Below are 56,424 nucleotides of genomic sequence, written 5' to 3'. Positions count from 1 at the left end.
GTGAAGTTATCCACAGCCACGGCGGCCAGGTGTACATGGACGGCGCCAACCTCAATGCCCAGGTTGGCCTCGCGCGCCCGGCGGACATCGGCGCCGATGTGTCACACATGAACCTGCACAAGACCTTCTGCATTCCCCATGGCGGCGGTGGGCCGGGTATGGGGCCGATTGGCGTGCGCGCGCACCTGGCACCCTTCGTGGCCAACCACCCGGTGGTGCCGATCGAAGGGCCGCTGCCGCAGAACGGCGCCGTCAGTGCCGCGCCTTGGGGCAGCGCGAGCATTCTGCCGATCAGCTGGATGTACATCGCCATGATGGGGCCGCAATTGGCCGACGCCAGCGAAGTGGCGATCCTGGCGGCCAATTACCTGGCGCGGCATCTGTCCGGCGCGTTTCCAGTCCTCTACACCGGGCGCAACGAGCGGGTGGCCCACGAATGCATTCTCGACCTGCGACCTCTGAAGGCGCTGACCGGTATCAGCGAAGAAGACGTGGCCAAGCGCCTGATGGACTATGGCTTCCATGCGCCGACCATGTCGTTCCCGGTGCCGGGGACCTTGATGGTCGAGCCCACTGAAAGTGAATCGAAGGCGGAGCTGGACCGCTTCATCGGGGCGATGCTGAGTATCCGCGCGGAGATCACCGAGGTGCAGAACGGCAACTGGCCGGCCGAGGACAACCCTTTGAAACGCGCGCCCCATACGCTGGCGGACATCACTGGGGTATGGGAGCGGCCTTACAGCATTGAGCAAGCGGTCACGCCGGATGCTCACACCAAGGCGCACAAGTACTGGCCGGTGGTGAACCGGGTGGACAACGTCTACGGCGACCGGAATCTGTTTTGTGCGTGTGTGCCGCTGGACGAGTACCGCTGAAAAACACACACCCCTCCTGTAGGAGCTGGCTTGCCAGCGATGGAGTGTCAGTCGACATCAATTTGTCTGACCCACCATCGCTGGCAAGCCAGCTCCTATAGAGGGTTTTGTGTTGGCCATAAAAAATGCCGCTCATGGGAGCGGCATTTTTGTTCAGGCTAAGCTTATTCCGAAGCCACGGCATTCTTCGCCAAAATCGCATTCGCCAGTTCCATGTCCGTAGCCTGCAGCCCCGGGTTGTCGGCGCGAACCTTCTGCATCGCCGCTTCCAGGTACGGGCCGCGGATGCCGCCGTCACTGGCGACAAAGCTGCCGGCATCGTCCTGGGCAGCGACGATCAGCTTGTGATCCTTGAACGTCAGGTAGGTCGAACCGGTGGTTGCACCGGAGGAAATGACGTTACGCCAAAAGCTATCGGCCATCGCCGAACCGACAGGCAGGGACAACAGGGCGATGGTAGCGACAGCAAGTTTGAGACGCATGATGGGTGACTCCACTGATTAACTGCGGTGTTGGATTGTCGTCCCTCAATCGAGTTCCCTCCCGGCCCGGCTACTTCTGCTCGCTCTGCGGCGTCACCCGCAACACCTCCTCGATGGTCGTCAAACCGGCCGCCACTTTCTGTGCACCCGACAGTCGCAGGCTGCGCATGCCTTCCTTGAACGCCTGGCGCCGCACCGCCAGCAAGTCGGTGTCGGGATTGATCAGCGCCTTGAGGCCGTCGCTCAGTTGCATGATTTCGTACACCCCGGCGCGACCGTGATAGCCGGTATCGCGGCATTCCAGGCAGCCAATGGCGCGCTGGGCGTTGCCAGGCAGCGGCGCCTGCCAGGGGCGGGTCAGGGTTTGCCAATCCTCTTCAGCCAAGGCTTGCGGGGCCTTGCAGTGTGGGCACAAGGTGCGCACCAGGCGCTGGGCCATGACGCCGAGCACGGTGGCCTTGATCAGGTAATGCGGCACGCCGAGTTCCAGCAGGCGGCTGATGGCGCTGGGCGCATCGTTGGTGTGCAGCGTCGACAGCACCAGGTGCCCGGTCAGCGCAGCCTGGATGGCCATCTCGGCGGTTTCCAGGTCGCGGATCTCGCCGATCATGATGATGTCCGGGTCTTGCCGCATCAGCGCCCGGACGCCGGCGGCGAAAGTTAGGTCGATGTTGTGCTGGACCTGCATCTGGTTGAACGCCGGCTCGACCATTTCGATCGGGTCTTCGATGGTGCAGAGGTTGACCTCCGGCGTCGCCAGCTTTTTCAACGTGGTGTAGAGCGTGGTGGTCTTGCCCGACCCGGTGGGGCCGGTGACCAGGATGATGCCATTGGGCTGGCCGGTCATGTCCTGCCAGCGTCGCAGGTCGTCGGCGGAAAAACCCAGCTGATCGAAGTCCTTGAGCAGCACCTCCGGGTCGAAGATGCGCATGACCATTTTTTCGCCAAAGGCCGTGGGCAGGGTCGAGAGTCGCAACTCGACTTCGCCGCCCTCCGGGGTCTTGGTTTTCACCCGGCCATCCTGGGGTTTGCGTTTTTCTGCGACGTTCATTCGCCCGAGGCTCTTCAGGCGACTGACGATGGCCATGGTCACCTGAGGCGGGAATTGGTAGACGTTGTGCAGAACCCCGTCGATGCGAAAGCGCACCGTGCCCTGTTCGCGCCGGGGCTCGATGTGGATATCGCTGGCGCGTTGCTGGAAGGCGTACTGGAACAGCCAGTCGACGATATTGACGATGTGCGCGTCGTTGGCATCGGGCTCCTGATCGCTGGCGCCGAGGTTGAGCAACTGTTCGAAGTTGCCCAGGGTGTTGACCTGCTGATCGCCGCTATTCGCGCCGGTGACCGATTTGGCCAGGCGGAAAAACTCCACGCTGAAACGCTGGATGTCCACCGGGTTGGCCACCACGCGCTTGATCGGTAGCTTCAGCACGTGGGTCAGGTCGGCTTCCCAGGCGGTGACGTAGGGCTGGGCGCTGGCGATCGTCACTGCGTCGCGATCGACCGACACCGCGAGGATCTTGTGGCGCTGGGCGAAGGCGTAGGACATCAGCGGCGTCACGGCCGCGACGTTGATTTTCAGCGGGTCGATCCGCAGGTAGGGCTGGCCGGCCTGCTGGGACAACCAAAGGGTCAGGCTTTCAAGGTCCAGGTGCTTGCCGGGACGGCTGAGGTCGTCCAGGTGTTGGCTGGCGATGAACTCCAGTGGGTGCATCTGGCCATGGGCGGCGTGACGGCGTCGGGCATTGAGCGCCTGTTCGGCCGAGTCCTGGCTGACGAAGCCCTGGGCGACCAGTTCACGCAGCACATCATTGAGATCCAGCCAGCGGTCCTGAAAGGCGATTTGTACGGACATGCGGGCTCCTTTGAACGACAGTGCGCAAAGGATAGTCGTGACCCTGCAGGCCGTTGGGCCACTACCCGACGAAGCCGTATCGGGTTTTTTCAGCCGGCTGCCTGGGCCGCTTCAACCCACGCCGAATCAACGCTTTGCAGCTCGACCGAGCAAACGCTGATCAGGTTTCGAAGTTTTTCCGCGATCACCTGGGCGCGATGCCAGCTCAATCCGTCGATGACGATATCGATCGCCAGCAAGTCCTCCTGGCGCTGCACCTGCACCTGTTCTGGTGTCAGGAACTGCAAGGCGAACAGATTGAGCGCACGGCACAGCAGATCTGGCTCGGCTTCGGCCAGCAATTGGTAGTGAACGCGGCAATGGGCGTTGCTGGCACTCCAGGCATCAAAGCGGGTCGGCGAGGTATTTACGGCTTCCAGGTACGGCATGCTCGGTCTCCAAGTTGTTGGAGAAAATTTTTACATTCGCCGCCGGGTATTTCTTATCTATGATTAGGCATATTGCGGCTTTGTTGAATAGTGCAATTCACACAATTATCGGTTGAAGGTTTTTTTATGCACAGCGAGCTGGACAACTACGACCGCAGGATTCTCGCCTTGCTGCAAGAGGATGCTTCGCTCTCGAGCGCGCAGATCGCCGAGCAGGTGGGGCTTTCGCAGTCGCCTTGCTGGCGAAGGATTCAGCGGATGAAGGAGGAGGGGATCATTCGTGGCCAGGTCACCTTGCTCGACCGCAAGAAAATCGGCCTGAACACGCAGATCTTTGCCCAGGTAAAGCTCAACGCCCATGGCCGCTCGAACTTCACCGAATTCACCGAGGCGATTCGAGGGTTTCCGGAGGTGCTGGAGTGTTACGTGCTGATGGGGGCGGTGGATTTCATGCTGCGCATCGTTGCGGCGGACATCGAGGCGTATGAGCGGTTCTTCTTTGAGAAGCTGTCGCTGGTGCCGGGGATACAGGAGGTGAACTCGGTCGTGGCGTTGTCGGAGATCAAGTCGACCACCAGTTTGCCGGTCTGAAATCCATCGCCAGCAGGCTGGCTCCCACATTGGTTTTGTGTACGCCACAAATCCCCAGTGGAAGCCAGCCTGCTGGCGAAAGCGGTATTACAGGCGCAGAAGCATCTTCCAGGCACGATTCTGATAAACCGCGATCGCCTGCTGCTTGCGCGCATCCAGGACTTCATCGGTGATCGGCTCGTTGGCCAATTGCGCCAGTTTGTTCAGCTCGCCATACAGGCGATCCATTTCCGGGATCTCCAGCACGTTGCGTGCGTGATGCAGCCAAACCTGGATGCGTTCGATGCGCGGCAGTTGCTCAGCCAGGTCTTCAGGCTGCTGCTGGTAACGCTGCAATTGCAGCGAAGTGGCTTCTTCGCCCAGCAAACGTGGCAGCCAGCTGCCCAATTGCGCGGCACCCTGGCGGTTGCCGCGGGTGTTGCGGTCGGCGGTCCAGGTGCGGGCCAGCAACCAGCGCGAGGTGTTCAGGGAGAACAGGCCCCAGCGCGGGTCTTCGAGTTCTTCGAGGAACTGCTCCGGCGCGGCCTTGCGCACGTCTTCGTCGTCCAGGCCGGCCTGGACCAGCGGGCGCCAGTCTTCCAGCAAGGCGTCGAGCGCGACGCGCAGATCGTGGGTCGACTGACGTGGCGCGGCTTGGCCGAGGCTGCTGATCAGCGCGCGCATTTCAGCCAGGCTCTCGACCCAGTCCTGCAACAGGCGCCAGTGACCATTGAAGCGATACTGCTCGGCCAGGCGCTGGCTGCTGCCCAGCAAGTGCCAGCTGAGCGCGGCGAAGGCGTCGTCCAGTGGCGTTTCGGCGCTGATCTGCGGTGCCGGCAGGCTCAGCGAGTAGCTGTGGGCGTCGTACAGGCGATAGCCGCGTTCGGCCTTGCTGATGTCGCATGGCATCAGGGCCAGTTTCTCGGCCAGTTCGGCGGCCAGTTCCAGGAGAGCGGCAGGCTCGCCTTCGCGCAATTCCAGTTCCAGTTCGCAGATTTCTTCTTTCTGCTTGCCGACCACCACATGGCCCAGGTCCAGCGCCGCTTCGATGACCACCTTGGTCTTGCCACGGCCCCAGGCGATTTCCGCGCGCTCGCGGACGAAATCGGTGGTGAAGATGGCTTTCAGGGTTTTCTTGTCCAGTTCAGCCAGCTCTTCGGGCCAGCATTCACCGTCGAGTTTTTTCAGATCGAGCTTGGCCTTGGGCAGGTTCCAGTCGTACTCGTTACGTACGGACAGGCCGGCGACGCTCTGGCCGCGGGTCTTGAGGGTCTGGATCACTTCTTCGCCATCCTTGCGCAGGCGCAGGGCGACTTTGGCCCGGGCCAGGTCTCGCTCCGGGGTGTCGAAGTACTGATTCATCAACTCACGGCGTTCCCAGCCACTTTTGTTGCGTTTTTTCAGTAACGGGTGCTCGCGCAGGGCGGCGAGGGTTTCGCGGCTGACGCGGAGTTTGATTTCGGTTTCTTTCTGCATGGCCGGAAAATCCAGGATCGGGAGCGCAGCCGGGGGAAAAGGTGGCTGCCAAGGCCGTGCAGTGTACAGGACTCGACCTGCCTACGCCGCGCGACGGTTTATTCCTGTCACCGGATGGCTCTATGATGGACTTCAATCCGGGAGTTGGAGTCAGCGATGCCTTTGCCGTCCATGAAAGATCAGTTCGCTGCGCTGATCGCTGCACCATCCGTCAGCTGCACCCAGGCAAGCCTCGATCAATCCAATCGTCCGGTGATCGACCTGCTGGCCGCCTGGCTCGGCGACCTGGGCTTTGCCTGCGACATCCAGCAGGTCAGCCCCGGCAAATTCAACCTGCTCGCCAGTTTTGGCAGCGGGCCCGGCGGGCTGGTGCTCGCCGGTCACAGCGATACGGTGCCGTTCGATGGCGCGCTGTGGCAGACCGACCCGCTGAAGCTGACGGAAGTCGACGGCCGCTGGGTCGGCCTGGGCAGTTGCGACATGAAGGGCTTTTTCGCCCTGGCCATCGAAGCCGTCAAGCCGCTGCTCGACCAACCGTTCAAGCAGCCGCTGCTGATCCTGGCCACCTGCGATGAAGAAAGCTCGATGTCCGGCGCCCGGGCGCTGGCCGAGGCGGGGCGCCCGCTGGGGCGTGCGGCGGTGATCGGCGAGCCGACCGGGCTCAAGCCGATCCGCATGCACAAAGGCATCATGATGGAGCGCATCGATATCCTTGGGCAAAGCGGCCACTCCTCGGACCCGCGCCTGGGTCACAGCGCGCTCGAGGCCATGCACGATGCCATCGGCGAACTGCGCGGCCTGCGCCTGCTGTGGCAGCGCGAATTCCGTAATCCGCAGTTCAGCGTGCCGATGCCGACCATGAACTTCGGCTGCATCCATGGTGGCGACAACCCCAACCGTATCTGCGGCCAGTGTTCGCTGGAATTCGATCTGCGGCCGTTGCCGGGGATGGATCCCAAAGTCCTGCGTGCCGAGATTCTGCAGAAGCTCAAGCCGATTGCCGAACGCCATCAGGTCAAGATCGATTACGCACCGCTGTTCCCCGCCGTGCCGCCTTTCGAACAGGCTGAGGATGCGGAACTGGTGCGCATTGCCGAAAAGCTCACCGGCCATGCCGCCGAAGCAGTGGCATTCGGCACCGAAGCGCCTTATCTTCAGCGCCTTGGCTGCGAAACACTGGTGCTCGGCCCGGGCGATATCGCCTGCGCCCACCAACCGGGGGAATTCCTCGAAATGTCACGTTTGCAGCCTACGGTGCATCTATTACGTCAGTTGATTGAACATTACTGCCTGACGCCGGCCAAAGAACTGGCGTCTGTCGGTTGAACGCAAGCCCTTGTAGGAGCTGCCGAAGGCTGCGATCTTTTGATCTTGCTTGTAAAACAAAGATCAAAAGATCGCAGCCTTCGGCAGCTCCTACAGGGGTTCTCGATTAATTTGTCAGGTTCAAAACCCGTATTCATGAGGAGAGCGCGCGTGTCGCCAAGCCTGTTCCGACGATAACCATCAGCCCGCTGTGCGTTTTACTGTTTCGCCCTTTTTTCGGCTGCTATTTATTACAGGCCCAGGTTCATGCCCGAATACGTCAATTGGCTTCGTCATGCTTCGCCCTACATCAACGCCCACCGCGATTGCACCTTTGTCGTCATGCTGCCCGGCGACGGCGTTGAACATCCGAACTTCGGCAACATCGTCCACGACCTGGTGCTGTTGCACAGCCTCGGCGTGCGCCTGGTGCTGGTGCACGGTTCGCGCCCGCAAATCGAAGCACGCCTCGAGGCTCGCGGCCTGACCCCGCATTACCACCACGGCATGCGCATCACCGATGCCGCGACCCTGGAGTGCGTGATCGATGCGGTCGGTCAACTGCGCATCGCCATCGAAGCGCGCCTGTCCATGGACATGGCGTCGTCGCCGATGCAGGGCTCGCGCTTGCGGGTGGCCAGCGGCAACCTGGTGACTGCACGGCCGATCGGCGTGCTGGAAGGTGTCGACTATCACCACACCGGTGAAGTGCGTCGGGTTGATCGCAAGGGCATCAATCGCCTGCTGGACGAACGCTCCATCGTGCTCCTGTCGCCGCTGGGCTACTCGCCGACCGGTGAAATTTTCAACCTCGCCTGTGAAGACGTCGCTACGCGCGCGGCCATTGACCTGGGCGCGGACAAGCTGCTGCTGTTTGGCGCCGACCTTGGCCTGATCGATGAACACGGCCGGCTGGTCCGCGAGCTGCGTCCGCAACAGGTGCCGGCGCATCTGCAGCGCCTGGGCAGCAACTACCAGGCCGAGCTGCTCGATGCCGCCGCTGAAGCCTGCCGTGGCGGCGTGGCCCGCAGCCATATCGTCAGCTACGCCGAAGACGGTGCGCTGCTGACCGAGCTGTTCACCCGGGACGGTGGCGGCACGCTGGTGGCCCAGGAGCAATTCGAGGTGGTGCGCGAAGCGGCCATCGAAGACGTCGGCGGCTTGCTGGACCTGATCAGCCCGCTGGAAGAGCAGGGCATTCTGGTACGCCGCTCGCGCGAAGTGCTCGAGCGGGAGATCGAGCAGTTCAGCGTGGTGGAGCGTGAGGGCATGATTATCGCCTGTGCGGCGCTGTACCAGATCGCCGATTCCGATGCCGGGGAGCTGGCGTGCCTGGCGGTGAATCCGGAGTACCGCCATGGCGGTCGCGGTGATGAACTGCTCGAGCGCATTGAAACCCGCGCCCGGGCCCAAGGGTTAAAAACCCTGTTCGTGCTCACCACGCGCACGGCGCACTGGTTCCGCGAGCGCGGCTTCGTGCCGAGCAGCGTCGATCGCCTGCCATCGGCGCGGGCGTCGCTGTACAACTATCAGCGCAATTCGAAGATCTTCGAAAAAGCCCTGTAACCACGATACGGTCTCTGTAGGAGCCAGCAAGCCGGCTCCTACAGATCGGCTTCACTCTGCTACAAATTTCGCGCTGACATACGGCGAATAGTCCGGCAGTACTGTCTCGACTTTCCCCTGTTCCTTCAAGAATTTCGCCGTCTCGCCAATCGCCTGCGCCGTACCGCCGGCCAGCAAGGCGCCGGTCTGTTGTGCCTTGGCATCCGGGAACGCGGAACCGGCCAGCAGCTCCGGTACGTCGGCGGCGTTGGCACCGGTCAGTTTGGCGATTTTCTGCACCGGCACCGAATCGGCGGTCCAGCTGTCCTTGTGTGCCGCATAGTCGGCAAATGAGTCCAGGGTGACCTTGGCGAAGCGGGCGATGACCTCCGGGTGTTTCTCGGCGTAATCCTTGCGCGCGACCCACACTTCGAAGGTCGGTGCACCCCATTGGCCGACCTGCGCGGCATCGGTCAAGGTCTTGCCAGTCTTGCGAATTTCCCCCAGGGCGGGCGACCAGACGAACGCGCCGTCGATGTCTCCGCGCTTCCACGCGGCGGCAATTTCCGCCGGTTGCAGGTTCACCACTTTGACTTTCGACGCATCCAGGCCCCAGTGCTTCAACGCACCCAACAGGCTGTAGTGGGACGTGGAAACGAACGGGGTGGCGATGGTCTTGCCGATCAGATCTTCCGGTTTATCGATGCCACTGCCGTTGCGCACCACCAAGGCCTCGGCGGCATTGATCTGCGCGGAAACGAGGAAGGCGACGATCGGCAGGTTGCGCGAGGCCGCGGCGGCCAGTGGGCTGGAGCCGAGGTTGCCGATCTGCACATCACCGGAGGCGATGGCGGTGACCACTTCCGGGCCACTGTTGAAACGTCGCCAGTCGATTTTCTCGCCAATGGTTTTTTCGTAAAGGCCATCGGCCTGCGGGACTTTGCTGGGGTCGATACCGGTCTGGTAGCCAACCGTGAGGTTCGCCGCATGGGCGGAAAAAGAAAAAATCAACGATACACAAACTGTAACAAATGGTCGGGATAGTGCGCGCTTGGTCGTCATGGCGTCGGCCTTTTCGATAGGTTTGTGGCGGAATTGCTACTAAACCTAATCGATCTAAAAAACGCCTAATAAATACCCTTTAGGAATTAGCTTATGAGTCAGCCGCTCTATCCTGAGGTAGGCAAGACGGTGAGCTAAATTCCTAAAGGGTATGAGAAAAGAATTTATCCGTTCTTTTCAGGTTTATGACGAACTCATGACCCTGCATGGACCAAAAAACCGGTGATTAGACTATGGTCGTAGACACACATAGTTACGATTGACTTGTGAGTCACGCTGCGGCGCTAATCGCGAATCTTAGGATCAGGGGCAATTGACCCCCGGCCAGGAATACAAGAATTAGAGACGAGAGGAGTTTAACAATGAACAAGTCCACCTTGGCCCTGGCCGTGACGGTAGGGGTTTTGGCGCAGCAGGCAGGCGCCGCCGGTTTCATCGAAGACAGCAAGGCTTCCGTCAGTTCGCGTACCTATTATTTCGACGCCGATAAGCGTGAAGGCGCGAGCACGCCTGCCAACCGGCAGCGAGAGGCCGCTGAAGGTCTCAAGTTCGACTTCCAGTCCGGCTATACCCCGGGTACTGTCGGTTTCGGTATCGACGCCCAGGCGCTGGTCGGTATCCACCTGGACGGTGGCAAGGGCCATCACCCGGACAACAACTCCTTTACCCCAAGCGATTCCGATGGTTCTGCAGAGAGCTCGTGGAGCCGTCTGGCGGGCAACGTCAAGGCACGTGTCTCGAAGACCGAGGCCCACCTCGGTGGCGCCCTGCAGCCGAACATGCCGATCCTGATCGCGAACGACAGCCGCGTGCTGCCACAGACCTTTGAAGGTGGCACCATCACCTCCAAGGAAATCGACAACGTAACCTTTAACGTGGGTCAGTTGGAGCACGCGACAGGTCGCGCCTCTTCCAACAGCACTGGCCTGGCCGTGGCTGGCGGTACTCAGGACAGCAACCAGTTCCGCTACGCCGGTGCTGACTGGAAGGTCACCAAGGACCTGTTGCTGCAGTACTACTACGCGAACCTGGAAGACTACTACAAGCAGAACTTCCTCGGCCTGGTGCACGTTTACCCGATCGCAGCCAACCAGTCGTTCAAGACCGACATTCGCTATTTCGACAGTAGCTCCGACGGCAAGAACGGCCAGGCCGGCTACCAGTTCAACAACAACAACGGCTACGCCAAGACCCCGGGCGAGGTCGATAACAAGACCTGGAGCGCCACGTTCACCTATACCCTGGGCGGCAGTGCATTCCTGCTCGGACATCAGCGAGTCAGCGATGACGGCGGCTTCGTCTTCCTCAACCAGGGCAACGTTGTCGATGGCAACGGTCGCAACGAAGGTGCTGGCGGCGCCAGTTTCTACTCGTTCACCGATGCCACTGTGGCCAGCTTTATCCGTGCCGGTGAAAACACCACCTACGGTCAATACTCCTATGACTTCGCTTCGCTGGGCGTGCCAGGTTTGAAAGCGTCGGCTGCCTACCTGTATGGCCGGGACATCAAGGCCACCAATGGCGTGGGTGATGACCTGAACGAGCGCGAGACCGACCTGCGTGTGGATTACGTGATTCAAACCGGTCCGCTTAAAGGGTTCGGCACGACGCTGCGTCACGGTATGTACCGTGGTAACACCAGTACGCTCGATGAAGACCAGACCCGTCTGATCTTCAACTACACCTACGCCTTCAAGTAAGCCGTAGCCAAAAGCCTCGTCACCGGACGAGGCTTTTTTTCGCGTGCATTTTTATATTCCATAAACAATGCATGTGATGATTTTTTATTCTTTTTAGCTTTTTACTAATCCGCTTAAAGTAAGGCCATCCGACACGCACCGTAAGCCTCGGATCGAGCTTCAAATCCCCGAACACCCAACAAAACAGGAATCGGTTTTATCGCCGACAACCTCGGGTCAGCGCTGTCGGGTCATATTCCTAAATGCGATTAAAATTAATTTTGCAATTCTTTTTAGGATTATGAAGGAGTATTCTGCGCGGCCAAAAAAACGACCGATCCAGACGGTCTGGCGCCAATGGCGCTTGCGGATCCAGGGCATTCGACCCAGGACCAGGAATTAGAAAACGATAGGAGCGAAACAATGAACAAGTCCACCTTGGCCCTGGCTGTGGCCGTAGGGGTTTTGGCGCAGCAGGCAAGCGCCGCCGGTTTCATCGAAGACAGCAAGGCAACGTTGGGGCTGCGCAACTTCTACATCAACACCGACTACCGTGACGGTACCGGTCCGAACAAAAACGAAGAATGGGGCCAGGGCTTCGATCTGCGTTTCACCTCCGGTTACACCCAAGGCCCGGTTGGCTTCGGTATTGATGCGATCGGCCTGTTGGGCGTGAAGCTGGATTCGGGTGGCGGCACCAACGGTGCTTCCAACAACTCCTACGGCGGTACTGTTTTCCCGAGCAAGTCCAACGGCGAAGCCGTTGATAACTTCTCCAGCCTGGGCCTGACTGCCAAAGCCAAGATCTCCCAGACCGAGCTGAAACTGGGCACCCTGCAGCCAAAACTGCCAGTGATCGTGACCAACGACGGCCGTCTGCTGCCACAAACCTGGCAGGGTGGCCAACTCTCCTCGGGCGACATCAAGGACCTGACCCTGATCGGTGGCCAGATCGAGCAGGTCAAAGGCCGTAACTCGAGCAACAACGAACAGCTGTCGATCTCGGGCGCCAACAGCCGTGCCACAACAGGTCGTGACAGCAACAAGTTCATCTACGCCGGTGGTGACTACAAGCTCACCAAAGACCTGACGGCCCAGTACTACTACGGCAACCTCGAAGAGTTCTACAAGCAACACTTCCTGGGCCTGGTGCACAACTGGTCAATCGGCCCAGGTGTATTGAAGTCGGACCTGCGCTACTTCAACAGCACCGATGACGGTGCCAACGGCCACGATCCGTTGTACTACACCACCGGCAACTACAACGCGCCGAGCGGTAAAGGCAAGGTTGACAACAACCTGTACAGCGGCCTGTTCCTGTACACCGTTGCCGGTCACACCTTCGGTGGCGGTTACCAGGTCAGCAACGGCAGCAGCGACTTCCCTTGGCTGAACCAGGGCGACGGATCGTCGGCCTACATCATCACCGATTCGCAAATCCAGAAGTTCGCCCGTGCCGGCGAGCGCACCTGGCAGGCACGCTACTCCTATGATTTCGCCAAGCTCGGCGTGCCTGGCCTGACGGCGGGTGTGGTGTACCTGCATGGCGATGACATCGATACCGTCAACGCGGCCGGTCGTGAAGCGGCCAGCGGCGCTTCCGAGTGGGAACGCGACCTGACCGTGGGTTACGTGGTCCAGTCCGGTGCGTTGAAAAACCTCGGCGTGATGTGGAAAAACGCCACCTGGCGCACCGATCTGCCGAATACTCGCTCCCAGGACGAGAACCGCCTGATCGTCAGCTACTCGATCCCGCTGCTTTAACAGCGCTCGGGTAACCAAAGGAAAAAAAAGCCCCACCCGGCATCACGCCGGGCGGGGCTTTTGTGTTTTCGAGGCGGGCTCACCCCCGTAAACCCGCCAGGAAAGTCCCCTCTTTTGCAGCAACTCAAGGCCTTCTCGAACCTTGTGGCCGATGTTCGGCGCGATGGCTTCGCGCGTCCAGTGAAGAGATGTTTAATATTCTATTTAGTGCTAAATAAATCGATATTTATTCTTTTTAATAGATAAAAAATACAGGCACAGTTGAGCTCATCAAGCACTCACAAGGAGCAGCACCATGGGCCTCAGACTCGGCGATATCGCCCCCGATTTCGAACAGAATTCCAGCGCTGGTGCTATCCAGTTCCACCAATGGCTGGGCGATAGCTGGGGTGTGCTGTTTTCCCATCCGGCCGACTTCACGCCGGTTTGCACCACCGAGCTGGGCTTTACCGCCAAGCTGAAAGATGAGTTCGCCAAGCGTGGGGTCAAGGCCATCGCCCTGTCCGTCGACCCGGTGGAATCGCACCACAAGTGGATCGAAGACATCAACGAAACCCAGGGCACCCTGGTCAATTTCCCGATTCTCGACGACGCCGACCGCAAGGTCTCGGACCTGTACGACCTGATCCATCCGAACGCCAACGACACCCTGACGGTGCGTTCGCTGTTCGTGATCGACCCGAACAAAAAGGTCCGGCTGACCATCACCTACCCGGCGAGCACCGGGCGCAACTTCCATGAAATCCTGCGGGTGATCGACTCGCTGCAACTCACCGACAACTACAAGGTGGCCACCCCGGCCAACTGGCAGGACGGTGACGAGGTGGTGATCGTGCCGTCGCTCAAGGATGAAGATGAAATCCGCCAGCGTTTTCCCAAGGGCTATCGCGCGGTGAAACCGTACCTGCGCCTGACGCCGCAGCCAAACAAATGAGTCATTGAGCTTTGTGCTGTGGCAGATGCCGCCTTCGCGAGCAAGCCCGCTCCCACAGTGACCGCGTACTCCCTGTGGGAGCGGGCTTGCTCGCGAAGACGGCGTGTCAGGCAACGCAGTGTCCAGAGTGAAATGCATCCATAAAGCAGGGGATTTCAGGTCGTTTTAACGGCCTGTTTTTTTGCCTGGAAGAAACTGACTCGCATATCTCTTAAACGAATAACCAAATGAATAAATATGATTTATAGATATATAAATCACCTGTTAAGGTCACTGCATCAAAGCGAGATCGCAAGCCGCGAATCGCCAACACCGTTTAAGGAAGTCTCTCAATGCTGGTCGTCTCACTGGGTGGCAGTCCCAGCCAGCGCTCCCGATCCGGGGTGCTGCTGGATCGCTCCCGACGTTGGTTACAAGAGCGGGGCGTGGAAGTGGTGAGTTATCAGGTACGGGACTTCCCGGCCGAAGACTTGCTGCACGCACGCTTCGACAGCCCGAAGGTCGTCGATCTGCTGCAACAGATTGAAAACGCCGATGGCCTGCTGATCGCCACGCCGGTGTACAAGGCTTCGTTTTCCGGAGCCCTGAAAACCATATTGGACCTGCTGCCCGAACGCGCCCTGAGCCACAAGGTGGTGCTGCCGATGGCCACGGGGGGCAGCATTGCCCACATGCTGGCGGTGGATTATGCCCTCAAGCCGGTGCTGTCGGCATTGAAAGCCCAGGAGCTGCTGCAAGGGATTTTCGCCGTCGACAGCCAGATCGCCTATGGCGAAGGCAGCGCCCTGGCGCAGTTGGCGCCGGAGCTGGAGCAACGACTGGACGAGTCGCTGGAGCTGTTTTTCAGCGCCATGGCACGACGGCCCAGGCCGCTCGATCCGAACCTGTTGAATGATCGTTTGTTGAGTGCTCGCTGGAGCATTTAAGCCTCATCGAAATTTGAAGTACTGGCCTTACTCGCCCGCCAACGGGCAAGCAGGTGCAGCCAAAACCCAACTGCAAAAAGGAGAGCGCCATGCGCCCTGTCATTTTGCGTCGCGGTCTGGTCGCTCTGTTTGCTGCGGCTGTCACCTTCGGCGCCATTACTCAAGCTCAAGCCGAGACACTCCGTATCGGTTATCAGAAATACGGCACCCTGGTGCTGCTCAAAGCCAAAGGCACCCTGGAAAAACGCCTCGCCACCCAAGGCGTCGACGTGCAATGGACTGAATTCCCCGGCGGCCCGCAACTGCTCGAAGGCCTGAACGTCGGCTCCATCGACTTCGGCGTCACCGGCGAAACCCCGCCCGTGTTCGCCCAGGCAGCGGGCGCGGATCTGCTCTACGTCGCCTACGAACCGCCAGCGCCGCACAGTGAAGCGATCCTGGTGCCGAAGGACTCGCCGATCAAATCGGTGAAGGACCTCAAGGGCAAGAAAGTCGTGCTGAACAAAGGCTCCAACGTGCACTACCTGCTGGTGCGCGCCCTGGAAGACGCCGGGCTCAAATACACCGATATCCAGACCGTCTTCCTGCCGCCGTCCGATGCCCGCGCCGCGTTCGAGCGTGGCAGCGTCGATGCCTGGGTCATCTGGGACCCTTACCAGGCCGCCGCCGAACAGCAGCTGCAAGCGCACACCCTGCGCGATGGCCAGGGCATCGTCGACAACCACCAGTTCTACCTCGCCACCAAGCCCTATGCGCAGAAAAATCCTGAGGTGATCAAGACCCTCGTGGAAGAAGTGCGGGCAGTCGGCGAATGGTCGAAAGCCAACCCTGAAGACGTGACCAAACAGGTTTCGCCACTGCTCGGCCTGCCGGCGGACATCACCCTGACTTCGGTGAAACGCCAGGGCTACGGCGCGTTGTTCCTGACCCCGGAAGTGGTCGCCGCCCAGCAGAAAATCGCCGACAGCTTCTACCAGCTCAAGCTGATTCCCAAGCCGCTGAGTATCAAAGACGTGATCTGGACGCCACCGGCGGCCGTTGCCCAAAGCTCAGTAACCAAAGCTCTGTAACCAAAGCCCAGTTAATTCGAACCCCCAAGGAGACCACTCCATGAGCCTCAATATCTTCTGGTTCCTGCCTACCCACGGCGACGGCCATTACCTTGGCACCGCCGAAGGCGCTCGCGCCGTCGATCACGGTTACCTGCAACAGGTCGCGCAAGCGGCGGATCGACTGGGCTTCGGCGGGGTGCTGATTCCCACCGGGCGTTCCTGCGAAGACTCGTGGCTGGTGGCGGCGTCGCTGATCCCGGTGACCCAGCGTTTGAAATTCCTCGTCGCCCTGCGCCCCGGGATCATTTCCCCGACGGTGGCAGCGCGGCAGGCCGCGACCCTGGATCGTCTGTCCGGCGGTCGTGCGCTGTTCAACCTGGTCACCGGGGGTGATCCGGAAGAGTTAGCCGGCGACGGTCTGTTCCTCAGCCACGAAGAGCGCTACCAGGCCTCGGTGGAATTCACCCGCATCTGGCGTCGGGTGCTGGAAGGCGAAACCGTCGACTACGACGGTCAGCACATCAGCGTGAAGGGCGCCAAGTTGCTCTATCCACCGATCCAGCAACCGCGTCCGCCACTGTACTTCGGCGGTTCGTCGGAAGCGGCGCAAGACCTCGCGGCCGAGCAGGTCGAAATGGTCCTGACCTGGGGTGAGCCACCGGCCGCCGTTGCCGAGAAAATCGCCCAGGTGCGCGCCAAGGCCGCCAAGCTCGGGCGCACCGTGCGCTTCGGTATTCGCCTGCATGTGATCGTGCGCGAAACCAACGCCGAAGCCTGGCAAGCGGCTGATCGATTGATCTCGCACCTGGACGACGACACCATCGCTCGTGCCCAGGCTTCGCTGGCGCGCTTCGATTCCGTTGGCCAGCAACGCATGGCCGCGCTGCACGGCGGCAATCGCGACAACCTGGAAGTCAGTCCCAACCTGTGGGCCGGTGTCGGCCTGGTGCGCGGCGGTGCCGGCACAGCGCTGGTGGGTGACGGCCCGACCGTTGCGGCGCGCGTGAAGGAATACGCGGACCTAGGCATCGACACCTTTATCTTCTCCGGATATCCACACCTGGAAGAGTCGTATCGCGTCGCCGAGCTGCTGTTCCCACACCTGGATATCGAACGTCCGGAGCTACCGACAAGCGCCGGCTACGTCAGCCCGTTTGGCGAGATGGTCGCCAACGACATTCTCCCTAAAGCCGCGTCCCAGAGCTGAGGCGCGCCATGAAGAAGATCATTCACAGCCTTGCGCCCTGGGCGTTGCCAGTCTTGCTCTTGGCGGTGTGGCAGTTGTCGGTGTCGGCGGGCTGGTTGTCGACGCGGATTCTGCCGGCGCCCATTGCCGTGATCGAAGCCGGTGTGAACCTGGTGCGCAGCGGCGAAATCTGGACGCACCTGGCAATCAGCGGCTGGCGCGCGGCGCTGGGTTTCGCCATCGGCGGCGGCATCGGCCTGACCCTGGGTTTTATCACAGGCCTGTCGAAGTGGGGCGAACGCCTGCTCGACAGCTCGGTGCAGATGATCCGCAACGTGCCGCACCTGGCGTTGATTCCACTGGTGATCCTGTGGTTCGGCATCGACGAGTCGGCGAAGATTTTCCTGGTAGCGCTGGGCACCTTGTTCCCGATCTACCTCAACACTTATCACGGCATCCGCAACGTCGATCCGGCGTTGGTGGAAATGTCGCGCAGCTATGGTCTGTCCGGCTTCAGCCTGTTCCGCCAGGTGATCCTGCCGGGGGCGCTGCCCTCGATCCTGGTCGGTGTGCGTTTTGCCCTGGGTTTCATGTGGCTGACGCTGATCGTCGCGGAAACCATTTCCGCCAGTTCCGGCATCGGCTACCTGGCGATGAACGCCCGGGAGTTCCTGCAGACCGACGTGGTGGTGCTGGCGATTCTGCTCTACGCGGTGCTCGGCAAACTGGCCGACCTCGCCGCCCGTGGACTTGAACGTGTGTGGCTGCGCTGGCATCCGGCTTATCAGGTCGTCAAGGGAGGTGCCGCATGACGGCTCAACAACCTCCACGCCTGCTGCGCGGAATTCCGCTGGCGGTGCGCAAGCTGCAAAAAACCTTCGGCTCGCGGCAGGTGCTGCGTGAGATCGACCTGCACATTCCGGCGGGTCAGTTCGTCGCGGTGGTCGGTCGCAGTGGCTGTGGCAAAAGCACCTTGCTGCGTTTGCTCGCGGGCCTCGACAAGCCTACCGGTGGTGAATTGCTGGCCGGCTCCGCGCCGCTGAGTGAGGCGCGGGAAGACACTCGCTTGATGTTCCAGGAAGCGCGTCTGTTGCCGTGGAAAAAGATCATCGACAACGTCGGCCTGGGACTCACGGGCAACTGGCGGCCAAAGGCGCTGGAAGCGCTGGAAGCGGTCGGCCTGGCGGATCGCGCCAACGAGTGGCCGGCGGCCCTGTCCGGTGGGCAGAAGCAACGGGTGGCGTTGGCTCGCGCATTGATCCACCAACCGCGCTTGCTGCTGCTCGACGAACCTTTGGGCGCCCTGGATGCGCTTACGCGAATCGAGATGCAGCAGCTGATCGAGCGGCTCTGGCAACAGCACGGCTTCACCGTGTTGCTGGTGACCCACGACGTCAGTGAAGCGGTGGCAATTGCCGATCGGGTGATCCTGATCGAAGACGGCGAAGTGGGCCTGGACCTGCACGTGGAACTGCCGCGCCCTCGGGTTCGCGGCTCCCACCGGCTGGCGGCGCTGGAAACCCAAGTGCTCAACCGCGTGCTGTCACTGCCCGGTCAACCGCCGGAACCGGAACCTGTTTCACCCTTGCCTACGCAGTTGCGTTGGGCCCAATAACTCAAGCCTCAATCAACGACAGGAATCAATATCATGACTATCAAGGCCATCAACGTACGCAACCAGTTCAAAGGCTCGATCAAGGAAATCGTTCTGGGCGATGTGCTGTCGGAAATCGACGTGCAGACCGCTTCCGGGATCGTCACGTCGGTAATCACCACCCGTTCGGTGAAAGAGCTGGAGCTGGCGGTGGGCAGCGAAGTGATCGCGTTCGTGAAATCCACCGAGGTGTCGATCGCCAAGTTGTGATCGCCGGTGTTTTTAAAGTCAAAAGATCGCAGCCTGCGGCAGCTCCTACAGGGGAACGGATTCCTCTGTAGGAGCTGCCGCAGGCTGCGATCTTTTAAAGTGCAACGCGCTTGGGCAGGTAAGGCGGCAAATACAGCCCCAGGTACGCATCAAACACCCGCATCCCTTCCTCGGCCATGCGCGGCGTGATCTGCCCATGCTGCTGCACCGAGCGCGCATACACCCGGTCACCGAGCTCCATGGCCAGCGCAAACACATCGACATCGTTCGGCAGCTTCGGCAGCTCGAAGTGGTGGTCGAACAGCTTGTGCATCAGGTCGCCCAGTTCGATGTCGTGCTGGCGGTCGGCCTGGGTGACTTCGGTCAGGCCGTGTTGGGCGAGGATGAGTTGGCGGGCGGCGGCGTCTTCGCTGTAGATCTCGAGCATGCGTTGCTCCACCAGTCGCGACAGGTCACGCCAGCCGCTCAAGGCGCCATGGTCGATGGGCTCTTGCAGGCAGCCGCGGAAGGCCGCGTGGACGTCGGCGGTCAGCGCTTCGAGCAGGGACGGGACGCTGGCGAAGAAGTGGTAGACGGAGGAGGGTGGGATCTGCGCGCGTTCGGCGACACTGTAGATCGACAGGCTGGCCACGCCCTCGGCGGCCAGCAGCGTGCGGGCGGCGTCGAGTATCGAATCGATCCGGGCCTGGCTGCGGGCGCGGGGTTTGCGAGCGGTGGCGGTGCGCGTCATTGGAGTCTCCTGCGGGGCAGGGGGCATTGTACGAGCAGGCTTCTATGTTGTCTGCCCGGACGCCTTCGCGAGCAAGCCCGCTCCCACACTTGAACTGTGTACGCAGGACAAATGTGGGAGCGGGCTTGCTCGCGAAGCAGGCGACTCGGTGCAACTGAAATTACCCATAAAAAAACGCCGCAGGCTTTGCGGCCGACGGCGTTTCTTTTCACTGCAACCACTTAAACGGTATGCAGGTACCAGTTGTACTCAAGGTCGGAGATGGAGTGTTCAAACTCCTCCAGCTCACTCTCCTTGCAGGCCACGAAGATATCGATGTATTTCGGATCGATGTACTTGGCCATGACCTCGCTGTCGTCCAGCTCGCGCAACGCATCGCGCAGGTTGTTCGGCAGGCTCTGCTCGTTCTGCTCGTAGCTGTTGCCTTCGACCGGTGCGTTCGGCTCGATCTTGTTGACCAGGCCGTGGTGCACGCCTGCCAGGACCGAAGCCATCAGCAGGTACGGGTTGGCGTCGGCGCCGGCCACACGGTGTTCGATACGCACGGCATCGGCGGAGCCGGTGGGTACGCGAATCGCTACGGTGCGGTTGTCCAGGCCCCAGCACGGGGAGTTCGGCACATAGAACTGCGCGCCGAATCGACGGTAGGAGTTGACGTTCGGGCAGAGGAAAGCCATCTGCGCCGGTAGGGTCTCGAGCACACCGCCGATCGCGTGACGCAGCGCGGCGTTCTGCTCGGGATCCTCACTGGCAAAAATATTCTTGCCGTCCTTGTCGAGAATCGAAATGTGCACGTGCAGACCATTGCCCGCCTGGCCCGGGTAAGGCTTGGCCATGAAGGTGGTGTCCATTTCATGGTCGTAGGCGATGTTCTTGATCAGACGCTTGAGCAGTACGGCGTAGTCGCAAGCCTTGATCGGGTCGGCCACGTGGTGCAGGTTCACTTCGAACTGCGCCGGGGCACTTTCCTTGACGATGGCGTCGGCCGGGATGCCTTGCTCTTTCGCACCTTCCAGGATGTCCTGGAGGCAGTCGACGTATTCGTCGAGGTCGTCGATCAGGTAGACCTGTGTCGAGTGCGGGCGTTTGCCGGAGATCGGCGAGCGCGGCGGTTGCGGACGACCGTTCACGTTCTCCTGGTCGATCAGGTAGAACTCCAGTTCGAACGCGGCGCAGATGGTCAGGCCCATTTCATCGAACTTGGTCACGACTTGTCGCAGGACTTCCCGCGGGTCGGCGAAGAAAGGATCACCTTCGAGTTCGTGCATGGTCATCAACAGTTGCGCGGTGGGGCGCTTCTGCCATGGCTCGTTGCACAGGGTATCGGGGATTGGATAGCAGATTCGATCGGCGTCGCCGATGTCCAGGCCCAGGCCGGTGCTTTCCACCGTGGAGCCGTTGATATCCAGAGCAAATAGAGAGGCCGGCAGGTTGATGCCTTTCTCGTAAACCTTGTGGAGGCTGGTGCGTTCGATGCGCTTGCCGCGCACCACACCATTCATATCCGCAATCAGAAGGTCAACGTACAGAACCTCAGGATGTTCCTTAAGGAACGCGTTCGCTTCGTTAAGCTGAACGGCACGCGGGGGTACCGACATGATGCAACACCTTTGTTGTTAAAAATATCAATCATTGATCTTTTCGGATTCCAGTCAACCCGAACGGCTTGCCGAAGTCAAGCGAGGCCTTTTTTGCCCTAAAAAAGCGCTCGTGTGGCTTTTTTGGGGCGCTTTGGGGCGTTTTTATAGCCCTTGGCCGTTTAACCCCCGCAAGCTTGAGCGGGCCGTGTTGTATTTTTTACGGGGGTGTTGTGTAAAAAAATGAACAAGGCTAAGCTCGAATCAAACCCATAACAGCAATAATACCGGGGTGCTTCATGTCTCGCCTGCCGATAATCGGCGTCACCGCCTGCTCTTCGCAGATCGGTCTGTATGCTTATCACAGCAGTGGCGACACCTGCGTCAGCGCCGTGGCCGCAGCGGCTCCGGACCTGTCGGTGATCTTCCCGTCCCTGGCGGATCGACCGACCCCGTCCGATATTCTGGACGGTCTCGACGGCACACCCATTACGGTTACTCCATTCAATATAGAACCGATTCACAATAGCGGCTCGGCCTTCGTGCAGGGCACCGCTCGCGATTCTGCACGCCTGTCATGCGCAGAAGTACACACAAGCACGATAGCCTGGCGCAAACTTGCATTTCAACGCGACGCCGATGCGTCAACTACTGCCTGACTCCCAAGAGTCAGGAAACTCAAAGCCTAGAGGCATTTATGAGTAACAACCTCGACCAGCTCACCGATTGGTTGAAAGACCACAAGATCACAGAAGTCGAATGCATGATCGCCGACTTGACCGGGATCACCCGGGGCAAGATCTCGCCGACCAACAAATTCATCGCCGAAAAGGGCATGCGCCTGCCCGAGAGCGTTCTGCTGCAGACCGTGACCGGCGACTATGTCGAAGATGACATCTATTACGAGCTGCTCGACCCGGCCGACATCGACATGATTTGCCGTCCCGACCAGAACGCGGTGTTCCTGGTGCCATGGGCCATCGAACCGACCGCCCAGGTGATCCACGACACCTACGACAAGCAGGGCAACCCGATCGAGCTGTCGCCGCGCAACGTGCTCAAGAAGGTCCTCAAGCTCTATGCCGACCGGGGCTGGCAGCCAATCGTGGCGCCGGAGATGGAGTTCTACCTGACCAAGCGCAGTGACGACCCGGATTATCCGTTGCAGCCACCGGTCGGCCGTTCCGGTCGCCCGGAAATCGGTCGCCAGTCGTTCTCCATCGAGGCGGCGAACGAGTTCGATCCGCTGTTCGAGGACGTCTATGACTGGTGCGAACTGCAGGAACTGGACCTCGACACGCTGATCCACGAGGACGGCACGGCGCAGATGGAGATCAACTTCCGTCACGGCGACGCCCTGTCCCTGGCCGACCAGATCCTGGTGTTCAAGCGCACCATGCGCGAAGCCGCGCTCAAGCACAACGTGGCCGCGACCTTCATGGCCAAGCCGATGACCGGCGAGCCTGGCAGCGCCATGCACCTGCACCAGAGCATCATCGACATGGAGACCGGCAAGAACATCTTCTCCAATGAAGACGGGACCATGAGCCAGCTGTTCCTCAACCACATCGGTGGTTTGCAGAAGCTGATTCCCGAGCTGTTGCCGCTGTTCGCCCCCAACGTCAACTCGTTCCGCCGCTTCCTGCCGGACACCTCGGCGCCGGTGAACGTGGAGTGGGGCGAAGAGAACCGCACCGTGGGCCTGCGGGTGCCGGATGCCGGGCCACAGAACCGTCGCGTGGAAAACCGCCTGCCGGGCGCTGATGCCAACCCGTACCTGGCCATTGCCGCGAGCTTGCTGTGCGGCTACATCGGCATGGTCGAGGGCCTGAACCCGAGCGCGCCGGTGGTGGGCCGTGGTTACGAGCGCCGCAACCTGCGCCTGCCACTGACCATTGAAGACGCGCTCGAGCGCATGGAAAACAGCGCAACCATCGAGCGTTACCTGGGCAAGAATTTCATCACTGGCTACGTCGCGGTCAAGCGGGCCGAGCATGAAAACTTCAAGCGCGTCATCAGTTCGTGGGAACGGGAATTCCTGCTTTTTGCCGTCTGATGCGCCGGGCGCCGCCGTTGTCGGGTGGCGCTCTCACCTGGATTTTTTAGGAGATTGGTATGACCAGCAACAATCCGCAAACCCGTGAATGGCAAACCCTGAGCAATGATCACCACCTGGCTCCGTTCAGCGACTTCAAGCAGCTGAAGGAGAAAGGCCCGCGGATCATCACCAATGCCAAGGGCGTCTACCTGTGGGACAGCGAAGGCAACAAGATCCTCGACGGCATGGCCGGCCTGTGGTGCGTGGCCATCGGTTACGGTCGCGATGAACTGGCCGATGCCGCCAGCAAGCAGATGCGCGAACTGCCGTACTACAACCTGTTCTTCCAGACCGCCCACCCGCCGGTACTGGAGCTGGCCAAGGCCATCGCCGATGTCGCGCCAGAAGGCATGAACCACGTGTTCTTCACCGGTTCCGGCTCTGAAGGCAACGACACCATGCTGCGCATGGTTCGTCACTACTGGGCGATCAAGGGCCAGCCGAAGAAGAAAGTCATCATCAGCCGCAAGAACGGTTATCACGGTTCCACCGTGGCCGGCGCGAGCCTGGGTGGCATGACCTACATGCACGAACAGGGCGACTTGCCGATTCCGGGCATCGTCCACATCGCCCAGCCGTACTGGTTCGCCGAAGGCGGCGACATGACCCCTGAAGAGTTCGGGATCTGGGCGGCCAACCAGCTGGAAGAGAAAATCCTCGAAGTCGGCGTGGACAATGTCGGCGCCTTTATTGCCGAGCCGATCCAGGGCGCTGGCGGTGTGATCATTCCGCCAGACAGCTACTGGCCGCGCATCAAGGAAATTCTCGCCAAGTACGACATCCTGTTCGTGGCGGACGAAGTGATCTGCGGTTTCGGCCGTACCGGCGAGTGGTTCGGCAGCGATTTCTACGACCTCAAGCCAGACATGATGACCATCGCCAAGGGCCTGACCTCCGGCTACATCCCCATGGGTGGCCTGATCGTGCGCGACGAAGTGGTGGACGTGCTCAACGAAGGTGGCGACTTCAACCACGGCTTCACCTATTCCGGGCACCCGGTGGCCGCGGCAGTGGCGCTGGAAAACATCCGCATCATGCGCGATGAAAAAATTATCGAGCGCGTCCACGCTGAAACGGCACCGTATTTGCAGAAACGTTTGCGTGAACTCAACGATCATCCTCTGGTAGGGGAAGTTCGTGGGGTCGGTCTGCTGGGGGCGATCGAACTGGTTCAGGACAAGGCCACTCGCAAGCGCTATGAAGGCAAGGGCGTCGGCATGATCTGCCGGCAGTTCTGCTTCGATAACGGGCTGATCATGCGTGCCGTGGGCGACACCATGATCATCGCGCCACCGCTGGTGATTACGCCTGCGGAAATCGATGAGTTGGTGACCAAGGCGCGCAAGTGCCTGGACCTGACCCTGAGTGCGTTGCAGGCCTAAGTGCTAGGCTCTGGGCGCAAGGCATGAAACTTTCGCCCGGAGCCGTGAGAAAGGCTGGCCTTTCCTTGAAAGACCGCCTCGGATCTTGCCAGACTAGCCGCGGTTCCAGTTGTCCGGGTTCGGCCGCTGAACAAAGTGGTTCAAAAAAGAAAAATTTGGAGCATTACGCATGAAGGCATTAGGAAAAAAGCTTGCTGGCAAGACCCTCCTCGCCATGTCCCTGATGGGCTTGATGGCGGGCGCGGTTCAGGCGGATGACAAAGTTCTGCACGTGTATAACTGGTCCGATTACATCGCCCCGGACACCATTAAAAAGTTCGAAGACGAGTCGGGTATCAAAGTCGTCTACGACGTCTTCGACAGTAACGAAACACTCGAAGCCAAGTTGCTGGCAGGCAAGTCCGGTTACGACATCGTCGTACCGTCGAACAACTTCCTGGCCAAGCAGATCAAGGCTGGCGTTTACCAGAAGCTGGACAAGTCCAAGCTGCCTAACTGGAAGAACCTGAACACTGACCTGCTCAAGGCCGTGTCGGTCAGCGACCCGGGCAACGAACACGCGTTCCCATACATGTGGGGTTCGATCGGTATCGGCTTCAACGCCGAGAAGGTCAAGGCTGCGCTGGGTGCCGACGCACCGACCAATTCCTGGGATCTGCTGTTCAAACCTGAAAACGCCGCCAAGTTGAAGTCGTGCGGTATCAGTTTCCTCGACTCGCCAACCGAGATGATTCCGGTGGCGTTGCACTACCTGGGCTATCCAACCGACAGCCAGGACAAGAAACAACTGGCCGAAGCTGAAGCGCTGTTCCTGAAAATCCGTCCTTCGGTAGGCTACTTCCACTCCTCCAAGTACATCTCCGACCTGGCCAACGGCAACATCTGCGTGGCCGTGGGTTACTCGGGTGACATCTACCAGGCCAAGTCCCGCGCGGCTGAAGCCGGCGACAAGGTGAAAGTCAGCTACAACATTCCGAAAGAAGGTGCAGGCAGCTTCTACGACATGGTCGCCATCCCTAAAGATGCCGAAAACGTCGAAGGCGCCTACAAGTTCATGACCTTCCTGCAGAAGCCGGAAATCATGGCTGAAATCACCAACGCCGTACGCTTCCCGAACGGTAACGCGGCCGCTACGGCATTGGTTGATAAAGAAATCACTGACGACCCGGGCATTTACCCGCCGGCGGATGTATTGGCCAAGCTGTACGCGATTGCCGACTTGCCGGCCGCGACCCAGCGGATCATGACCCGCAGCTGGACCAAGATCAAATCCGGTAAATAAGGAGTAAGTAAAACCTCTGTAGGAGCGAGCTTGCTCGCGAAAAAAATCGCAACGCCGCGGGGTGTCAGGCACCCAGCGTTATCGTTGACGACCATCGCGAGCAAGCTCGCTCCTACAAGGGTCTTCATAAAGTTTGCTGGAACGGTTTTTCGAGGGTAAGTTGCGCGCCGGTTTAGTTGCCAGGCAGCCATGGCTGTCATGTAACACGGGGCAACTTGAGCCCAACTCATTTTAGAGGACCTCCACTTGCCTATTTTTTCTTTGTTGCGCAATGCCATGTTGATCGGCGCCGGACTGACACTCGCTGCCAGTGTCCAGGCTGCCGGTACCGTGCATATTTATAACTGGTCGGATTACATCGGCGAGACCACCCTGGCCGACTTCCAGAAAGCCACCGGAATCAAACCGGTGTATGACGTATTCGATTCCAACGAAACCCTGGAAGGCAAGTTGCTGGCCGGGCGCACCGGTTACGACGTGGTGGTGCCGTCCAACCACTTCCTCGGCAAGCAGATCAAGGCCGGGGCATTCCAGAAGCTCGACAAGTCGCAGTTGCCGGATTATTCGAACCTCGACCCGGTGCTGCTCAAGCGCCTGGAGCAAAACGATCCGGGTAACCTGTACGCCGTGCCGTACCTGTGGGGCACCAACGGCATCGGTTACAACCCCGAAAAGATCAAGGCTGCGCTGGGCGTCGACAAGATCGATTCCTGGGCCGCGGTCTTCGAGCCGGAGAACATCAAGAAGCTGCAAAGCTGCGGCGTGGCGTTCCTCGATTCTGCCGATGAAATGATGCCCACGGTCCTCAACTACCTGGGCCTGGACCCCAACAGCACCAACCCCGAAGACTACAAGAAGGCTGAAGCCAAGTTGCTGGCGGTGCGGCCTTACGTTACCTACTTCCACTCCTCCAAATACATCGCGGACCTGGCCAACGGCGATATCTGCGTGGCGATCGGTTTCTCCGGCGACATGTTCCAGGCCCGCAACCGCGCGGCCGAAGCCAAGAAAGGCGTGGACATCGTCTACTCGATTCCCAAGGAAGGCGGCGCGCTGTGGTTCGACATGCTGGCGATTCCCAAGGACGCCGCCAACGTCAAGGAAGCCCACGCGTTCATCAACTATCTGTTGAAACCTGAGGTGATCGCTCAAGTCAGTGACTATGTCGGCTACGCCAACCCTAACCCGGCGTCGGACAAACTGATGGAACAGTCGATTCGCACCGACGAATCGGTTTATCCACCGCAATCGGTCCTCGACAAGACCTACGTGTCCATCGAACTGCCGCCAAACATTCAACGTTTGATGACCCGCAGCTGGACCAAGGTCAAGTCGGGCAAATAGCTTCAAGGCTCAAACTATCCAAGGTTGGCTCACCTTGAGCGAACTGCACTCTTTTTTTCTGGGAGTTTCGTAAATGGCTGTTGCCTCCGGCGCCTATAAGAAAGCCCTCGAGGGCGACCAGTCACCTAAACAGGTGCTGGTCAAAATCGACCGGGTCACGAAGAAGTTCGACGAGACGATTGCCGTGGACGATGTGTCCCTGGAAATCAAGAAAGGCGAGATCTTCGCCTTGCTCGGCGGTTCGGGATCGGGCAAATCCACTTTGCTGCGCATGCTCGCCGGCTTCGAACGACCGACTGAGGGGCGCATTTTCCTCGATGGCGTAGACATCACGGACATGCCGCCGTACGAGCGGCCGATCAACATGATGTTCCAGTCCTACGCCCTGTTCCCGCACATGACCGTGGCGCAGAACATCGCCTTCGGCCTCAAGCAGGACAAGCTGCCATCTGCGGAAATCGATGCCCGCGTGGCCGATATGCTCAAGCTGGTGCAAATGAGCCAGTACGCCAAGCGCAAGCCGCATCAGTTGTCCGGTGGCCAGCGCCAGCGTGTGGCCCTGGCCCGTTCCCTGGCCAAGCGTCCGAAGCTGCTGTTGCTCGACGAACCGATGGGCGCGCTGGATAAAAAACTGCGTTCGCAAATGCAGCTGGAGCTGGTGGAGATCATCGAGCGCGTCGGCGTAACCTGCGTCATGGTGACCCACGACCAGGAAGAGGCCATGACCATGGCCGAGCGCATCGCGATCATGCACCTGGGCTGGATCGCCCAGATCGGCAGCCCGATCGACATCTACGAAACCCCGACCAGCCGCCTGGTCTGCGAATTCATCGGCAACGTCAACATCTTCGACGGTGAAGTGATCGACGATGCCGAAGGCCACGCGATCATCACCTGCAAGGACCTCGACCGGAAGATCTACGTCGGCCACGGCATCAGCACCTCGGTGCAGGACAAGGCCGTGACCTACGCGATCCGTCCGGAAAAACTGCTCGTCACCCCGACCATGCCGACCTGCGAATACAACTGGTCCAGCGGCAAGGTCCATGACATCGCCTACCTGGGCGGTCACTCGGTGTTCTACGTCGAGCTGCCGAGCGGCAAGATCGTCCAGTCGTTCGTCGCCAACGCCGAGCGCCGTGGCCAGCGGCCAACCTGGGGTGACCAGGTCTACGTGTACTGGGAAGACGATAGCGGCGTGGTACTTCGCTCATGAACATGCGCAAATTCAAACGCCGCCTCAATCGAATAATTCCCGGTGGCCGCCAGTTGGTCATCGGGGTTCCCTTCATCTGGCTGTTCCTGTTCTTCATGTTGCCGTTCTTCATCGTCCTGAAGATCAGCTTCGCCGAAGCCGACGTGGCCATTCCGCCGTACACCGAGATCTACAGCTACGCCGAACAGAAGCTGCAGGTGCTGCTGAACCTGGGCAACTACGCGATGCTCGGCGACGACGAGTTGTACATCGCCGCCTACCTCGGCTCGTTGAAGATGGCGCTGATCAGCACCATCCTCTGCCTGCTGATCGGCTACCCGATGGCCTACGCCATCGCCAGTGCCCGCAAAGAGCTGCAAACAGTGCTGGTGCTGCTGATCATGATGCCGACCTGGACCGCGATCCTGATCCGCGTGTATGCGTGGATGGGCATCCTCAGCAACAACGGCCTGCTCAACGGTTTCCTGATGACCATGGGCTGGATCGACGAGCCGCTGCAGATCCTCAACACCAACCTCGCCGTGTACATCGGTGTGGTTTATTCCTATCTGCCGTTCATGATCCTGCCGCTGTACGCCAACCTGGTGAAGCACGACAACAGCCTGCTGGAAGCCGCGTCCGACCTCGGTTCGAGCACCTTCAACAGCTTCTGGAAGATCACCATTCCGCTGTCCAAGAACGGCATCATCGCCGGCTGCATGCTGGTGTTCATCCCGGTCGTGGGTGAGTTCGTGATCCCGGAACTGCTCGGCGGTCCGGAGACCCTGATGATCGGTAAAGTGCTCTGGCAAGAGTTCTTCAACAACCGTGACTGGCCGGTGGCGTCCGCCCTGGCGGTGGTGATGCTGGCGATCCTGATCGTGCCGATCATCCTGTTCAACCGTAGCCAAGCCAAAGAGATGGAGGGCAAGGAATGAAGCGCTTCCGTTTCTCGAGTTTCATGCTGGTAGCGGGATTGCTGTTCATCTACGCGCCCATGCTGATCCTGGTGATCTACTCGTTCAACGCCTCGAAACTGGTGACGGTGTGGGGCGGCTGGTCGATCAAGTGGTACGTCGGCCTGATGGACAACACCCAACTGATGGGCTCGGTGCTACGCTCGCTGGAAATCGCCTGCTACACGGCGATTGCAGCAGTCGCACTAGGGACGCTGGCCGCGTTCGTGCTGACCCGGATCACCCACTTCAAGGGTCGCACCCTGTTCGGTGGCCTGGTCACCGCGCCGCTGGTAATGCCCGAAGTGATCACCGGTCTGTCGCTGTTGCTGCTGTTCGTGGCCATGGCGCAGATGATTGGCTGGCCACAGGAACGTGGCATCGTCACCATCTGGATCGCCCACACCACGTTCTGTGCGGCGTATGTGGCGGTGGTGGTGTCGGCGCGCTTGCGTGAGCTGGACCTGTCCATCGAAGAAGCAGCGATGGACCTGGGAGCACGGCCGTGGAAGGTGTTCTTCCTGATCACCATCCCGATGATCGCGCCATCCCTGGGTGCCGGCGGCATGATGTCGTTTGCCCTGTCGCTGGATGACCTGGTGTTGGCGAGCTTCGTGTCGGGCCCGGGTTCCACCACCTTGCCGATGGAAGTGTTCTCGGCGGTACGCCTGGGTGTGAAACCTGAAATCAACGCCGTGGCCAGCCTGATTCTGCTGGCGGTGTCGCTGATGACCTTCCTGGTCTGGTTCTTCAGCCGTCGCGCCGAAGAAGCGCGCAAGCGTGCGATCCAGCAAGCCATCGAAGAAAGCGCCGCCGATTCGTGGAAGCAACCGGACGTGCGTCGCGCGCAGGCACCGGAAGCGGCGTAAGTCTCGACCGGTTGGCCGCAGAATCATGGTCAACCGGGATCTCATGTGGGAGCGGGCTTGCTCGCGAAAGCGGTGTGTCAGTCGACATCTCTATTGACTGACACGACCCCTTCGCGAGCAAGCCCGCTCCCACAGGTTTTTTTGGCGTTCACGCTACCCAAGGGGATTTGCGGATGACCTCAACGAAGTTCATCGGCTTGAACCCCGGCTCCTGATCCATCAAAACATCGGTCTTCACATTGCCAAACGTGGTCTGCGGACGATGGCGCAAGCCGTCGGCAAAGGCGCAGATGATGCACTCCTTGAACCCCTCACCCCGTGGATGCGCATGCACCACCGCTTCACGCTGCGCGGTGGAAAACGCCGCGTAGTCCATGCCCAGCACGTCCATTTCAACACCAGCGGTTACCAGCGCCACGTTTGGCCGCAGGTGTTGCGGCACACCCGGCGTGGTGTGCAGGGCGATCGACAGCCAGACCTGCTCGATGTCGTCATCGCTGAACCCGTAGGGCTTGAGAAACGCGGCCGCCGCATTGGCGCCGTCGACTTCGAAGCGCTCGTTGTCGCTGCGATAACCTTCCACCAGGCCCAGGTCATGGAACATCGCGCCCACGTACAAAAGCTCCGGGTTGTAGGCCAGTTGCTTGCGCTCGCCGCTCAGCGCACCGAACAGAAACACCCGGCGCGAGTGGTGGTAGAGCAGGTCGGACTCGATGTCGCGGATGTATTCGGTGGTGGCTTTGGCCAAGGCGCTGTCGGGGATCTTGATGCCGGCGATGGTGGTGCTCATGGGCTTTTCCTCAAGGTAGACGCCGAAGCGGCGCTGAGGGTTAAAGTCTGTTCGCGGCCGGCAAACGGGACAATCGACCCATGGCTGCGATCCTTGCCAATGAGCATGCATATCGCGCCAACCTCGCTTGTTGAGCGTGGTTTGGCTAGGGTGGCGTGTGATCTCTTTCAATTTTGAGGGTGTATTTGAACCATGCAGAAAACCGTCGCCATCGTGGTCTTCGCCGGCGTCCAGGCGCTGGACGTCACCGGCCCCATGGATGTGTTTTCCGAAGCCAACCGCTTCCTCGCATCCGAGGATCACTACCGGCTCGAGGTCATTGGCGTGGAACGCGGGGTGATGGCGTGTTCCAACGGTTTGGCGCTGAACGCCCACCGGCATTTCAGCGAAGCGCTGGAGTCCTATGACCTGCTGCTGGTAGCCGGCGGACCGCAATTGCCCTTCATGTCCTTCGGCACTGCGTTCGATGACTGGCTGCGCGATGCCTGCGCGCGGGCGCAGCGTTTTGGCTCGATCTGCAACGGTGCGTTCATGCTTGCCCGGGCGGGATTGCTGGAAGGGCGGACGGTGACCACCCATTGGGGCGATGCCGCTGCGTTGGCTGAGTTGTGCCCGACGACCCAGGTCGAAGCCGATCGGCTTTACGTCCAGGACGGCGAGCTGTTCACCTCGGCCGGGGTGACGGCCGGAATCGATCTGTCGCTGTATCTGCTGGGGCGCGATCACGGGCCGGACGTGGCCTTGAGCGTGGCAAAACGATTGGTAGTGTTCACCCAGCGCTCGGGTGGGCAATCACAGTTCAGCCCGTTCCTTACGCCTCATGCTGAGCCGACCTCCGCCGTGGCGATGGTTCAGCATTACGTGTTGGCGAACCTGACGGGCGACCTGACCATTGCCGACCTGGCCAATGCCGCCAACATGAGCGCGCGCAACTTTTCCCGGGTGTTTGCCAAGGAAGCGAAAATCACCCCGGCCGAGTTTGTCGAGCGGGCGCGGGTGGATGCGGCGCGGGTGCTGCTGGAAAGCACCCACGCACCGCTCAAGACCGTGGCCTATCAATGCGGATTCCGCGATGCCCAGCACATGCGCAGCGTGTTCAACCGCAGGCTGGGGGTGACACCGCAGCAGTTCAGGCAGAATTTTGCGGCGGTGGTTTGAGCTGTGATGGGTGTTGCCTGTGAGGGCCTCATCGCCAGCAGGCTGGCTCCCACAGTGGTCCTGTGCACGCAGATCCATTGTGGGAGCCAGCCTGCTGGCGATGGGGCCAGTCCAGCCAACACAAATCTACTGAGCCCCCGCGCTGGCAACAGCTTTGTGGGAGCCAGCCTGCTGGCGATGGGGCCAGTCCAGCCAATACAAATCTACTGAGCCCCCGCGCTGGCAACAGCTTTGTGGGAGCCAGCCTGCTGGCGATGGGGCCAGTCCAGCCAATACAAATCTACTGAGCGCTACGCGCCGGCAACAGCTTCAAGGTACTGCGCGTATTCGCCGTCACCTCTTCATCATTGAGATGCGCCTGGAAATACATCCCCTCGATATACGCCTCGGCCTGATCGTCAAAGTGCCTGTCGAACAGCACGCCGCTCTGGCCGACCGGGTTGACCGTCAGGCTGTGGGCGGGGTCGGCGAAGTCGATCAGGCGTCGGGTCGATGGGCCGTAGGTCACCGGCCACGGCGCCGGGCCGATCTTGGCCGAGAGATTGTTCGGCACTTCATGGGTGCCGGGAGCCGCGAACGGGCCGACATTGAACAGCCGGTCCAGCGGCTTTTGCTGCCCCAACGGATGGCCATGGGTGAGTGTGTGCGCCTTGCCCCATTGCCATTGCGAGAAATCGCCACCCAGCGTGGCCTTGAGGTGGGCGATGCTGGCCTGCCAGGCAACCTTGACGGTATCGGCGCGGGTTTCCTTGGCGGGGGTATTGCGGTTGTCCCACCAGGGTGAGTCTGCCGTGGCCGCCAGGCGCGGCAGCGCAGCATCGATCACCCGGGTTGAGAGCAGCGTTTCGAAGAAATCATTGCCCAATTCATCGCGCATCGCCGCGTCAGTAAGGTTGAACAGCAACTGGTTGAACAGCGTGGCACTGGTGGAGTCCAGCGGGTAGTCACCCTGCCACTGGGACAGCTGCTCCACCAGCTTGAGCTCTGCAGGATCGCTGACCACCTCGCGCAGCGTCGGCAGCAGGGGCGCCAACAGGCGCGGGCCGTAGGCGGTGGTGGTGCCCAGTTGCAGCGCCTGACTGTTTTCCAGGTCCCACTTGATGGTCTTGTCGCTGAGCTGGCGATTGAGTTGCTGGCCGCGATCGGCGAGGTTGTAGTAACCGGGGATCTCCATCCCCGTCGGCGACAGCGGCTGGAAATTGGCCGAGACGATATAGCCCCGGGCCGGGTTCTCTTCCTGCGGGTTGGCGCTGAACGGGTAGAAGCCGTCCTTGTCGGCATCCGAGGTGCTGCCATCGAGGATGAACCACGGCTTCACTCCGGCAGGTCGCTTGGGCAGTTGCGCCGCGGCCCACCAGCCGATGTCGCCCTTGGCGTTGGCCCAGACGATGTTCAGGCCGGGCGCCTGGACCTTCGCAGACGCGCTACGGGCCTTGGCCAGGGTGTCGGCGCGGTTGAGCTGGTAGAAGCCTTCGATGATCGGGTTCTGGCTTTCGAGAAACCCCCACCACATGGCGATCGGCGTCTTGCCGCCGGCCTTGCCCAGCGCATCGTTGACGATTGGACCGTGGGGTGACTGGCGCAGCGTCAGGGTTACCGGTGCCTGGCCCTTGACCGCGATCTGCTGCTCGCTGCTGACCATGTCCACCCACTTGCCGCGGTACCAGACCTGGTTGGGATTGTCCGGATTGACCTTTTCGGCGATCAGGTCGAGGTCATCGTTCTGGAACATGGTGATGCTCCAGCCGAAGTCGCGGTTCATGCCCAGGGACGCGAATGGCATCAAGGCCTGGTAATGGCCATAGAGCTCGAAGCCCGGCGCCGAGAGCTGCGCTTCGTACCACACCGACGGCGCGGAAAAGCGGATGTGCGGGTCACCGGCCAGCAGCGGCCTGCCACTTTTGGTGTGGTTGCCGGAAACCACCCAGGCATTGCTGCCTTCGAATTGTGGCAGGCCATTGTCGGCCAGGGCCTGTTCGCTCAGGCGGGCAAGGGCGTTGAGGTCTTTCCAGTCGGCGCTGGCCAGAGGTGAGGGGGCTTTGTTGTGTTGGTTTGCCAGCACGCCCTTGGGCTGCCAGTCGAGATCGAAGACGCTCAGGTAGTCGGCACCCAATTGATCGCGCACGTAGGTCAGCAGCGGTTCGGTGCGAAACGCCGCGGCAAAACTGTAGGCCATGTAACCGGCGATGCTGATGGTGTCCTGCGCGGTGAACGGGCGCTTGGCGATGCCCAGCACATCGAACTCTATCGGTTTGGCGTGGCCGTCCTGGTACTGGTTGATGCCGTCCAAGTAGGCCTGCAGGGCAAGAAAGGCGGGCGATTGCTTATCCATGTTCGCCAGGTAGGTTTCGGCGCGTTCGCGAATGCGCAGGCTGCGCATGAGCTTGTCGGTGTCGAGCAGTTTCGGCCCGAGTACCTCGGCCAGTTCGCCACGGGCCAGGCGTCGCAGGACCTCCATCTGGAACAGCCGATCCTGGGCGTGGACGTAGCCGAGGGCGCGGTACAGGTCGGTTTCGTTGTCGGCACGGATGTGCGGGATGCCGCGCTCGTCATAACGCACGGTGACCGAACCTTGCAGGTGCTGCAGTTCCACCATGCCCTGGCGTGACGGCTGCTTGCTGTAGACATACCAGCCGCCGCCAGCGGCGAGCGCGACGATCAGCAAACCGAGCGCGGTCAGGCTACGTTTCATGGTGACTCCTTGTATTGTTATCGGTGACAGCATTCCCTGGCGAGACTGTTTAACACGACAGGCCTGTTTTGGCCCATCGCCCGTAGGAGGGATTCTCGTCGGCTGTCTGCGTTACTGCGTAGGGGTGACAGGCCAGGGGCAGTAACACCCCACGGCCAGTGTGTGGGTGGCATTCACTTCGCGGCCCTGGTTCAGCGCTTGCAGGATCGGTTCGATAAAACTGTTGCTGGAGTTGCAGGTCAGGCCTTCGCTGTAGGGCCCGAAGTACGCCAGTTTGCCGGCGCGATCCCATATCGCCACGGCGGGGCTGGCGGGGATCTGTTCGGAGCCGGGCAGGACGCTGATGGGTTTCAAGGTGTTCAAGGTGCCTGGCAACTGGCCGTGGCTGCCAGGTTTTTGCACGGCATAAAACTCCACGCCCTGGGGCTCATAGAGTTCAACCAGTTCGCTGAGGTGTTGCTGGTTGCCGACGTTGCATGGGCAGGCTGGGTCCCAGAAGTGCACGAGTCGGATGGCACCGGGGCCGGCGAGGTTGTCGGGCAGGCGCAACGGATCACCGGAGAACATCGCCGTATGCTCGCTGAATGCCCGCAGGTAGCGCCCCTGAAACCAGTCGTAGGCGGCCCACAGCACTGCGGCGCACACGAGGGCAAGCAGGCTGGCGAGCAGGCTGGCGAGCAGGGCGGCGCGATAGGGCGAGCGCATGGGTTCACTCCTTGAAGGTCGACTAGCTTGCCATGCTTGCTGCGACAGATGAATATCGCAGGTCCATAAAGTCCGTTTCGCGCTCTGGAATGCCCATGTCAGTGACCTTCGACCCCGATCATCTGCGTGCCAGCCTGCGGCCGCTGGCGCAGGGGCTGCCCTTGTCAGCGGAGGCGCAGGCCTATCAGCGGTTTTATGGGCTGGATTTTTCGTCGCGCAATGTCCGCAGCGGCCTGGGGTGTTTCAAGGTCGATGGTTATGAGGTGGTCAGCCAGGTCTGGTGGCCAGAGCAGGTGAAGGCGACGCTGTTTGTCTTTCACGGTTTCTACGACCACACCGGTCTCTACCGGCATGTGATCGAGTGGGCGCTGGAGCAGGGCTTCGCGGTGATTGCCTGCGATTTGCCGGGCCATGGGCTGTCCAGTGGCGAGCGGGCGAGCATCAAGGATTTCGCCGAGTATCAGGACACCCTGCAAGGGTTGTTCGCCGAGGCGTTGTCCATCGGCCTGCCGCAACCGTGGCACCTGTGCGGGCAAAGCACGGGGGGCGCGATCGTGGTCGATCATGTGCTCAATGCCGGGGCGAGCAGCCCGGCCCAGGGCCAGGTGATCCTGTTGGCGCCGCTGGTGCGGCCACGGGCGTGGGGCTGGTCGCAAGTGAGTTATTACCTGCTCAGGCCTTTCGTCAAAGCCATTGCCCGGCGCTTCAGCGAGAATTCCGGCGACCCGGCCTTCCTGCCGTTCCTGCAAGCCGACCCGTTGCAGCCGCTACGCCTGCCAACGGCGTGGGTGGGAGCGTTGGCGCGCTGGATCAAGCGCGTCGAAGCGGCACCGGCCAGCGCGCGCCGGCCGCTGATTGTGCAGGGGCAGGCGGACATGACCGTGGATTGGCAGCACAACCTTGAAGTGCTGCGGGGCAAGTTCGATCGGCCGCAGGTATTGCTGCTGCCAGAGGCGCGGCATCATCTGGCGAATGAAACGCTGGTGTTGCGCGGGGAGTATTTCGGGTTTTTGAGCAAGCGGATCAAGGGGCGCAATCTGTAGCGATTGTCAGGGCCTCATCGCCAGCAGGCTGGCTCCCACAATGGATCTGCATGCACCGGCCCCCTGTGGGAGCTAGCCTGCTGGCGATAGCGATCTAACTATCGCCAACAATCACTGGCTGAGATTGGAAGTGCTTTGCCCCACCGCCAACCCCGCCCGAATCGCCGCCAGCGCCGCCTGGTAATACGCCTTGCCTTCAGCCGACTCGGCAAAGGTGGCGAACTCTTCCAGTTCCTCATCCGACAGATCGCGATAGACGTACAGCAGCGTGTTGTTCAGGTCGCTGCCGATCTGCTCCATCAAGCGCTGACGCTGCCCGTTCAACATGCCTTGGGCCTGTCCTGCACCGAGCAGTCCCGGAATCATCGAACTGAGGCTGTCGGCCGCGACACCGGCAATCGCCAGGCTGACTTCCGCGCCGGCCTCGCGTGCAGGCAGGGCCTGGGCCAGGTGGCCGATGATCAACAGGCGGCTATCGCTGGCCTGCATCTTGGGCAAGCCCTTGGCGTTTTTCGCCAGTTGATCGCGGCGGGTGGCGAGCAATTCGGCGGCGACGATCTTCTTGCCCAAGGGCGATTGAAAGAACGCCAGGGCCGGTTTCGGATCGGCGAGGTTCTTGCGCAACTGCGCCTCGGCACGCTGGTCCACGGCCTTGGGGTCGAAACGTTGATTGCTGTTGGCGACCAACGCCTGGAACACCGCAGGTGGCAGGCTGCTCTGGTAGCGCTGTTGGGCGGCCGAGAGGGCGTCGTTGAAATGCGCGCGTTGTTCTGGCCAGCCGGCGACCTTGTAGAGTTGGTCGTGGCCGTCTGCCCAGGCGGGCATCACACAGAGCATCAGCAGGGAGAAAAGCAAACGGCGCATAGGGACTCCTGTCAGCAGGCGACTATTCTCCGTGTGGCATAGAGTCTTGTCGAGAATTCGTATCAACCCGCTGCGTGGCTCTGTCGGATTTCCAGGCGCAGGAATACTATGCGCGCCATGCAAATACCTTCTGATCACCCGCTGCTGTTACGAATCGTCGACGACCTGGCCGCCAGCGGTTGGTCGCAGCAGAATATTTTCCTGTCTCAGGATCTGACCCGAGCGCTGGCGGCCGAGTGCCGTAAACGTGCCGCCGAGGGTGAGCTGGCCCCGGCCGCCGTGGGGCGAGGCCCGTCGTCGGAGATCCGCGAGGGGATTCGCGGTGATCATATCCAGTGGATCGAGCCAGGCCAGGCCGAGGTCTGCGACAGCTATCTGGGCTTGATGGACAGCCTGCGCGAGGCGCTGAACCGTGGCCTGTTCCTGGGCCTGGAGGATTTCGAGAGCCATTTTGCGATGTATCCACCTGGAGCGTTCTACCTCAAGCACGTCGACCGTTTTCGTGACGACGACCGACGCATGGTGTCGGCGGTGGTCTACCTCAATGACGCCTGGCTTCCGGAGCATGGGGGGCAGCTGCGTATGTACCTGAACGATGCTGAGCAATACGATGTGGTACCCGTCGGTGGATGCCTGGTGGTGTTCCTGTCGGGGGAGGTCCCCCATGAAGTCCTGCCTGCGAACCGCGAGCGCCTGTCGTTGACCGGCTGGTTCCGGCGTCGAGGCAACGAGCCGTTCTGATCATGCAGAAAATACTGGTAAGCCGCTGCCTGTTGGGTCACCGCGTACGTTACGACGGCGGGGCCAGCGGGCCGTTCGATCAGCTTCAGGCGTGGCTCGACGAAGGTCGGGTCGTGCCGTTGTGTCCGGAAGTCGCCGGTGGCCTGCCAACGCCCCGTGCGGCGGCGGAGATTCCGGGCGGGCAGGGCGGTGAAGTGCTGGATGGCCAGGCGTCGGTGATCACCACCGAGGGCGAGGACGTCAGCGCGCAGTTTCTGTCGGGGGCTCATCAGGCGCTGGAGTTGGTGCAACGGCATGGCATCCGTATTGCCGTGCTCAAGGCCAACAGCCCCTCGTGCGGCAACCTGCTCACCTATGACGGGACGTTCAGTGGGGTGAAAGTCACTGGCGAAGGTGTCACGGCGGCGCTGCTCAGGCGCCATGGCGTCCAGGTTTTCAGCGAGCTGGAGTTGGCCGAAGCAGCTGAATCCTTGGCAGCACTCGACTAACTACCAACACAGGACCAATGTGGGAGCGGGCTTGCTCGCGAAGGCGTAGTGTCAGCCGACAATCATATCGCCTGACACACCGCTTTCGCGAGCAAGCCCGCTCCCACAGGGTTATTCGGCGAATTCAGGGCTTGGGTGCCGCCCCCGATTCCGCCCCAAACCATTTCTCCTCCAGCGCTTGCAGGCGGCCATCGGCCTTGATCCGCTGCAACGCGCTTTCCAGGCTGGCGTGAAACGCCGGGTTACCCTTCTGGAACGGAATCGCCAGGCTCACGGCCGGGTTGGCTTTGGGCTTTTCTTCCGTCAGCGACTGCACCAGCAGGATCGATTGCGGCTCGTCCTTCTGCGCGATCAATTGCGCATTGGTCTTGATGTAAGGTTCGCTGAAATCGAAACGATCCTTGAGCGCCGAGGTCTCTGCAATGTGATTGATGGCGACGTCGTACTTGCCGCTTTCCACGCCGGTCAGCAGGTCACTGGCGTCAGTGACGACAAAGTCGGCGCGCACATCCAGTTCGCTGGCCAGCATTTGACCCAATTCGACTTCGAAGCCCGTCAGGCTGCCGTCTTTCTTGAAATTGAAGGGCGGTGTATTAGCCTCAAGGGCAATGCGCAATTCACCGCGGTCGTTCACGTCATCAATCAGCTCGGCATGAGCCAACGGGCTCAAAAGGGGTAGCAGGCAGATCAGGCCAGGCAGAAAACGCATGGTCACTCCTTTGAAATCATTATCGCGACGCTCTGGATCAGGCTCGCTTTGCTATGGTTGTCGAGTGCCTTCGACAACGATTGACCATGAAGTTGTGATGGTCACGGAAATTTTACGGAAAAACTGGAGAAGAGAATGAAAACCTTTATGTCACGTGCTGCTTTCGCTGGCCTGTTGATGGGCGTTTCAGTGTTGGCCAGTGCCGCAACGCCAGCGCCCAAGGGCGCTGAAGTGTCCATCGTTTCTCCGGCAGACGGTGCAACGGTCCCGCAGACTGTCGTGGTCAAGTTCGCCGTCAAGGACATTGCGCTGGCGCCAGCGGGTGATGTCACCAAGAACACCGGTCACCACCACCTGCTGATCGATGTCGATGAACTGCCGGCCGCCGGCCAGCCGATCCCCAACGATGCCAACCACCTGCACTTCGGCAAGGCGCAGACCCAGGCTGAAGTAAAGCTGACGCCAGGCAAGCATACCTTGCAGCTGGAGCTGGGCGACAGCGGCCACATGCCGTTCGATCCGCCGATCGTATCGGAGAAGATTACCGTCAATGTGAAATAAAAAAAGGGAGCCCGCTTCGCTGGGGCTCCCTTTTTTTATAGCGGCAAGCTTTAAGCTTCAAGTAAAAGCAGAGACGAACGCCACTTGCCGCTTGAAGCTTGCCGCTTGTAGCTGCTCTTAGAACAACACCCGACTACGGATGGTGCCGTTGACGTGTTGCAGCTTCTGTTGCGCCAGGTCCGAGTACTCGGCGTCTACGTCGATGACCACGTAGCCGACTTTCTCGTTGGTCTGCAGGAACTGACCGGAGATGTTGATGCCGTTTTCGGCGAAGACCTTGTTGATCTCGCTCATCACACCCGGGATGTTCTCGTGGATGTGCAGCAGGCGGTGCTTGCCAGGGTGAGCCGGCAGGGCCACTTCCGGGAAGTTCACCGACGATACCGAAGTACCGTTGTCGCTGTACTTGACCAGCTTCTCAGCCACTTCCAGACCGATGTTGGCCTGCGCCTCGGCGGTGGAACCACCGATGTGCGGGGTCAGGATCACGTTGTCCAGGCCACGCAGCGGGCTTTCGAACTCTTCGTCGTTGGAGCGTGGCTCCACCGGGAACACGTCGATGGCCGCGCCGATCAGGTGCTTGTCCTTGATCGCGTCCGCCAGGGCGTCCAGTTCGACCACGGTGCCGCGTGCGGCGTTGATCAGGATGCCGCCCTTCTTGATGGCGCGGATTTCCTTCTCGCCGATCATCCACTGGGTCGCAGCGGTTTCCGGTACGTGCAGGGTCACGATGTCGGACATGCCCAGCAGTTCGTGCAGGTTGCCGACCTGGGTGGCGTTACCCAGTGGCAGCTTGGTCACGGTGTCGTAGAAGTACACCTGCATGCCCAGGCCTTCGGCCAGGACCGACAGTTGGGTACCGATCGAGCCGTAGCCGACGATGCCCAGCTTCTTGCCGCGGATCTCGAAGGAGTTGGCCGCGCTCTTGATCCAGCCGCCACGGTGGCAGGAAGCGTTCTTCTCAGGGATACCGCGCAGCAACAGGATCGCTTCGGCCAGCACCAGTTCGGCAACGGAACGGGTGTTGGAGTACGGCGCGTTGAACACGGCGATACCGCGTTCGCGGGCAGCGCTCAGGTCGACCTGGTTGGTGCCGATGCAGAAACACCCTACCGCCACCAGCTTCTTCGCGTGATCGAAGATCTCTTCGGTCAGTTGAGTGCGCGAGCGAATGCCGATGAAGTGAGCATCAGCGATCTTTTCCTTGAGCTGGGCTTCCGGCAGAGAACCTGTGAGGTACTCGATGCTGGTGTAGCCCGCCGCCTTGAGGACGTCGACAGCCGATTGGTGGACGCCTTCGAGAAGAAGGAACTTGATCTTGCTCTTATCGAGAGAAGTCTTGCTCATCTGCGTAAACCTGTATCCCGGAGAAAAATGGCAGGAAATGGTCAACAGACGCTGACCCGGACGACAAGAATGCCGTCGCCGCAGAACAGCCGTTGGGCACTATGCTGCGGGGTCGGTATGCTAGCATATGCACCCCGCTAAACACTCATTCCTGCGACGTGAAGCGTTCTCAGGATGACCATGAATTGTTCGAGAGTTCTGTCGATGACCAATCCTGCCCTGATTGATGAGCTGAAGACCCTGGTTGAGCCTGGCAAGGTGCTGACCGACGCCGACTCCCTGAATGCTTACGGTAAGGATTGGACCAAGCATTTCGCTCCTGCCCCGACCGCCATCGTGTTCCCCAAGACCACCGAGCAGGTCCAGGCCATTGTCCTGTGGGCCAATAAACACAAGGTGGCGCTGGTGCCGTCCGGTGGTCGTACCGGCTTGTCTGCCGCTGCCGTCGCAGCCAATGGCGAAGTCGTCGTGTCGTTCGACTACATGAACCAGATCCTCGACGTGAACCTGACCGACCGCACCGCCGTGTGCCAGCCTGGCGTGGTTACCGAGCATCTGCAGAACGTGGCCGAAGAAAAAGGCCTGTACTACCCGGTGGACTTCGCCTCGGCAGGTTCCAGCCAGATTGGCGGCAATATCGGCACCAATGCCGGCGGGATCAAGGTAATTCGCTACGGCATGACCCGTAACTGGGTGGCGGGCATGAAAGTCGTCACCGGCAAGGGCGACGTGCTGGAGTTGAACCGCGACCTGATCAAGAACGCCACCGGCTACGACATGCGCCAGCTGTTCATCGGTGCAGAAGGCACCCTCGGTTTCGTGGTCGAAGCGACCATGCGCCTGGATCGCGCGCCGAAAAACCTGACCGCCATGGTCTTGGGTACTGCCGATTTCGACTCGATCATGCCGGTGCTGCACGCGTTCCAGAGCAAGCTGGACCTGACCGCTTTCGAATTCTTCTCCGACAAGGCCTTGGCCAAGGTCATGGGCCGTGGTGACGTGCCGGCGCCGTTCGAAACCGACTGCCCGTTCTATGCGCTGCTGGAATTCGAAGCGACCACCGAGGAAGTGGCCAACCACGCCCTGGAAACCTTCGAGCACTGCGTCGAGCAGGGCTGGGTGCTGGACGGCGTGATGAGCCAGAGCGAAACCCAGCTGCAGAATCTGTGGAAACTGCGCGAATACATTTCCGAAACCATTTCCCACTGGACGCCGTACAAGAACGACATTTCGGTCACTGTTTCGAAAGTCCCGGCGTTCCTCAAGGAAGTCGACGCGATCGTCGGCGAACACTACCCGGACTTCGAAATCGTCTGGTTCGGCCACATCGGCGATGGCAACCTGCACCTGAACATCCTCAAGCCGGATAACCTGAGCAAGGACGAGTTCTTCGCCAAGTGCGCCACCGTCAACAAGTGGGTGTTCGAAACCGTCGAGAAGTACAACGGTTCGATTTCCGCCGAACACGGCGTGGGTATGACCAAGCGCGATTACTTGACCTACAGCCGTTCGCCAGTCGAAATCGAGTACATGAAAGCCGTCAAGGCGGTGTTCGACCCGAACGGCATCATGAACCCGGGCAAGATTTTTGCTGTTTGATTTTCGAACTTAAGTGCAACGAAGCAGGAGTCGGTAATGAGCTATCAGCACCAGTATGTCGACGGAACGCGTATTCACTTCCCGCTGGGGAAAGTGGTGTGTATTGGCCGTAACTACGCCGAACACGCCAAGGAACTGGACAATCCGGTACCGACCGAGCCGCTGCTGTTCATCAAGCCCGGCAGTTGTGTGGTGCCGCTGGAAGGCGGTTTCAGCATTCCGACCGAGCGTGGCTCGGTGCACTACGAAGCGGAAATCGCGGTGCTGATCGGTAAGCCCTTGTCGACCAAACCCAGCGTTGAAGAAGTGCTCGACGCCATTTCCGGCTTCGCCCCGGCCCTGGACCTGACCCTGCGCGACAAGCAGGCCGAGCTGAAATCCAAGGGCCTGCCCTGGGAAATCGCCAAGTCCTTCGACGGTGCGGCGGTGATTGCGCCGTTCGTCTCCGGCGGCACCTTCGCCGACCTGACCGACATTGGCATTCGCCTGACCATCAATGGCGAAGTGCGCCAGGACGGCAACAGCAGCGCGATGCTCAACCCGATCGTGCCGATGATCCAGCACATGGCCGGCTGCTTCTCGCTGCAGGCCGGTGACGTGATCCTCACCGGTACGCCAGTGGGTGTTGGCCCGCTGAATGTCGGTGACGAGATCGTCCTGGAACTGCCGGGCGCCAGCAGCTTCACCAGCAGCGTTCGCTAAGCAACGCAAAACCCTTGTAGGAGCTGGCTTGCCAGCGAAGGGGCCTTTTACATTCAACATCCATGTTGACTGTTATAGCGCCTTCGCTGGCAAGCCAGCTCCTACAGGGGGTGCGGTTGTGCTATTACCCCAAGCCTGAATTTCTGGAACGCATGCCCTGATGGCCACTCAACCGCTCTCGTCGCTCAAACCTGCCCGTCGCTCGCGCTTTGCCCTGCGTTGGTATTCCTGGCTGTTGCTGTTGGTCGCCGCCGCCTATGGCCTGGCGTTTGCCATGCATTGGGATGACCGTGGCGTGCTCTGGCTGCAGGAGCGTTTTGAAAGCCCGGCCGAGCGCCAGGACAGTGTCTGGCTGCCAGACTACCATGCGGTGATCGACGCCAAGCCACTGCCGGGCATGGAAAAGGACGAAGCGTCGGACGTCACCTACGATGCCCAGACCAAAACCCTGTTTTCGGTGATGGGTAAAAATCCGTTCCTGGTCGAGTTGTCGCTGCAAGGCGATGTGCTGCGCAAAATGCCATTGGTAGGCTGGAGCAATCCTGAAGGGGTGACGGCCCTGGGCAACGGGATGCTGGCCATTGTCGATGAACGTGACCACCAGGTGATCCTCGTCAAGGTCGACGCCGACACTCGCGAGCTGAACATCGCTGATTATCCGAAGTACGACCTCGGCCCTTCGAAAGACCAGAACAAGGCCTTCGAGGCTGTCACCTGGGATGCGCGCAATCAGCAATTGCTGTTGGGTGAAGAACGTCCGCCCGCGCTGTTCACCTGGAAAGGCGACGGCAAGACACTCACCGGTGACAAGCAAAAGCTTGCCAGCGATGAGCTGGACATCCGCAACCTGTCTGCCCTGGCCATCGATCCACGGACCGGCCACACCCTGGTGTTGTCTGCTGACTCGCACCTGTTGCTGGAGCTGGACGAGAAAGGCGAGCAGGTCAGCTTCATGACCTTGCTGGCTGGCTTCAACGGCCTGAAGAAGACCATTCCGCGGGCCGAAGGCGTGACCATGGACGAGGCCGGCACGATTTACATCGTGAGTGAGCCAAACCTGTTTTATCGCTTGGAAAAACAGAAGTAATCGCCTTTACCTGTAGGTATTTTTGCCGCTGGTTGTAGGATCAGGCCAATGGCCATTAAGCTTCAGTTCAGCCAGGCGTGATATTTCATCCGCCTGTTCTGAATCCCGAGCCCACCTGAATGCGTCGATTAGCCCGCCCCAAACCCCTGCTTTTGCTCCTGTCGGTGATTGCCCTGAGCGTATTGATCGCGGTCGGCCAGTACCTGCGCCTGTTCGAGCGCGGCTGGTTCAACCTGCACACGCTCTGGCAGCCGACGAACAGCCAGTCCATTGGCCTGGACCAGTATCGGGTGGTGTTGGAGGGGCAGGTCATTGAAGGGCTGGACGACGATGTGTCAGCGTTGACCTTCGATCCGGTGCGCAAAAGCCTGTTCACCGTCACCAATCAAAACTCCGAATTGATCGAGCTGTCCCTCGACGGCAAGATTCTGCGCCGCATCGCGATGGTAGGCTTTGGTGATCCTGAGGCCGTTGAATTCATCAGCGCCGACACCTACGTGATCACGGACGAGCGCCAGCAACGGTTGATCAAGATTCATCTTGAGCATGACACCACCTTCCTCGACGCCGCGGACGCGGAGCAGATGACCCTCGGTGTGCACATGAGCGGCAACAAGGGTTTCGAGGGGCTGGCTTATGATTCGGTGGGCAAACGGCTGTTCGTGGCCAAGGAGCGTGACCCGATGCTGATCTACGAAGTGCACGGGTTTCCGCATTTCAATCCGGAAAAATCCTACGCGGTGCATGTGGTCAACAATCCCAAGCGCGACGCCGGGATGTTTGTGCGAGATCTGTCGAGCCTGCAATACGACGAGCGCAGCGGGCACTTGCTGGCGTTGTCCGACGAGTCGCGACTGATTCTGGAGCTGGATGTGGACGGTCGGCCGCTGAGCACCATGTCGCTGAACAAGGGGCGTCAGGGTCTGCAAAAGACCGTGCCGCAAGCGGAAGGGATCGCCATGGATGACGACGGTACGATGTACCTGGTGAGTGAGCCGAACTTGTTTTACGTCTTCAAGAAGCCTGCACAACCCTGAAGCTGAAACGCGCACCCTGTAGGAGCTGGCTTGCCAGCGAAGAGGCCATGACATTCAACATCTTCGTTGGATGTCACGCCGCCATCGCTGGCAAGCCAGCTCCTACAGGGGTTGTGCGTGTTCTTATTGGGCGCGCAGGGTTTTTACGCCTTCGCTCGTGCCCAGCAACAGCAGATCCGCCGGACGCGCCGCGAACAAGCCGTTGGTGACCACGCCGACGATCGCATTGATCTGCGATTCCAGCTCGACCGGGTTGGTGATCTCCAGGTTGAACACGTCGAGAATGATGTTGCCGTTGTCGGTCAGCACGCCTTCACGGTAGACCGGGTCACCGCCGAGTTTCACCAGTTGGCGGGCCACATGGCTGCGGGCCATCGGGATCACTTCCACGGGCAGCGGGAACGCGCCCAGGACCGGCACCAGCTTGCTGGCGTCGGCGATGCAGATGAAGGTCTTGGCCACGGCCGCGACAATTTTCTCGCGGGTCAGGGCCGCGCCGCCGCCCTTGATCAGGTTCAGGTGCTCGTCGCTCTCGTCGGCGCCGTCGACGTAGAACTCCAGGTCGCTGACCGTATTGAGCTCGTACACCGGAATGCCGTGGCCCTTGAGGCGTGCCGCGGTGGCTTCGGAGCTGGCGACCGCGCCGTCGAATGCACCTTTGTGCTGGGCCAGGGCGTCGATGAAGCAGTTGGCGGTGGAGCCGGTGCCGACCCCGACGATGCTCTTGTCATCGAGTTTCGGGAGGATGAAGTCGACGGCGGCCTGGGCTACGGCCTGTTTGAGTTGATCCTGGGTCATGCGGGCTCCGAAGTGCCGAAGAGGGAACGAAAGGCCGGCATTATAGGCTTCGGGGCCGGGAAGGTCATTGCCCGATTGGCGGGTCGGTCTCCCGGGTTACTGTAGGCGCTAGCTTGCTCGCGATGGTCGTGAACGAAAACGCGTAAAAACAGGTGTCCAGCGGCGTCATTGCGTTTTCGTCGGAACGCCGCCCGGAGCAAGCTCGCTCCTACAACAGGTGGTCGTGCGGCCAAAAGCCGGGTTAGACTCCTTGATCCTGCCCAACCCGCTCAGTGATGCTTTCCGATGCTTGAACAGTACGTCAAAAAGATCCTCACCTCGCGCGTTTATGACGTTGCCGTAGAAACCCCATTGCAGACTGCCCGTCAGCTCTCCGAGCGGCTGGGCAACGAGATTTTGCTCAAGCGTGAAGACTTGCAGCCGGTGTTCTCGTTCAAGATTCGCGGCGCCTACAACAAGCTGACTCAACTGAGCGACGAAGAGCGCGCCCGCGGCGTGGTCACCGCTTCCGCGGGCAACCATGCCCAAGGCCTGGCCCTGGCCGCCAAGGTCCTGGGCGTGAAAGCTACCATCGTCATGCCCAAGACCACACCCGAGATCAAGGTCGAAGGCGTGCGTTCGCGCGGTGGCAAAGTGGTGCTGCACGGCGATTCGTTTCCGGAGGCCCTGGCCTACTCGCTGAAACTGGTCGACGAAAAAGGCTATGTCTACATTCACCCCTACGACGATCCCCACACCATTGCCGGGCAGGGCACGGTGGCCATGGAGATTTTGCGCCAGCACCCCGCGCCCCTGGATGCGATCTTCGTGCCGGTGGGTGGCGGCGGCCTGATCGCCGGTATCGCGGCCTACGTGAAATACCTGCGGCCGGACATCAAGATCATCGGCGTCGAACCGGATGACTCCAACTGCCTGCAAGCCGCCATGGCGGCGGGCGAGCGCGTGGTGTTGCCGACCGTGGGCATCTTCGCCGACGGCGTAGCGGTGGCCCAGATCGGCCAGTACACCTTTGAGATCTGCAAAGACTACGTCGACGAAGTCATCACCGTCAGCACCGACGAAATCTGTGCGGCGATCAAGGACATCTACGACGATACCCGTTCGATCACCGAACCGGCCGGCGCCCTGGGCGTGGCCGGGATCAAGAAGTACGTCGAGTCCCGCGGCGTCAGCGGCCAGACCTTCGTGGCCATCGACTCCGGGGCCAACGTCAACTTCGACCGCCTGCGTCACGTCGCCGAGCGCGCCGAACTGGGCGAGGGCCGCGAAGCCATCATCGCCGTGACCATCCCTGAGAAGCCGGGGAGCTTCAAGGCGTTCTGCGAAGCCATCGGCAAGCGCCAGATCACCGAATTCAACTACCGCTACAACACCGGCAGCGAAGCGCACATCTTCGTTGGCGTGCAGACCCATCCGGACACCGACCCGCGCCGAGCGTTGATCGCCAGCCTTGGCGAGCAGGGTTTCCCGGTCGTCGACCTGACCGACAACGAACTGGCCAAGTTGCACATCCGTCACATGGTTGGCGGTCGTGCCGCGCACGTGGTCGATGAAGTGATCCTGCGCTTCGAATTCCCGGAGCGTCCGGGTGCGCTGTTCAACTTCCTCAACAAGCTCGGCGGGCGCTGGAACATCTCGATGTTCCATTATCGTAACCATGGTGCGGCCGATGGCCGTGTGGTCGCGGGCCTGCAAGTACCTCACGATGAACGTCACCTGGTACCTGCGGCACTGGAAGAAATTGGCTACCCGTACTGGGATGAAAGCGACAACCCGGCCTATCAGCTGTTTCTTGGCTGAGCGGCTACGCTGATGGGCAGGTCATAAGGAATAGCGACGATGGAAACGTTAACCGCCCTGAAAGCGGCGCACATGGTGGCGACGGTGGTGCTGCTGCTGGGTGCGCTGGGCTTGGGCATCTGGGTTTGGCGCGCGCGGCGTAGCGGCGACGCGACGGCAGGCAGCCGCACCCTGCAACGGCCGCGAGTGTTTGTTTGGTTGTTGATGGGGCTGGCGCTGTTGAGCATGCCGTTTACCGGCTGGGGGATGGTGCACCTGGTGGGTTGGCCGTTGGGGCAGACTTGGTTGCTGGCTTCCAGTGTGCTTTACACCGTGGCGGCGTTGGCGTGGTTCTGGTTGCTGGTGCGGCTGAATAGATTGCGCAAAGCGCCAGGTGGCGTGGGTAAATTTACCTTTGCCTTGGCGTTGTTCAGTTTTGTCTGCTTTGTGGCGATTGCCGGGTTGATGGGGGCCAAGCCTGTGTAGGAGCGAGCTTGCTCGCGATGGTCGTTAACGAAAACGCGGGGTGCCTGACTCTCCGCAGCGACCTTAAGTTTTTCGCGAGCAAGCTCGCTCCTACAGGGTGGAGCTCAATTAATCGCGCAAGCTAATCACCGGCCACCCACGATTCTCAGCCTCAGCCCGCAAATTCGGATCCGGATCAACCGCCACCGGATTCGCCACCTGCTCCAGCAACGCCAGATCATTCATCGAGTCGCTATAAAAGTAGCTGTCCTCGAGGTTGTACCCGGTCTCTTCCAACCAACGATTCAGCCTTGTCACCTTGCCTTCACGAAAGCACGGTACATCGGTACTGCGCCCGGTATAACGGCCGTCCTGCATCTCACATTCCGTGGCGATCAGGGTCTCGACGCCCAGGCGTGTGGCAATCGGGCCGGTCACGAAGCGGTTGGTGGCGGTGATGATCACCAGTTTGTCGCCGGCATCGCGATGTTTGGCCAGCAACTCGATCGCCTTGGGCAGCATGATCGGTTCGATGCAGTCGCGCATGTAGTCGCTGTGCCACAGATCCAGGGTGGCCATTTCGGTACGGCCGAGCACTTCCAGGCAGAAGTTCAGGTAGGCGGCGTTATCCAGCTTGCCGGCCAGGTAGTCCTGGTAAAACTCGTCGTTGCGTGTTTTGTAGGCGACGGCGTCGAGGAAGCCGCGCTCACACAGGTAATCGCCCCAGGCATGGTCGCTGTCGCCGCCCAGAAGCGTGTTGTCCAAGTCGAATAAAGCCAGCCGCATTGCAGTTACTCGCTGAAAAGTCTGTAGAAAGGCGTCCAGAATACGGACTTTTCACAAGAGTGCACATAACGTAGACCGGCGCGTTGCTGCCTTCACAACCTTTGTGGAACAATGCGACGACATGCGTTTGCGAGGTTGTTGCCGTGATCGACCCCGATGGTTTCCGTCCTAATGTCGGGATCATTCTCACGAATGATGCCGGCCAGGTGCTGTGGGCTCGCCGTATCAATCAAGATGCCTGGCAGTTTCCTCAAGGTGGGATCAACCCCCAGGAGACGCCGGAAGACGCCTTGTACCGCGAGCTGAACGAAGAAGTGGGCCTGGAGCGCGAAGATGTTGAAATACTCGCCTGCACCCGGGGCTGGTTGCGCTATCGTTTGCCGCAACGTCTGGTCAGGACGCACAGCCAGCCGCTGTGCATCGGCCAGAAACAGAAATGGTTTCTCCTGCGCCTGATCTCCAACGAGCAGCGGGTGCGGATGGATTTGACCGGTAAACCGGAATTCGATGGCTGGCGCTGGGTCAGCTATTGGTATCCGTTGGGCCAGGTGGTGACATTCAAGCGCGAGGTGTATCGACGCGCCCTCAAAGAGCTTGCCCCGCGCCTTTTAGCGCGCGACTGACGACGGAGTTCGACCCCGAGCCATGCTCAATACGCTGCGCAAGATCGTCCAGGAAGTTAACTCCGCCAAGGATCTCAAGGCGGCGTTGGGGATTATTGTGTTGCGCGTCAAAGAGGCCATGGGCAGCCAGGTCTGCTCGGTCTATCTGCTTGACCCGGAGACCAACCGCTTCGTGCTGATGGCCACCGAGGGCTTGAACAAGCGCTCGATCGGCAAGGTCAGCATGGCGCCCAATGAAGGTCTGGTCGGCCTGGTCGGCACGCGTGAAGAACCCCTGAACCTCGAAAACGCCGCGGATCACCCGCGTTACCGCTACTTCGCCGAAACCGGTGAAGAGCGCTACGCGTCGTTCCTCGGGGCGCCGATCATTCACCACCGCCGCGTCGTCGGCGTGTTGGTCATCCAGCAAAAAGAACGCCGCCAGTTCGATGAAGGTGAAGAAGCCTTCCTCGTGACCATGAGCGCGCAGCTCGCCGGGGTTATCGCCCATGCCGAGGCCACCGGTTCGATCCGTGGCCTGGGCCGGCAGGGCAAGGGTATCCAGGAAGCCAAGTTCGTCGGTGTGCCGGGCTCGCCTGGCGCGGCGGTGGGCACGGCGGTGGTCATGTTGCCACCGGCCGACCTGGACGTGGTGCCCGACAAGACCATTACCGACATCGAAGCTGAACTCGGGCTGTTCAAGACCGCCATCGAAGGCGTTCGGGCCGACATGCGCACCTTGTCGGCCAAGCTCGCCACCCAGTTGCGCCCGGAAGAACGGGCCCTGTTCGACGTCTACCTGATGATGCTCGACGACGCGGCGTTGGGCAACGAAGTGACCACCGTGATCAAGACCGGCCAGTGGGCCCAGGGCGCGTTACGCCAGGTGGTCACCGATCACGTCAACCGTTTTGAACTGATGGACGACGCCTACCTGCGTGAGCGCGCCTCGGACGTCAAGGACCTCGGCCGTCGCCTGCTCGCCTACTTGCAGGAAGAGCGCCAGCAAACCCTGGTCTACCCCGACAACACCATCCTGGTCAGCGAGGAACTGACGCCGGCCATGCTCGGCGAGGTGCCGGAAAACAAGCTGGTGGGCCTGGTGTCGGTACTCGGTTCGGGCAACTCCCACGTGGCGATTCTTGCCCGGGCCATGGGCATTCCGACGGTGATGGGCCTGGTCGACCTGCCGTATTCCAAGGTCGATGGCATCGGCATGATCGTCGACGGTCATCGCGGCGAGGTCTACACCAACCCCAGCGACGTGCTGCGCAAGCAGTTCGCCGAGATGGTCGAGGAAGAGAAGCAACTGGCCCTAGGCCTCGATGCGCTGCGTGACCTGCCGTGTGTCACGGTCGATGGTCACCGCATGCCGTTGTGGGTCAACACCGGCCTGTTGGCGGATGTGGCGCGGGCACAGAAACGCGGCGCCGAAGGCGTGGGTCTGTATCGCACCGAAGTGCCGTTCATGATCAACCAGCGGTTCCCCAGCGAAAAAGAACAGCTGGCGATCTACCGCGAGCAACTCGCCGCCTTCCACCCGCAACCGGTGACCATGCGCAGCCTGGACATCGGCGGCGACAAGTCGCTGTCGTACTTCCCGATCAAGGAAGACAACCCGTTCCTCGGCTGGCGCGGCATTCGTGTCACCCTCGACCACCCGGAAATCTTCCTGGTGCAGACCCGCGCCATGCTCAAGGCCAGCGAAGGCTTGAACAACCTGCGGATCCTGCTGCCGATGATCTCCGGCACTCACGAGCTGGAAGAAGCCTTGCACCTGATTCACCGGGCCTGGGGCGAAGTCCGCGACGAAGGCTGCGACGTGCCTATGCCGCCTGTCGGTGTGATGATCGAGATTCCGGCGGCGGTTTATCAGACCAAGGAACTGGCACGTCAGGTGGACTTCCTGTCGGTCGGCTCCAACGACCTGACCCAGTACCTGCTGGCCGTGGACCGCAACAACCCGCGGGTGGCGGACCTCTATGACTACCTGCACCCGGCGGTGCTCCAGGCCCTGCAGAACGTGGTGCGCGACGCCCATGCCGAAGGCAAACCGGTGAGCATCTGCGGCGAGATGGCCGGTGACCCGGCTGCGGCGGTGCTGTTGATGGCGATGGGCTTCGACAGCCTGTCGATGAACGCCACCAACCTGCCGAAGGTGAAGTGGATGCTGCGCCAGATCAACCTGAGCAAGGCCAAGGAATTGCTCGCCGAGCTGATGACCATCGACAACCCGCAGGTTATCCACAGCTCGCTGCAATTGGCGCTGAAGAACCTTGGGCTGGCGCGGATGATCAATCCGGCGGCGATCAAGGTTCTCTGAAACGCTGAGGGCCTCATCGCTGGCAAGCCAGCTCCTACAGGGGATTTGCGTCGTTCATAGATCTAATGTGGGAGCGGGCTTGCTCGCGAAGGGGCCGGCACGGACAACGCAACTAAATCCTGATTTCCACTTCCCCAAGATGCCCCCCATACGGCCCGAAACTCCGTTCAACCAAACGCCGCGACCCATCCGCCTGCACAATCAACGCCGTACTCGCCCGAGTGCCATAACTCTGGCTGGCAATGAACACACTCGACAGCAACGTCTCGGTCGCCAGCCCCACCCCGGTATCCGGCAACTCGGCAAAGGGTGCGGTCTGCGGGTCGTTCAGCAAGGCCAACAACGCCTGGGGTTGCGGATCATCCAGCACCTCACTCAACGCCGCCCTGGCCTTGAGCAGTTTCGGCCACGGCGTATCCAGCCCGGCGTTCGACAGGCCGTAGACCCCCGGCGGCAGCATCACCGCTTCCGATTCCCGGGCATTGAAGTGCCACAGCTCGTTGGCGTTGCCGATCAGCAGGTTAAACCCGCCATATTCCGGCGAACGGGCGACAACGTCGTCTAAATAGTCGTCAATTGGCAGGTCTTTGGTGAGGAATCCTGCCACCAGTTCACCGCGAGACCGGCGCCCCGGCGGTCGATGCGGGTCGCGGATGTTGGTCAGCGCAGCAAAACGCCCATTGGCGCCGACACCCAGCCAGGTGCCACCCGCCTCCAGGTCGCGCCCGGCGTGCACCTGCGGAGCTTCGGGCCATTGCGCCAGCGGCAGGCTGGGGCGGGCATAGAATTCGTCGCGGTTGGCCGCCACGATCAGCGGTTGGGCGTGGCCCGGTCGCCAGGCGAAAACAATCAGGCACATAAGGTGATCCCTGTGTGTTTTTTGCCCACTCTACGCAGTCATGGTGCGGGTATCCATCGCCATCCAGTGGAGCCCGAGGCCATGCATCCGTTACCATGCCGCTCCGGTTTTGGGGTTGGGTGGGGAAACAGCATGGAATTTCTGCTCTATCTGGCGCTTGGCGCCTGTGCCGGAGTGCTGGCCGGGCTGTTCGGCGTGGGGGGTGGAATCATCATCGTCCCGGTGCTGGTGTTCAGTTTCAAAGCGCAGGGATTTGATCCGTCGATCCTCACGCACCTGGCCGTGGGCACCTCGCTGGCGACGATCATCTTTACCTCGGTCAACGCCATTCGTGAGCATCACCGCCGCGGGGCGGTGCGCTGGCCAGTTTTTGCGTGGATGACCCTGGGTATCCTGATCGGTGCGGGTTTTGGCGCACTGACCGCCGAAGCGATCTCCGGGCCCAACCTGCAAAAGATCATCGGCGTGTTCGCCCTGGTCATCGCCGCGCAGCTGGCGTTGGACCTCAGGCCCAAGGCCAGCCGAACGGTGCCGGGGAAAGTCGGTCTGACTGTTGCCGGCAGCGTGATTGGCTGGGCTTCGGCGATTTTCGGCATTGGCGGCGGTTCGCTGACCGTGCCGTTCCTGACCTGGCGCAGCGTGCCGATGCAGCAAGCGGTGGCGACGTCATCGGCCTGCGGCCTGCCGATTGCATTGTCCAGTGCATTATTTTTCATGATTCTGGGCTGGCACGATCCATTGCTGCCAGCCCATAGTCTCGGTTTCATTTATTTGCCGGCGTTGTTGGGCATTGCCCTGACCAGCATGGTCTTCGCCCGCTTCGGCGCGCGACTGGCGCACAATCTGTCGCCCAGGTTGCTGAAAAGACTGTTTGCCGCTTTGCTGTTCTGCGTCGGTCTGAGCTTTCTAGTCTGAAGCATCTGCTCTGACGGGCAGCACAATCCTGGCTTAATCCTGAGGTGGCAGCGTCGCCCGGGAATTGATTTGAACTCATGAGGAGTCGCAATGCTGCCTTACCCGCAGATCGACCCGGTGGCCCTGGCCATCGGTCCGCTGAAAATCCACTGGTACGGGTTGATGTACCTGATCGGCATCGGCGGCGCCTGGCTGCTGGCGTCGCGCCGGTTGAACCGCTTCGACCCGACCTGGACCAAGGAGAAGCTCTCCGACATGGTGTTCTGGATGTCGATGGGGGTGATCGTCGGCGGCAGGTTGGGCTACGTGCTGTTCTACGACCTGAGCGCCTATATCGCCAACCCGCTGCTGATCTTTGAAGTGTGGAAGGGCGGCATGTCGTTCCACGGCGGCTTCATCGGCGTGATGCTGGCGGCCTTGTGGTTCGGTAAAAAGAACAACAAGTCGTTTTTCCAGCTGATGGATTTCGTCGCGCCGATGGTGCCGATCGGCCTGGGCGCCGGACGTATCGGCAACTTCATCAACGCCGAGTTATGGGGCAAGGCAACCGACGTGCCGTGGGCGATGGTCTTCCCGACCGACCCGGCGCAACTGGCGCGTCACCCCTCGCAGCTGTATCAGTTCGCGCTCGAAGGCGTGGCGCTGTTCCTGATCCTCTGGCTGTACTCGCGCAAGCCGCGGCCGACCATGGCGGTGTCGGGGATGTTCGCGCTGTTCTATGGCATCTTCCGTTTCATCGTCGAATTCGTCCGCGTCCCGGATGCGCAACTGGGCTATCTGGCCTGGAACTGGCTGACCATGGGCCAGGTGCTGTGCGTACCGATGATCGTCGGCGGGCTGTTCCTGATCTGGCTGGCGTATCACCGCGCCCCGGCAACTCCAGCGGCAGCCGTATAAAATTCGAACCCCGTAGCGATGGCTGCGGGTTCAAGGACACAGGTAACTCATGAAGCAATATCTCGAACTGGTCGCCCACGTCATCAAGAACGGCACCAAACAGGCCAACCGCACGGGCGTGAACACCATCAGCTTTCCGGGCGCGATGCTGCGCTACGACCTGAAGGAAGGTTTCCCGGCGATCACCACGCGCAAGATGGCCTTTAAATCGGCCATCGGCGAAATGTGCGGGTTCCTGCGTGGCGTGAACAATGCCGCCGAATTCCGTGCGTTGGGCTGCAAGGTCTGGGACCAGAACGCCAACGAAAACGCCCAGTGGCTGGCCAACCCGTTCCGCCAGGGTGAAGACGACCTCGGTGAAATCTACGGCGTGCAATGGCGCAAATGGCCGGCATACAAACAGATCCCGGTGAGCAACCCGGCCGCCATCGAGCAGACCCTGAAGCAAGGCTACCGCCAGATCGCCGAAGGCGAAGAAGATGGCCAGGCCTACGTGGTGCTGTACAAGGCCATCGACCAGGTTCGCCAGTGCGTCGACACCATCATCAAGGACCCGGGCAGCCGCCGCATCCTGTTCCACGGCTGGAACGTCGCCCAGCTCGATGAAATGGCCTTGCCGCCGTGCCATCTGCTGTACCAGTTCCACCCGAATGTAGAGACCAGGGAGATTTCCCTGACCCTCTACATCCGTTCCAACGACCTGGGCCTGGGCACGCCGTTCAACCTCACCGAAGGCGCCGCGTTGCTGAGCCTGATCGGGCGCCTGACCGGCTACACGCCGCGCTGGTTCACCTATTTCATCGGTGATGCCCACGTCTACGAAAATCACCTGGACATGCTCAACGAACAGCTCAAGCGCGAGCCGTTCCCGATGCCGAAACTGGTGATCAGTGACCGTGTGCCGGAGTTTGCCAAGACCGGTGTTTATCAGCCGGAGTGGCTGGAGTTGGTGGAGCCGAGCGATTTCTCGCTTGAGGGCTACCAGCACCACGCACCGATGACCGCGCCAATGGCCGTCTGACTGGCACCGCTTCGCGGTGA

General features: G+C 60.7%; 52 protein-coding genes and 1 pseudogene (1 of these 53 only partly in view). 37 read left to right on the top strand and 16 right to left on the bottom strand.

What is annotated here, in order from left to right; genetic code table 11:
- A protein-coding gene (gene gcvP / locus NPS56_RS04490; RefSeq protein ID WP_274073642.1) for an aminomethyl-transferring glycine dehydrogenase crosses the window boundary here: on the top strand, positions 1–875 show its end. Its footprint begins 1,999 nt before the window's first position; only the last 875 of its 2,874 coding nucleotides appear in the window; its start codon lies beyond the left edge, outside the window; the stop codon is at positions 873–875.
- Positions 876–1,039: 164 nt separating this feature from the next.
- Here gcvP and NPS56_RS04485 read toward each other — a convergent pair whose 3' ends face one another.
- The 3 genes from NPS56_RS04485 to NPS56_RS04475 form a co-directional block, all read right to left on the bottom strand.
- Entirely contained in the window at positions 1,040–1,360 is a 321-nt protein-coding gene (locus NPS56_RS04485) for a DUF2388 domain-containing protein (RefSeq protein WP_169857239.1), read from the bottom strand.
- Positions 1,361–1,427: 67 nt separating this feature from the next.
- Complete coding sequence (locus NPS56_RS04480; protein WP_274073641.1) at positions 1,428–3,212, bottom strand: GspE/PulE family protein; 1,785 nt, start codon at positions 3,210–3,212, stop codon at positions 1,428–1,430.
- Positions 3,213–3,301: 89 nt separating this feature from the next.
- Positions 3,302–3,640: a hypothetical protein gene (locus NPS56_RS04475; RefSeq protein ID WP_274073640.1), complete on the bottom strand. Its 339-nt coding sequence runs from the start codon at positions 3,638–3,640 to the stop codon at positions 3,302–3,304.
- A 126-nt stretch (positions 3,641–3,766) separates the two neighbouring features.
- Here NPS56_RS04475 and NPS56_RS04470 point away from each other — a divergent pair, with 126 nt between their 5' ends.
- Positions 3,767–4,231 (top strand): Lrp/AsnC family transcriptional regulator, encoded by a 465-nt coding sequence (locus NPS56_RS04470; protein ID WP_274073639.1) that lies wholly within the window; start codon positions 3,767–3,769, stop codon positions 4,229–4,231.
- Positions 4,232–4,318: 87 nt separating this feature from the next.
- Here the strand turns inward: NPS56_RS04470 and NPS56_RS04465 are convergent, their stop codons facing one another.
- Positions 4,319–5,686: an inorganic triphosphatase gene (locus tag NPS56_RS04465; RefSeq protein WP_274073638.1), complete on the bottom strand. Its 1,368-nt coding sequence runs from the start codon at positions 5,684–5,686 to the stop codon at positions 4,319–4,321.
- A 156-nt stretch (positions 5,687–5,842) separates the two neighbouring features.
- On the opposite strand from NPS56_RS04465, the gene argE reads away from it, so the two are divergent.
- On the top strand, positions 5,843–7,012 hold the full coding sequence (gene argE, locus NPS56_RS04460; RefSeq protein ID WP_274073637.1) for an acetylornithine deacetylase: 1,170 nt from the start codon (positions 5,843–5,845) through the stop codon (positions 7,010–7,012).
- Between the two features lie 246 nt (positions 7,013–7,258).
- On the top strand, positions 7,259–8,557 hold the full coding sequence (gene argA, locus NPS56_RS04455) for an amino-acid N-acetyltransferase (protein WP_008064942.1): 1,299 nt from the start codon (positions 7,259–7,261) through the stop codon (positions 8,555–8,557).
- A 51-nt stretch (positions 8,558–8,608) separates the two neighbouring features.
- Here the strand turns inward: argA and tauA are convergent, their stop codons facing one another.
- Positions 8,609–9,598: a taurine ABC transporter substrate-binding protein gene (gene tauA, locus NPS56_RS04450; RefSeq protein ID WP_274073636.1), complete on the bottom strand. Its 990-nt coding sequence runs from the start codon at positions 9,596–9,598 to the stop codon at positions 8,609–8,611.
- A 362-nt stretch (positions 9,599–9,960) separates the two neighbouring features.
- Here tauA and NPS56_RS04445 point away from each other — a divergent pair, with 362 nt between their 5' ends.
- The 9 genes from NPS56_RS04445 to NPS56_RS04405 all read left to right on the top strand — a co-directional run bounded on the left by NPS56_RS04445 (position 9,961) and on the right by NPS56_RS04405 (position 19,003).
- The gene (locus tag NPS56_RS04445; RefSeq protein WP_274073635.1) at positions 9,961–11,298 is read left to right on the top strand and encodes an OprD family outer membrane porin; all 1,338 of its coding nucleotides are present in this window, start codon (positions 9,961–9,963) and stop codon (positions 11,296–11,298) included.
- Between the two features lie 402 nt (positions 11,299–11,700).
- Complete coding sequence (locus NPS56_RS04440) at positions 11,701–13,041, top strand: OprD family porin (protein WP_274073634.1); 1,341 nt, start codon at positions 11,701–11,703, stop codon at positions 13,039–13,041.
- A gap of 295 nt (positions 13,042–13,336) precedes the next feature.
- Positions 13,337–13,975: a peroxiredoxin gene (locus NPS56_RS04435; RefSeq protein ID WP_274073633.1), complete on the top strand. Its 639-nt coding sequence runs from the start codon at positions 13,337–13,339 to the stop codon at positions 13,973–13,975.
- 332 nt (positions 13,976–14,307) lie between these two features.
- Positions 14,308–14,901: an NADPH-dependent FMN reductase gene (gene ssuE, locus NPS56_RS04430; protein ID WP_274073632.1), complete on the top strand. Its 594-nt coding sequence runs from the start codon at positions 14,308–14,310 to the stop codon at positions 14,899–14,901.
- Positions 14,902–14,990: 89 nt separating this feature from the next.
- Entirely contained in the window at positions 14,991–15,971 is a 981-nt protein-coding gene (locus tag NPS56_RS04425) for a sulfonate ABC transporter substrate-binding protein (RefSeq protein ID WP_274073631.1), read from the top strand.
- Between the two features lie 40 nt (positions 15,972–16,011).
- On the top strand, positions 16,012–17,160 hold the full coding sequence (gene ssuD / locus NPS56_RS04420) for an FMNH2-dependent alkanesulfonate monooxygenase (RefSeq protein ID WP_274073630.1): 1,149 nt from the start codon (positions 16,012–16,014) through the stop codon (positions 17,158–17,160).
- Between the two features lie 8 nt (positions 17,161–17,168).
- Complete coding sequence (gene ssuC / locus NPS56_RS04415) at positions 17,169–17,951, top strand: aliphatic sulfonate ABC transporter permease SsuC (protein WP_274073629.1); 783 nt, start codon at positions 17,169–17,171, stop codon at positions 17,949–17,951.
- The gene (ssuB, locus tag NPS56_RS04410) at positions 17,948–18,754 is read left to right on the top strand and encodes an aliphatic sulfonates ABC transporter ATP-binding protein (protein WP_274073628.1); all 807 of its coding nucleotides are present in this window, start codon (positions 17,948–17,950) and stop codon (positions 18,752–18,754) included. Before ssuC ends, ssuB begins: the two co-directional genes overlap by 4 nt.
- Before the next feature lie 33 nt (positions 18,755–18,787).
- Positions 18,788–19,003, top strand: a complete 216-nt coding sequence (locus NPS56_RS04405) for a TOBE domain-containing protein (RefSeq protein ID WP_007967989.1) — start codon at positions 18,788–18,790, stop codon at positions 19,001–19,003.
- A gap of 94 nt (positions 19,004–19,097) precedes the next feature.
- Here the strand turns inward: NPS56_RS04405 and NPS56_RS04400 are convergent, their stop codons facing one another.
- Together NPS56_RS04400 and NPS56_RS04395 are read right to left on the bottom strand one after the other, a co-directional pair.
- Entirely contained in the window at positions 19,098–19,733 is a 636-nt protein-coding gene (locus tag NPS56_RS04400; RefSeq protein WP_274073627.1) for a TetR/AcrR family transcriptional regulator, read from the bottom strand.
- A gap of 221 nt (positions 19,734–19,954) precedes the next feature.
- Positions 19,955–21,331, bottom strand: coding sequence for a glutamine synthetase family protein (locus tag NPS56_RS04395; protein WP_274073626.1), 1,377 nt, complete (start codon positions 21,329–21,331; stop codon positions 19,955–19,957).
- Between the two features lie 278 nt (positions 21,332–21,609).
- On the opposite strand from NPS56_RS04395, the pseudogene NPS56_RS04390 reads away from it, so the two are divergent.
- From NPS56_RS04390 to NPS56_RS04350, 8 genes and pseudogenes are all read left to right on the top strand, one after another.
- Positions 21,610–21,882, top strand: a pseudogene (locus NPS56_RS04390) (gamma-glutamyl-gamma-aminobutyrate hydrolase family protein); the annotation flags it as partial.
- Positions 21,883–22,007: 125 nt separating this feature from the next.
- The gene (locus tag NPS56_RS04385) at positions 22,008–23,366 is read left to right on the top strand and encodes a glutamine synthetase family protein (RefSeq protein WP_274073625.1); all 1,359 of its coding nucleotides are present in this window, start codon (positions 22,008–22,010) and stop codon (positions 23,364–23,366) included.
- Between the two features lie 59 nt (positions 23,367–23,425).
- A complete protein-coding gene (locus tag NPS56_RS04380; RefSeq protein ID WP_274073624.1) occupies positions 23,426–24,790 on the top strand; it encodes an aspartate aminotransferase family protein in 1,365 nt (454 codons plus the stop codon).
- A gap of 169 nt (positions 24,791–24,959) precedes the next feature.
- Complete coding sequence (locus tag NPS56_RS04375; RefSeq protein WP_274073623.1) at positions 24,960–26,072, top strand: polyamine ABC transporter substrate-binding protein; 1,113 nt, start codon at positions 24,960–24,962, stop codon at positions 26,070–26,072.
- Between the two features lie 246 nt (positions 26,073–26,318).
- Entirely contained in the window at positions 26,319–27,416 is a 1,098-nt protein-coding gene (locus NPS56_RS04365) for a polyamine ABC transporter substrate-binding protein (RefSeq protein ID WP_274073622.1), read from the top strand.
- A gap of 73 nt (positions 27,417–27,489) precedes the next feature.
- Positions 27,490–28,632: an ABC transporter ATP-binding protein gene (locus tag NPS56_RS04360; protein WP_274073621.1), complete on the top strand. Its 1,143-nt coding sequence runs from the start codon at positions 27,490–27,492 to the stop codon at positions 28,630–28,632.
- Between the two features lie 35 nt (positions 28,633–28,667).
- A complete protein-coding gene (locus NPS56_RS04355) occupies positions 28,668–29,549 on the top strand; it encodes an ABC transporter permease subunit (RefSeq protein WP_274073867.1) in 882 nt (293 codons plus the stop codon).
- Positions 29,546–30,436: an ABC transporter permease subunit gene (locus tag NPS56_RS04350; RefSeq protein ID WP_274073620.1), complete on the top strand. Its 891-nt coding sequence runs from the start codon at positions 29,546–29,548 to the stop codon at positions 30,434–30,436. The genes NPS56_RS04355 and NPS56_RS04350 overlap by 4 nt, the downstream gene beginning before the upstream one ends.
- 148 nt (positions 30,437–30,584) lie before the next feature.
- Here the strand turns inward: NPS56_RS04350 and NPS56_RS04345 are convergent, their stop codons facing one another.
- Complete coding sequence (locus tag NPS56_RS04345; RefSeq protein WP_274073619.1) at positions 30,585–31,226, bottom strand: HD domain-containing protein; 642 nt, start codon at positions 31,224–31,226, stop codon at positions 30,585–30,587.
- Between the two features lie 192 nt (positions 31,227–31,418).
- Here NPS56_RS04345 and NPS56_RS04340 point away from each other — a divergent pair, with 192 nt between their 5' ends.
- Entirely contained in the window at positions 31,419–32,384 is a 966-nt protein-coding gene (locus NPS56_RS04340; RefSeq protein ID WP_274073618.1) for a GlxA family transcriptional regulator, read from the top strand.
- A gap of 280 nt (positions 32,385–32,664) precedes the next feature.
- On the opposite strand, the gene NPS56_RS04335 is transcribed toward NPS56_RS04340, so the two are convergent.
- Complete coding sequence (locus NPS56_RS04335; protein WP_274073617.1) at positions 32,665–35,076, bottom strand: penicillin acylase family protein; 2,412 nt, start codon at positions 35,074–35,076, stop codon at positions 32,665–32,667.
- Positions 35,077–35,187: 111 nt separating this feature from the next.
- On the bottom strand, positions 35,188–35,781 hold the full coding sequence (locus tag NPS56_RS04330; RefSeq protein WP_274073616.1) for a DUF6436 domain-containing protein: 594 nt from the start codon (positions 35,779–35,781) through the stop codon (positions 35,188–35,190).
- Between the two features lie 95 nt (positions 35,782–35,876).
- Between NPS56_RS04330 and NPS56_RS04325 the strand changes: the two genes are divergently transcribed.
- Entirely contained in the window at positions 35,877–36,824 is a 948-nt protein-coding gene (locus NPS56_RS04325) for an alpha/beta hydrolase (RefSeq protein ID WP_274073615.1), read from the top strand.
- A gap of 111 nt (positions 36,825–36,935) precedes the next feature.
- On the opposite strand, the gene NPS56_RS04320 is transcribed toward NPS56_RS04325, so the two are convergent.
- Entirely contained in the window at positions 36,936–37,688 is a 753-nt protein-coding gene (locus NPS56_RS04320) for a DUF2059 domain-containing protein (protein WP_274073614.1), read from the bottom strand.
- 108 nt (positions 37,689–37,796) lie between these two features.
- Between NPS56_RS04320 and NPS56_RS04315 the strand changes: the two genes are divergently transcribed.
- Together NPS56_RS04315 and NPS56_RS04310 are read left to right on the top strand one after the other, a co-directional pair.
- On the top strand, positions 37,797–38,429 hold the full coding sequence (locus tag NPS56_RS04315) for a 2OG-Fe(II) oxygenase (protein WP_274073613.1): 633 nt from the start codon (positions 37,797–37,799) through the stop codon (positions 38,427–38,429).
- A gap of 2 nt (positions 38,430–38,431) precedes the next feature.
- Complete coding sequence (locus NPS56_RS04310; protein WP_274073612.1) at positions 38,432–38,917, top strand: DUF523 domain-containing protein; 486 nt, start codon at positions 38,432–38,434, stop codon at positions 38,915–38,917.
- Between the two features lie 124 nt (positions 38,918–39,041).
- Here the strand turns inward: NPS56_RS04310 and NPS56_RS04305 are convergent, their stop codons facing one another.
- A complete protein-coding gene (locus NPS56_RS04305) occupies positions 39,042–39,626 on the bottom strand; it encodes a transporter substrate-binding domain-containing protein (protein ID WP_274073611.1) in 585 nt (194 codons plus the stop codon).
- Positions 39,627–39,761: 135 nt separating this feature from the next.
- Between NPS56_RS04305 and NPS56_RS04300 the strand changes: the two genes are divergently transcribed.
- The gene (locus NPS56_RS04300) at positions 39,762–40,187 is read left to right on the top strand and encodes a DUF4399 domain-containing protein (protein ID WP_274073610.1); all 426 of its coding nucleotides are present in this window, start codon (positions 39,762–39,764) and stop codon (positions 40,185–40,187) included.
- A gap of 117 nt (positions 40,188–40,304) precedes the next feature.
- On the opposite strand, the gene serA is transcribed toward NPS56_RS04300, so the two are convergent.
- Positions 40,305–41,534 (bottom strand): phosphoglycerate dehydrogenase, encoded by a 1,230-nt coding sequence (serA, locus tag NPS56_RS04295; RefSeq protein ID WP_020797315.1) that lies wholly within the window; start codon positions 41,532–41,534, stop codon positions 40,305–40,307.
- Between the two features lie 204 nt (positions 41,535–41,738).
- Between serA and NPS56_RS04290 the strand changes: the two genes are divergently transcribed.
- From NPS56_RS04290 to NPS56_RS04275, 4 genes are all read left to right on the top strand, one after another.
- Complete coding sequence (locus tag NPS56_RS04290; RefSeq protein WP_274073609.1) at positions 41,739–43,133, top strand: FAD-binding oxidoreductase; 1,395 nt, start codon at positions 41,739–41,741, stop codon at positions 43,131–43,133.
- A 36-nt stretch (positions 43,134–43,169) separates the two neighbouring features.
- A complete protein-coding gene (locus NPS56_RS04285; RefSeq protein WP_160386172.1) occupies positions 43,170–43,835 on the top strand; it encodes a fumarylacetoacetate hydrolase family protein in 666 nt (221 codons plus the stop codon).
- A gap of 160 nt (positions 43,836–43,995) precedes the next feature.
- On the top strand, positions 43,996–44,922 hold the full coding sequence (locus tag NPS56_RS04280) for an SdiA-regulated domain-containing protein (RefSeq protein ID WP_274073608.1): 927 nt from the start codon (positions 43,996–43,998) through the stop codon (positions 44,920–44,922).
- Positions 44,923–45,041: 119 nt separating this feature from the next.
- Positions 45,042–45,959 (top strand): SdiA-regulated domain-containing protein, encoded by a 918-nt coding sequence (locus tag NPS56_RS04275; protein ID WP_274073607.1) that lies wholly within the window; start codon positions 45,042–45,044, stop codon positions 45,957–45,959.
- A gap of 123 nt (positions 45,960–46,082) precedes the next feature.
- Here the strand turns inward: NPS56_RS04275 and rpiA are convergent, their stop codons facing one another.
- Positions 46,083–46,757 carry a ribose-5-phosphate isomerase RpiA gene (gene rpiA, locus NPS56_RS04270; RefSeq protein WP_046818391.1) on the bottom strand — a complete coding sequence of 225 codons (675 nt, stop codon included), beginning with the start codon at positions 46,755–46,757 and terminating at the stop codon, positions 46,083–46,085.
- A 285-nt stretch (positions 46,758–47,042) separates the two neighbouring features.
- Between rpiA and ilvA the strand changes: the two genes are divergently transcribed.
- Together ilvA and NPS56_RS04260 are read left to right on the top strand one after the other, a co-directional pair.
- On the top strand, positions 47,043–48,557 hold the full coding sequence (gene ilvA / locus NPS56_RS04265) for a threonine ammonia-lyase, biosynthetic (RefSeq protein ID WP_274073606.1): 1,515 nt from the start codon (positions 47,043–47,045) through the stop codon (positions 48,555–48,557).
- Positions 48,558–48,596: 39 nt separating this feature from the next.
- Complete coding sequence (locus NPS56_RS04260) at positions 48,597–49,022, top strand: DUF2269 domain-containing protein (protein WP_274073605.1); 426 nt, start codon at positions 48,597–48,599, stop codon at positions 49,020–49,022.
- A gap of 108 nt (positions 49,023–49,130) precedes the next feature.
- On the opposite strand, the gene NPS56_RS04250 is transcribed toward NPS56_RS04260, so the two are convergent.
- Positions 49,131–49,787 carry an HAD family hydrolase gene (locus tag NPS56_RS04250; RefSeq protein ID WP_274073604.1) on the bottom strand — a complete coding sequence of 219 codons (657 nt, stop codon included), beginning with the start codon at positions 49,785–49,787 and terminating at the stop codon, positions 49,131–49,133.
- A gap of 143 nt (positions 49,788–49,930) precedes the next feature.
- Between NPS56_RS04250 and NPS56_RS04245 the strand changes: the two genes are divergently transcribed.
- Both NPS56_RS04245 and ptsP read left to right on the top strand, forming a co-directional pair.
- Positions 49,931–50,410 (top strand): RNA pyrophosphohydrolase, encoded by a 480-nt coding sequence (locus NPS56_RS04245; protein WP_007897732.1) that lies wholly within the window; start codon positions 49,931–49,933, stop codon positions 50,408–50,410.
- 22 nt (positions 50,411–50,432) lie between these two features.
- Positions 50,433–52,712, top strand: coding sequence for a phosphoenolpyruvate--protein phosphotransferase (ptsP, locus tag NPS56_RS04240; protein ID WP_274073603.1), 2,280 nt, complete (start codon positions 50,433–50,435; stop codon positions 52,710–52,712).
- A gap of 112 nt (positions 52,713–52,824) precedes the next feature.
- On the opposite strand, the gene NPS56_RS04235 is transcribed toward ptsP, so the two are convergent.
- Positions 52,825–53,571 carry an NRDE family protein gene (locus NPS56_RS04235; RefSeq protein WP_274073602.1) on the bottom strand — a complete coding sequence of 249 codons (747 nt, stop codon included), beginning with the start codon at positions 53,569–53,571 and terminating at the stop codon, positions 52,825–52,827.
- A gap of 132 nt (positions 53,572–53,703) precedes the next feature.
- Between NPS56_RS04235 and NPS56_RS04230 the strand changes: the two genes are divergently transcribed.
- The 3 genes from NPS56_RS04230 (at position 53,704) to NPS56_RS04220 (ending at position 56,404) form a co-directional block, all read left to right on the top strand.
- Positions 53,704–54,486, top strand: a complete 783-nt coding sequence (locus tag NPS56_RS04230) for a sulfite exporter TauE/SafE family protein (protein ID WP_274073601.1) — start codon at positions 53,704–53,706, stop codon at positions 54,484–54,486.
- A 90-nt stretch (positions 54,487–54,576) separates the two neighbouring features.
- Complete coding sequence (lgt, locus tag NPS56_RS04225; protein ID WP_274073600.1) at positions 54,577–55,383, top strand: prolipoprotein diacylglyceryl transferase; 807 nt, start codon at positions 54,577–54,579, stop codon at positions 55,381–55,383.
- A gap of 49 nt (positions 55,384–55,432) precedes the next feature.
- Complete coding sequence (locus NPS56_RS04220; RefSeq protein WP_274073599.1) at positions 55,433–56,404, top strand: thymidylate synthase; 972 nt, start codon at positions 55,433–55,435, stop codon at positions 56,402–56,404.
- The last annotated feature ends 20 nt before the right edge of the window (positions 56,405–56,424 follow it).

The sequence above is a fragment of the Pseudomonas putida genome (assembly GCF_028682635.1).
Classification (GTDB): Bacteria; Pseudomonadota; Gammaproteobacteria; order Pseudomonadales; family Pseudomonadaceae; genus Aquipseudomonas; species Aquipseudomonas putida_AE.
This window is presented reverse-complemented; position numbering and strand designations above follow the sequence as displayed.

Excerpts from the sequence above, each read along its gene's own strand:
- NPS56_RS04325 (WP_274073615.1), top strand. The coding sequence starts at position 35,877 with ATGTCAGTGACCTTCGACCCCGATCATCTGCGTGCCAGCCTGCGGCCG.
- NPS56_RS04330 (WP_274073616.1), bottom strand. The coding sequence starts at position 35,781 with ATGCGCTCGCCCTATCGCGCCGCCCTGCTCGCCAGCCTGCTCGCCAGC.
- NPS56_RS04250 (WP_274073604.1), bottom strand. The coding sequence starts at position 49,787 with ATGCGGCTGGCTTTATTCGACTTGGACAACACGCTTCTGGGCGGCGAC.
- NPS56_RS04395 (WP_274073626.1), bottom strand. The coding sequence starts at position 21,331 with ATGTCGGTACCCCCGCGTGCCGTTCAGCTTAACGAAGCGAACGCGTTC.
- NPS56_RS04340 (WP_274073618.1), top strand. The coding sequence starts at position 31,419 with ATGCAGAAAACCGTCGCCATCGTGGTCTTCGCCGGCGTCCAGGCGCTG.
- NPS56_RS04470 (WP_274073639.1), top strand. The coding sequence starts at position 3,767 with ATGCACAGCGAGCTGGACAACTACGACCGCAGGATTCTCGCCTTGCTG.
- NPS56_RS04300 (WP_274073610.1), top strand. The coding sequence starts at position 39,762 with ATGAAAACCTTTATGTCACGTGCTGCTTTCGCTGGCCTGTTGATGGGC.
- NPS56_RS04375 (WP_274073623.1), top strand. The coding sequence starts at position 24,960 with ATGAAGGCATTAGGAAAAAAGCTTGCTGGCAAGACCCTCCTCGCCATG.
- serA (WP_020797315.1), bottom strand. The coding sequence starts at position 41,534 with ATGAGCAAGACTTCTCTCGATAAGAGCAAGATCAAGTTCCTTCTTCTC.
- NPS56_RS04335 (WP_274073617.1), bottom strand. The coding sequence starts at position 35,076 with ATGAAACGTAGCCTGACCGCGCTCGGTTTGCTGATCGTCGCGCTCGCC.
- NPS56_RS04405 (WP_007967989.1), top strand. The coding sequence starts at position 18,788 with ATGACTATCAAGGCCATCAACGTACGCAACCAGTTCAAAGGCTCGATC.
- NPS56_RS04285 (WP_160386172.1), top strand. The coding sequence starts at position 43,170 with ATGAGCTATCAGCACCAGTATGTCGACGGAACGCGTATTCACTTCCCG.
- argA (WP_008064942.1), top strand. The coding sequence starts at position 7,259 with ATGCCCGAATACGTCAATTGGCTTCGTCATGCTTCGCCCTACATCAAC.
- NPS56_RS04475 (WP_274073640.1), bottom strand. The coding sequence starts at position 3,640 with ATGCCGTACCTGGAAGCCGTAAATACCTCGCCGACCCGCTTTGATGCC.
- NPS56_RS04320 (WP_274073614.1), bottom strand. The coding sequence starts at position 37,688 with ATGCGCCGTTTGCTTTTCTCCCTGCTGATGCTCTGTGTGATGCCCGCC.
- NPS56_RS04425 (WP_274073631.1), top strand. The coding sequence starts at position 14,991 with ATGCGCCCTGTCATTTTGCGTCGCGGTCTGGTCGCTCTGTTTGCTGCG.
- NPS56_RS04465 (WP_274073638.1), bottom strand. The coding sequence starts at position 5,686 with ATGCAGAAAGAAACCGAAATCAAACTCCGCGTCAGCCGCGAAACCCTC.
- ssuB (WP_274073628.1), top strand. The coding sequence starts at position 17,948 with ATGACGGCTCAACAACCTCCACGCCTGCTGCGCGGAATTCCGCTGGCG.
- NPS56_RS04440 (WP_274073634.1), top strand. The coding sequence starts at position 11,701 with ATGAACAAGTCCACCTTGGCCCTGGCTGTGGCCGTAGGGGTTTTGGCG.
- rpiA (WP_046818391.1), bottom strand. The coding sequence starts at position 46,757 with ATGACCCAGGATCAACTCAAACAGGCCGTAGCCCAGGCCGCCGTCGAC.
- NPS56_RS04350 (WP_274073620.1), top strand. The coding sequence starts at position 29,546 with ATGAAGCGCTTCCGTTTCTCGAGTTTCATGCTGGTAGCGGGATTGCTG.
- NPS56_RS04235 (WP_274073602.1), bottom strand. The coding sequence starts at position 53,571 with ATGTGCCTGATTGTTTTCGCCTGGCGACCGGGCCACGCCCAACCGCTG.
- NPS56_RS04310 (WP_274073612.1), top strand. The coding sequence starts at position 38,432 with ATGCAGAAAATACTGGTAAGCCGCTGCCTGTTGGGTCACCGCGTACGT.
- NPS56_RS04385 (WP_274073625.1), top strand. The coding sequence starts at position 22,008 with ATGAGTAACAACCTCGACCAGCTCACCGATTGGTTGAAAGACCACAAG.
- NPS56_RS04400 (WP_274073627.1), bottom strand. The coding sequence starts at position 19,733 with ATGACGCGCACCGCCACCGCTCGCAAACCCCGCGCCCGCAGCCAGGCC.
- lgt (WP_274073600.1), top strand. The coding sequence starts at position 54,577 with ATGCTGCCTTACCCGCAGATCGACCCGGTGGCCCTGGCCATCGGTCCG.
- NPS56_RS04260 (WP_274073605.1), top strand. The coding sequence starts at position 48,597 with ATGGAAACGTTAACCGCCCTGAAAGCGGCGCACATGGTGGCGACGGTG.
- argE (WP_274073637.1), top strand. The coding sequence starts at position 5,843 with ATGCCTTTGCCGTCCATGAAAGATCAGTTCGCTGCGCTGATCGCTGCA.
- ilvA (WP_274073606.1), top strand. The coding sequence starts at position 47,043 with ATGCTTGAACAGTACGTCAAAAAGATCCTCACCTCGCGCGTTTATGAC.
- NPS56_RS04305 (WP_274073611.1), bottom strand. The coding sequence starts at position 39,626 with ATGCGTTTTCTGCCTGGCCTGATCTGCCTGCTACCCCTTTTGAGCCCG.
- ssuD (WP_274073630.1), top strand. The coding sequence starts at position 16,012 with ATGAGCCTCAATATCTTCTGGTTCCTGCCTACCCACGGCGACGGCCAT.
- NPS56_RS04480 (WP_274073641.1), bottom strand. The coding sequence starts at position 3,212 with ATGTCCGTACAAATCGCCTTTCAGGACCGCTGGCTGGATCTCAATGAT.
- NPS56_RS04280 (WP_274073608.1), top strand. The coding sequence starts at position 43,996 with ATGGCCACTCAACCGCTCTCGTCGCTCAAACCTGCCCGTCGCTCGCGC.
- ssuE (WP_274073632.1), top strand. The coding sequence starts at position 14,308 with ATGCTGGTCGTCTCACTGGGTGGCAGTCCCAGCCAGCGCTCCCGATCC.
- NPS56_RS04360 (WP_274073621.1), top strand. The coding sequence starts at position 27,490 with ATGGCTGTTGCCTCCGGCGCCTATAAGAAAGCCCTCGAGGGCGACCAG.
- ssuC (WP_274073629.1), top strand. The coding sequence starts at position 17,169 with ATGAAGAAGATCATTCACAGCCTTGCGCCCTGGGCGTTGCCAGTCTTG.
- NPS56_RS04230 (WP_274073601.1), top strand. The coding sequence starts at position 53,704 with ATGGAATTTCTGCTCTATCTGGCGCTTGGCGCCTGTGCCGGAGTGCTG.
- NPS56_RS04220 (WP_274073599.1), top strand. The coding sequence starts at position 55,433 with ATGAAGCAATATCTCGAACTGGTCGCCCACGTCATCAAGAACGGCACC.
- NPS56_RS04445 (WP_274073635.1), top strand. The coding sequence starts at position 9,961 with ATGAACAAGTCCACCTTGGCCCTGGCCGTGACGGTAGGGGTTTTGGCG.
- NPS56_RS04435 (WP_274073633.1), top strand. The coding sequence starts at position 13,337 with ATGGGCCTCAGACTCGGCGATATCGCCCCCGATTTCGAACAGAATTCC.
- NPS56_RS04275 (WP_274073607.1), top strand. The coding sequence starts at position 45,042 with ATGCGTCGATTAGCCCGCCCCAAACCCCTGCTTTTGCTCCTGTCGGTG.
- ptsP (WP_274073603.1), top strand. The coding sequence starts at position 50,433 with ATGCTCAATACGCTGCGCAAGATCGTCCAGGAAGTTAACTCCGCCAAG.
- NPS56_RS04315 (WP_274073613.1), top strand. The coding sequence starts at position 37,797 with ATGCGCGCCATGCAAATACCTTCTGATCACCCGCTGCTGTTACGAATC.
- NPS56_RS04290 (WP_274073609.1), top strand. The coding sequence starts at position 41,739 with ATGACCAATCCTGCCCTGATTGATGAGCTGAAGACCCTGGTTGAGCCT.
- tauA (WP_274073636.1), bottom strand. The coding sequence starts at position 9,598 with ATGACGACCAAGCGCGCACTATCCCGACCATTTGTTACAGTTTGTGTA.
- NPS56_RS04380 (WP_274073624.1), top strand. The coding sequence starts at position 23,426 with ATGACCAGCAACAATCCGCAAACCCGTGAATGGCAAACCCTGAGCAAT.
- NPS56_RS04345 (WP_274073619.1), bottom strand. The coding sequence starts at position 31,226 with ATGAGCACCACCATCGCCGGCATCAAGATCCCCGACAGCGCCTTGGCC.